The organism is Aeromonas sp. 600282 (assembly GCF_049175755.1).
Classification (GTDB): domain Bacteria; phylum Pseudomonadota; class Gammaproteobacteria; order Enterobacterales; family Aeromonadaceae; genus Aeromonas; species Aeromonas veronii_A.
Window position 1 is genome coordinate 172,493 of sequence record NZ_JAAKVR010000003.1, and the last position, 56,992, is coordinate 229,484.

At 59.9% G+C, this 56,992-nt stretch carries 54 protein-coding genes and 1 riboswitch (2 of these 55 cut by a window edge); of the genes, 20 read left to right on the forward strand and 34 right to left on the reverse strand.

The annotated features are described in order from the left end of the window. Together G5137_RS05245 and G5137_RS05250 are read right to left on the reverse strand one after the other, a co-directional pair. On the reverse strand, positions 1-2,398 hold the 5' portion of the coding sequence (locus G5137_RS05245; RefSeq protein ID WP_421255029.1) for an efflux RND transporter permease subunit. The gene continues 707 nt to the left of window position 1, outside the view; the window shows 2,398 of its 3,105 coding nt (coding positions 1-2,398); its start codon is at positions 2,396-2,398; its stop codon lies off the left edge, out of view. After that, positions 2,398-3,447: an efflux RND transporter periplasmic adaptor subunit gene (locus G5137_RS05250; protein ID WP_421255030.1), complete on the reverse strand. Its 1,050-nt coding sequence runs from the start codon at positions 3,445-3,447 to the stop codon at positions 2,398-2,400. Before G5137_RS05250 ends, G5137_RS05245 begins: the two co-directional genes overlap by 1 nt. 199 nt (positions 3,448-3,646) lie before the next feature. Between G5137_RS05250 and G5137_RS05255 the strand changes: the two genes are divergently transcribed. Together G5137_RS05255 and G5137_RS05260 are read left to right on the forward strand one after the other, a co-directional pair. Further along, positions 3,647-5,185, forward strand: a complete 1,539-nt coding sequence (locus G5137_RS05255) for a sensor domain-containing diguanylate cyclase (protein ID WP_421222771.1) — start codon at positions 3,647-3,649, stop codon at positions 5,183-5,185. 46 nt (positions 5,186-5,231) lie between these two features. Next, positions 5,232-6,107: a patatin-like phospholipase family protein gene (locus tag G5137_RS05260; RefSeq protein ID WP_100654262.1), complete on the forward strand. Its 876-nt coding sequence runs from the start codon at positions 5,232-5,234 to the stop codon at positions 6,105-6,107. 72 nt (positions 6,108-6,179) lie between these two features. Here the strand turns inward: G5137_RS05260 and G5137_RS05265 are convergent, their stop codons facing one another. Together G5137_RS05265 and G5137_RS05270 are read right to left on the reverse strand one after the other, a co-directional pair. After that, complete coding sequence (locus tag G5137_RS05265) at positions 6,180-7,520, reverse strand: APC family permease (protein ID WP_005338365.1); 1,341 nt, start codon at positions 7,518-7,520, stop codon at positions 6,180-6,182. A 199-nt stretch (positions 7,521-7,719) separates the two neighbouring features. After that, complete coding sequence (locus G5137_RS05270; RefSeq protein WP_005338367.1) at positions 7,720-7,986, reverse strand: helix-turn-helix domain-containing protein; 267 nt, start codon at positions 7,984-7,986, stop codon at positions 7,720-7,722. 258 nt (positions 7,987-8,244) lie between these two features. Here G5137_RS05270 and G5137_RS05275 point away from each other — a divergent pair, with 258 nt between their 5' ends. From G5137_RS05275 to G5137_RS05290, 4 genes are all read left to right on the forward strand, one after another. After that, positions 8,245-8,841 (forward strand): hypothetical protein, encoded by a 597-nt coding sequence (locus G5137_RS05275; RefSeq protein ID WP_421206210.1) that lies wholly within the window; start codon positions 8,245-8,247, stop codon positions 8,839-8,841. A 308-nt stretch (positions 8,842-9,149) separates the two neighbouring features. Further along, positions 9,150-10,169, forward strand: coding sequence for a porin OmpA (gene ompA / locus G5137_RS05280; protein ID WP_421206209.1), 1,020 nt, complete (start codon positions 9,150-9,152; stop codon positions 10,167-10,169). Positions 10,170-10,479: 310 nt separating this feature from the next. Then, positions 10,480-11,478 (forward strand): porin OmpA, encoded by a 999-nt coding sequence (ompA, locus tag G5137_RS05285; protein ID WP_216951824.1) that lies wholly within the window; start codon positions 10,480-10,482, stop codon positions 11,476-11,478. Positions 11,479-11,707: 229 nt separating this feature from the next. Then, positions 11,708-12,745 (forward strand): OmpA family protein, encoded by a 1,038-nt coding sequence (locus G5137_RS05290; RefSeq protein WP_421206207.1) that lies wholly within the window; start codon positions 11,708-11,710, stop codon positions 12,743-12,745. A gap of 85 nt (positions 12,746-12,830) precedes the next feature. Here the strand turns inward: G5137_RS05290 and G5137_RS05295 are convergent, their stop codons facing one another. After that, complete coding sequence (locus G5137_RS05295; protein WP_100654267.1) at positions 12,831-14,525, reverse strand: NAD-dependent malic enzyme; 1,695 nt, start codon at positions 14,523-14,525, stop codon at positions 12,831-12,833. Positions 14,526-14,594: 69 nt separating this feature from the next. Then, a complete protein-coding gene (locus G5137_RS05300; protein WP_421252438.1) occupies positions 14,595-15,452 on the reverse strand; it encodes a helix-turn-helix transcriptional regulator in 858 nt (285 codons plus the stop codon). Positions 15,453-15,572: 120 nt separating this feature from the next. Here G5137_RS05300 and G5137_RS05305 point away from each other — a divergent pair, with 120 nt between their 5' ends. Continuing rightward, positions 15,573-16,952 (forward strand): MATE family efflux transporter, encoded by a 1,380-nt coding sequence (locus G5137_RS05305; protein ID WP_047435970.1) that lies wholly within the window; start codon positions 15,573-15,575, stop codon positions 16,950-16,952. Positions 16,953-17,075: 123 nt separating this feature from the next. Next, the gene (locus G5137_RS05310; protein WP_005338382.1) at positions 17,076-17,324 is read left to right on the forward strand and encodes a YciN family protein; all 249 of its coding nucleotides are present in this window, start codon (positions 17,076-17,078) and stop codon (positions 17,322-17,324) included. Positions 17,325-17,357: 33 nt separating this feature from the next. Here G5137_RS05310 and G5137_RS05315 read toward each other — a convergent pair whose 3' ends face one another. Then, entirely contained in the window at positions 17,358-18,479 is a 1,122-nt protein-coding gene (locus G5137_RS05315; protein ID WP_421231272.1) for a GGDEF domain-containing protein, read from the reverse strand. 247 nt (positions 18,480-18,726) lie between these two features. Here G5137_RS05315 and G5137_RS05320 point away from each other — a divergent pair, with 247 nt between their 5' ends. Both G5137_RS05320 and G5137_RS05325 read left to right on the forward strand, forming a co-directional pair. Then, positions 18,727-20,124, forward strand: a complete 1,398-nt coding sequence (locus G5137_RS05320; RefSeq protein WP_040066712.1) for a nucleobase:cation symporter-2 family protein — start codon at positions 18,727-18,729, stop codon at positions 20,122-20,124. Positions 20,125-20,223: 99 nt separating this feature from the next. Beyond that, complete coding sequence (locus G5137_RS05325) at positions 20,224-20,940, forward strand: lipoyl protein ligase domain-containing protein (RefSeq protein ID WP_421255031.1); 717 nt, start codon at positions 20,224-20,226, stop codon at positions 20,938-20,940. Positions 20,941-21,055: 115 nt separating this feature from the next. Here G5137_RS05325 and G5137_RS05330 read toward each other — a convergent pair whose 3' ends face one another. After that, positions 21,056-22,432 (reverse strand): alanine/glycine:cation symporter family protein, encoded by a 1,377-nt coding sequence (locus G5137_RS05330; RefSeq protein ID WP_005338391.1) that lies wholly within the window; start codon positions 22,430-22,432, stop codon positions 21,056-21,058. 107 nt (positions 22,433-22,539) lie between these two features. Next, a riboswitch (glycine riboswitch) is annotated at positions 22,540-22,655 on the reverse strand. 507 nt (positions 22,656-23,162) lie between these two features. Between G5137_RS05330 and G5137_RS05335 the strand changes: the two genes are divergently transcribed. Then, positions 23,163-24,329 (forward strand): type III PLP-dependent enzyme, encoded by a 1,167-nt coding sequence (locus G5137_RS05335; protein WP_058059164.1) that lies wholly within the window; start codon positions 23,163-23,165, stop codon positions 24,327-24,329. Positions 24,330-24,397: 68 nt separating this feature from the next. On the opposite strand, the gene G5137_RS05340 is transcribed toward G5137_RS05335, so the two are convergent. Beyond that, a complete protein-coding gene (locus G5137_RS05340; protein ID WP_216951830.1) occupies positions 24,398-25,366 on the reverse strand; it encodes a calcium/sodium antiporter in 969 nt (322 codons plus the stop codon). A gap of 125 nt (positions 25,367-25,491) precedes the next feature. Further along, complete coding sequence (locus G5137_RS05345) at positions 25,492-25,965, reverse strand: peroxiredoxin (protein WP_100646526.1); 474 nt, start codon at positions 25,963-25,965, stop codon at positions 25,492-25,494. Positions 25,966-26,091: 126 nt separating this feature from the next. On the opposite strand from G5137_RS05345, the gene G5137_RS05350 reads away from it, so the two are divergent. Continuing rightward, positions 26,092-27,018, forward strand: coding sequence for a phenylacetate--CoA ligase family protein (locus G5137_RS05350; RefSeq protein ID WP_421206204.1), 927 nt, complete (start codon positions 26,092-26,094; stop codon positions 27,016-27,018). Between the two features lie 83 nt (positions 27,019-27,101). On the opposite strand, the gene yfcD is transcribed toward G5137_RS05350, so the two are convergent. After that, complete coding sequence (gene yfcD, locus G5137_RS05355) at positions 27,102-27,584, reverse strand: NUDIX hydrolase YfcD (protein ID WP_167557839.1); 483 nt, start codon at positions 27,582-27,584, stop codon at positions 27,102-27,104. A gap of 203 nt (positions 27,585-27,787) precedes the next feature. Between yfcD and G5137_RS05360 the strand changes: the two genes are divergently transcribed. Next, a complete protein-coding gene (locus G5137_RS05360; RefSeq protein ID WP_005338403.1) occupies positions 27,788-28,006 on the forward strand; it encodes a DUF1107 family protein in 219 nt (72 codons plus the stop codon). 52 nt (positions 28,007-28,058) lie between these two features. Here G5137_RS05360 and G5137_RS05365 read toward each other — a convergent pair whose 3' ends face one another. From G5137_RS05365 to G5137_RS05420, 12 genes are all read right to left on the reverse strand, one after another. Beyond that, positions 28,059-28,373 carry a DUF2845 domain-containing protein gene (locus tag G5137_RS05365; protein ID WP_005338404.1) on the reverse strand — a complete coding sequence of 105 codons (315 nt, stop codon included), beginning with the start codon at positions 28,371-28,373 and terminating at the stop codon, positions 28,059-28,061. 188 nt (positions 28,374-28,561) lie between these two features. After that, the gene (locus G5137_RS05370; protein ID WP_005338405.1) at positions 28,562-29,173 is read right to left on the reverse strand and encodes an FKBP-type peptidyl-prolyl cis-trans isomerase; all 612 of its coding nucleotides are present in this window, start codon (positions 29,171-29,173) and stop codon (positions 28,562-28,564) included. A 150-nt stretch (positions 29,174-29,323) separates the two neighbouring features. Then, entirely contained in the window at positions 29,324-30,049 is a 726-nt protein-coding gene (locus G5137_RS05375; protein ID WP_216958797.1) for a copper homeostasis protein CutC, read from the reverse strand. A 41-nt stretch (positions 30,050-30,090) separates the two neighbouring features. After that, positions 30,091-30,993, reverse strand: a complete 903-nt coding sequence (locus G5137_RS05380; RefSeq protein WP_005343908.1) for an ROK family protein — start codon at positions 30,991-30,993, stop codon at positions 30,091-30,093. A 108-nt stretch (positions 30,994-31,101) separates the two neighbouring features. Continuing rightward, on the reverse strand, positions 31,102-31,608 hold the full coding sequence (locus G5137_RS05385; RefSeq protein WP_421255032.1) for a GNAT family N-acetyltransferase: 507 nt from the start codon (positions 31,606-31,608) through the stop codon (positions 31,102-31,104). Continuing rightward, positions 31,596-32,402, reverse strand: a complete 807-nt coding sequence (locus G5137_RS05390) for a M48 family metallopeptidase (protein WP_421255033.1) — start codon at positions 32,400-32,402, stop codon at positions 31,596-31,598. Before G5137_RS05390 ends, G5137_RS05385 begins: the two co-directional genes overlap by 13 nt. A gap of 181 nt (positions 32,403-32,583) precedes the next feature. Then, positions 32,584-33,558, reverse strand: a complete 975-nt coding sequence (locus G5137_RS05395; RefSeq protein WP_216951835.1) for a PstS family phosphate ABC transporter substrate-binding protein — start codon at positions 33,556-33,558, stop codon at positions 32,584-32,586. 178 nt (positions 33,559-33,736) lie between these two features. Continuing rightward, complete coding sequence (phoR, locus tag G5137_RS05400) at positions 33,737-35,032, reverse strand: phosphate regulon sensor histidine kinase PhoR (protein WP_266134086.1); 1,296 nt, start codon at positions 35,030-35,032, stop codon at positions 33,737-33,739. A gap of 8 nt (positions 35,033-35,040) precedes the next feature. Continuing rightward, positions 35,041-35,730 carry a phosphate regulon transcriptional regulator PhoB gene (gene phoB / locus G5137_RS05405; RefSeq protein ID WP_026457670.1) on the reverse strand — a complete coding sequence of 230 codons (690 nt, stop codon included), beginning with the start codon at positions 35,728-35,730 and terminating at the stop codon, positions 35,041-35,043. Between the two features lie 101 nt (positions 35,731-35,831). Further along, entirely contained in the window at positions 35,832-36,245 is a 414-nt protein-coding gene (locus G5137_RS05410; RefSeq protein WP_167572379.1) for a VOC family protein, read from the reverse strand. A gap of 35 nt (positions 36,246-36,280) precedes the next feature. Beyond that, positions 36,281-37,561, reverse strand: a complete 1,281-nt coding sequence (locus tag G5137_RS05415) for a GGDEF domain-containing protein (RefSeq protein ID WP_266134087.1) — start codon at positions 37,559-37,561, stop codon at positions 36,281-36,283. 167 nt (positions 37,562-37,728) lie between these two features. Then, positions 37,729-38,523, reverse strand: coding sequence for an AraC family transcriptional regulator (locus tag G5137_RS05420; RefSeq protein WP_421255034.1), 795 nt, complete (start codon positions 38,521-38,523; stop codon positions 37,729-37,731). A 233-nt stretch (positions 38,524-38,756) separates the two neighbouring features. On the opposite strand from G5137_RS05420, the gene G5137_RS05425 reads away from it, so the two are divergent. Then, entirely contained in the window at positions 38,757-39,656 is a 900-nt protein-coding gene (locus tag G5137_RS05425) for a DMT family transporter (RefSeq protein ID WP_421255035.1), read from the forward strand. Positions 39,657-39,732: 76 nt separating this feature from the next. Here the strand turns inward: G5137_RS05425 and G5137_RS05430 are convergent, their stop codons facing one another. The 4 genes from G5137_RS05430 to G5137_RS05445 are packed head-to-tail and all read right to left on the reverse strand — an operon-like array spanning position 39,733 to position 44,908. Beyond that, complete coding sequence (locus G5137_RS05430; protein ID WP_075115718.1) at positions 39,733-40,428, reverse strand: response regulator; 696 nt, start codon at positions 40,426-40,428, stop codon at positions 39,733-39,735. 3 nt (positions 40,429-40,431) lie between these two features. Beyond that, on the reverse strand, positions 40,432-42,000 hold the full coding sequence (locus G5137_RS05435) for an ATP-binding protein (RefSeq protein ID WP_204481211.1): 1,569 nt from the start codon (positions 41,998-42,000) through the stop codon (positions 40,432-40,434). A gap of 17 nt (positions 42,001-42,017) precedes the next feature. Next, positions 42,018-43,568, reverse strand: a complete 1,551-nt coding sequence (locus tag G5137_RS05440; protein WP_202000474.1) for an NAD-dependent malic enzyme — start codon at positions 43,566-43,568, stop codon at positions 42,018-42,020. Positions 43,569-43,591: 23 nt separating this feature from the next. Continuing rightward, a complete protein-coding gene (locus tag G5137_RS05445; protein ID WP_421255036.1) occupies positions 43,592-44,908 on the reverse strand; it encodes a 2-hydroxycarboxylate transporter family protein in 1,317 nt (438 codons plus the stop codon). A 986-nt stretch (positions 44,909-45,894) separates the two neighbouring features. Between G5137_RS05445 and G5137_RS05450 the strand changes: the two genes are divergently transcribed. The 5 genes from G5137_RS05450 to G5137_RS05470 all read left to right on the forward strand — a co-directional run bounded on the left by G5137_RS05450 (position 45,895) and on the right by G5137_RS05470 (position 49,993). Then, positions 45,895-46,407: a MarR family transcriptional regulator gene (locus tag G5137_RS05450; protein ID WP_005349886.1), complete on the forward strand. Its 513-nt coding sequence runs from the start codon at positions 45,895-45,897 to the stop codon at positions 46,405-46,407. Position 46,408: 1 nt separating this feature from the next. Next, entirely contained in the window at positions 46,409-47,464 is a 1,056-nt protein-coding gene (locus tag G5137_RS05455) for an HlyD family secretion protein (RefSeq protein WP_421255037.1), read from the forward strand. Continuing rightward, positions 47,454-48,551: a DUF2955 domain-containing protein gene (locus tag G5137_RS05460; RefSeq protein WP_421255038.1), complete on the forward strand. Its 1,098-nt coding sequence runs from the start codon at positions 47,454-47,456 to the stop codon at positions 48,549-48,551. Before G5137_RS05455 ends, G5137_RS05460 begins: the two co-directional genes overlap by 11 nt. A 174-nt stretch (positions 48,552-48,725) precedes the next feature. After that, a complete protein-coding gene (locus G5137_RS05465) occupies positions 48,726-49,490 on the forward strand; it encodes a substrate-binding periplasmic protein (RefSeq protein WP_421255039.1) in 765 nt (254 codons plus the stop codon). A 146-nt stretch (positions 49,491-49,636) separates the two neighbouring features. Further along, positions 49,637-49,993: an MliC family protein gene (locus G5137_RS05470; RefSeq protein ID WP_201972991.1), complete on the forward strand. Its 357-nt coding sequence runs from the start codon at positions 49,637-49,639 to the stop codon at positions 49,991-49,993. 56 nt (positions 49,994-50,049) lie between these two features. Here G5137_RS05470 and G5137_RS05475 read toward each other — a convergent pair whose 3' ends face one another. The 4 genes from G5137_RS05475 to nrdD all read right to left on the reverse strand — a co-directional run bounded on the left by G5137_RS05475 (position 50,050) and on the right by nrdD (position 53,574). Further along, complete coding sequence (locus tag G5137_RS05475) at positions 50,050-50,442, reverse strand: TonB family protein (RefSeq protein WP_005358848.1); 393 nt, start codon at positions 50,440-50,442, stop codon at positions 50,050-50,052. A gap of 169 nt (positions 50,443-50,611) precedes the next feature. After that, complete coding sequence (locus G5137_RS05480; protein ID WP_005338440.1) at positions 50,612-50,782, reverse strand: YqaE/Pmp3 family membrane protein; 171 nt, start codon at positions 50,780-50,782, stop codon at positions 50,612-50,614. A 64-nt stretch (positions 50,783-50,846) separates the two neighbouring features. Then, positions 50,847-51,356 (reverse strand): anaerobic ribonucleoside-triphosphate reductase-activating protein, encoded by a 510-nt coding sequence (nrdG, locus tag G5137_RS05485; RefSeq protein WP_164537487.1) that lies wholly within the window; start codon positions 51,354-51,356, stop codon positions 50,847-50,849. Positions 51,357-51,456: 100 nt separating this feature from the next. After that, a complete protein-coding gene (gene nrdD, locus G5137_RS05490) occupies positions 51,457-53,574 on the reverse strand; it encodes an anaerobic ribonucleoside-triphosphate reductase (protein ID WP_421223383.1) in 2,118 nt (705 codons plus the stop codon). Positions 53,575-54,020: 446 nt separating this feature from the next. Here nrdD and G5137_RS05495 point away from each other — a divergent pair, with 446 nt between their 5' ends. Beyond that, the gene (locus tag G5137_RS05495) at positions 54,021-54,995 is read left to right on the forward strand and encodes an ABC transporter substrate-binding protein (RefSeq protein ID WP_421223385.1); all 975 of its coding nucleotides are present in this window, start codon (positions 54,021-54,023) and stop codon (positions 54,993-54,995) included. 73 nt (positions 54,996-55,068) lie between these two features. Here G5137_RS05495 and G5137_RS05500 read toward each other — a convergent pair whose 3' ends face one another. The 3 genes from G5137_RS05500 to G5137_RS05510 all read right to left on the reverse strand — a co-directional run. Further along, the gene (locus G5137_RS05500; RefSeq protein WP_216951846.1) at positions 55,069-55,620 is read right to left on the reverse strand and encodes a hemerythrin domain-containing protein; all 552 of its coding nucleotides are present in this window, start codon (positions 55,618-55,620) and stop codon (positions 55,069-55,071) included. A 72-nt stretch (positions 55,621-55,692) separates the two neighbouring features. Further along, positions 55,693-56,370 carry a uracil-DNA glycosylase gene (gene ung, locus G5137_RS05505; RefSeq protein ID WP_266134094.1) on the reverse strand — a complete coding sequence of 226 codons (678 nt, stop codon included), beginning with the start codon at positions 56,368-56,370 and terminating at the stop codon, positions 55,693-55,695. Between the two features lie 69 nt (positions 56,371-56,439). Beyond that, positions 56,440-56,992: the 3' portion of a substrate-binding periplasmic protein gene (locus G5137_RS05510; RefSeq protein ID WP_254204216.1), read on the reverse strand. It continues 95 nt past the right edge of the window; the window shows 553 of its 648 coding nt (coding positions 96-648); the start codon falls outside the window, past its right edge; its stop codon occupies positions 56,440-56,442.

The following is a 56,992-nucleotide window of genomic DNA, read 5'->3' on the forward strand; positions in this document are numbered from 1 at the left end:
GGCGTTGATAGTGGTTGAGGCGGTTGGCGGTCGCCACCTGCTTGACGGTCGCCAGCGTCGAAAGGCTCACCATCTCGCCATTGGCCGCCTTCAGGTAGATGCGGCCGAGATCCGAGATGCCGTTGAACTCCTTCTGGTTGGCGCGCAGGTAGACGTCATACTCCTCGCCCCTGTCCACATAGGTGGTCTTGCTCACCCCGCCCAACATCGCCTGCAGGGTGCTGGCAACGGTGGAGACCGGTATGCCGAGCTGGCTGGCGCTGTCGCGCGAGACGGTCACCTGCAGCTCCGGCGTTTTCTCGGCGTAGTCGAGATCCGGGCTTATCATCAGGCCACTGGCCTGCGCTGCTTTTTGCAGCTCCAGCCCCTGCTGGTAGAGCTCGGCATAGTCGTTGCCCTGCAGCACGAACTGCACCGCAGCGGTAGAGCCGCCACGGAAGCCTGGCTGGAAGGTGCGGATCATCACATCGGGAATAACCGACAGCTTGGCCCCGAGCGAGCGGGAAAACTCGGTGGCGGTCACATCACGCTCGGCCCAGTCGGTGAGCTGGATGATCACCATGCCGGTCTGATCGCCGCCACGGCCAAAGGCGGGGGTACTGAAGCTCATCGCCTTGACCACCCCCTGGCCCAGCATCGGCATGATGGTCGATTCCACCTGCTGCATGTTGCGCTTCATCCGCTCGATGCTGGTCCCCTCCGCCCCCTTGACGAAGACGAAGACCACACCGCGATCCTCCGTCGGGGTGAGACTGCTAGGCAGCTGGGTAAAGAGGGCACCGATACCGGCCAGACAGAGCAGCAGCGCCAGCGGCATCCAGCGCGAGCGACGCAGCAGCCCCTGCAGCAGATGACGATAGTGCCCCTCCATCCGGCCCAAAGCGCGATCGAGGGCCGCCGTCAGCCGGTTCGGCTTGTCGAGCGGGCGCATCAGCCAGGAGCCCATGGCTGGCGTGAGGGTCAGCGCCACCAGCGAGGAGCAGAGCACCGCCAACGAAAGCAACATCGCAAACTCGGTAAAGAGCCTGCCCACCATACCATCCATAAAAGCGATGGGAATAAAGACCATTACCAGCACGGCGGTGGTAGCGATGACCGCAAAGCCCACCTCGCGGGTGCCGTGCCAGGCCGCCAGCAGGGGGGGCTCACCCCGCTGCAGATGGTGGTGAATGTTCTCCACCACCACGATGGCATCATCCACCACCAGACCGATGGCGAGAATAAGCGCCAGCAGGGTGATGAGGTTGATGGAAAAACCGAGATACCAGGCGCCGATAAAGGCGGAGATGAGCGACACCGGGACCGTGATGGCCGGAATGAGTGTGGTGCGCCCCTGCCCGAGGAACAGATAGAGCACTGCCACCACCAGCACGGCACAGATGGCCAGTGTCTCATATACCTCGTCGATGGCCTGCTTGATAAAGATGGTGGAGTCGTAGTCAACCTCAAGGGTGGCCCCCTCCGGCAGGAAGCGCTGCATCTCCACCAGCTTCTTCTCCACCCCCTGTGCCACCGCCAGCGGGTTGGCGGTGGACTGGGCGACGATGCCGATACCCAGACTCTCGCGGCCATTGCGCTGGTAGGCGCTGTCTTCGTTCTTGGCTCCCACCTCCACATCGGCAATATCGGCCAGATAGACACTCTGACCGTTGGTCGCGGTACGGACCTGCAACTGCTGGAAATCTTCGGCGGTGTGGTAGAGCCGGGCAATCTGCACCGACATGGTCATGGAGTTGTTGCGGATCTCGCCACCCGGCAGCTCGATGTTCTCGCGCTTGAGGGCATCCTGCACATCCGCCACCGTCACGCCGCGGGCCGCCATATCGGCCGGCCTCAACCGCACATACATCACCTGCGTCAGATCGCCGGAGAGCGCCACTTCACTCACCCCGTCCACCAGGCTCAAGGGGTCGACCAGCACCCGGGTGGCGTAGTCGGTCATGGCGGTACGATCCATCTGGCTGCTGCTGAAGTTGAGCCAGACCGCCACATCACCGCTGCCGCTATCCTTGGTCACCAGCGGTTCGTCGGCATCCTCCGGCAGCTTGCTCTTGGCGCGAGTCAGGGCGTCGCGCACATCGGAGACCCCCTCCACCATGTTCCAGCCAAGCTTGAACTCCACCGTGATCATCGAGCGCCCCTTGCGGGTCACCGAGTTGATATTCTTGATACCGCTGATGCCGGAGAGCTGATCCTCGATGGGCTTGGTGACCTGACTCTCCATCACTGCGGGAGCCGCGCCCTCATAGGTGGTGGTGATGGAGACCGACGGGATCTGCACGTCCGGCATCTCCCGCACCGTCAATTTGCTAAAAGCGACCAGACCGAACACGCTGAGCAGGGCACTGAGCACCACCGCCACCAGCGGTCGGCGTACTGAGATATCGGAGAGCCACATCAGCCATTTACCTCCGCCAGATCGTGCACCTTGGCACCATCACGCAAGTTGACCAGCCCCTCGACCACGATGCGATCGCCGACTTTCAGCCCCTCGGTAACCCAGACAGTCTCACCCTCGGTCTCGCCGAGCACCACTGGCACCCGCTTGACCCGGCCATCGGCCTCAAGGCGATAGACGAAACGCTGCTCGCCGGCGTACTCCACCGACTGGGCAGGGATCAGAGTGAGCTGGCGGGAAGGGAGCAAGAGCTCCACGTTGAGCAGCATGCCCGGGCGCAACTGGCCGTTATTATTGGGTAACTCGACCCTCGCCTTGATGTTCTGGGTCTCGTTGGAGATACGGCTATCGAGGGTGGTGAGGGTGCCGTTAAAGCGCTGATCCGGCCAGGCTGCGCTGGTCGCTGTCACCGCCATGCCGGGGCGCAGCAGGGAAAGGTAGCGCTCCGGCACTGCCAGATCGAGGCGCAGGGTGTCGATATCGTCGAGGTGCAGCAGGGTATCGCCGCTATTGACCAGGGCCCCTTCGCTCAAATCAATCAGGCTCACGGTACCGGCAAAGGGAGCGGTGAGAGTGCGCAGGGAGAGTTCGTAACGGGTGGCATCGACCCGCGCCTGCACCTGATCAACGGTGGCCTCCTGCCCCTCCAGCACCGACTGGGTGACGGCTCCACGGGCGACCAGCTTGCGCATTTCGGTCAGCTTGCGATTCTCGTCGCGCAGACTGGCACTCTGCTCGGCCAGCTCCGCCTGTTGCTTGCCCGCATCCAGCGCGACCAGCGTATCGCCCTTGTTGACCTGCTGACCCGACTGCACCGCAATCTTGACCAGGCGCCCGGTCACCTCGGGAGTGATCACCACCGAGTGGTTGGCCGCCAGTTTACCTACCAGCTTGAGAGTCGGCTCGGCCAGACTCTGCTCGACGGTCTGGGTACGAATATTTATCTCGCGGGAAGGGGCTTTGGCTGCTGGTTGCAAGTGGCCAACCGCCCACCAGATGGCCGCTACCAGAGAGAGCAGGCCGAGGCCAATCCAGATACGCATTTTCATCAAACAATCCATGAAGTGTTAAGAAGGGGAAATCTGAGTGGGGGCCATTTTAGCCCCAGACTATGCCGTGACTATGTATAAATGTGACAAAACGTAACAGGTGCATGGTGAACTCACCCGGTTTCAGGTAGTTCAGTTTGTTTTCACACCACATCGCATACACTAACGACAATTTCCTTCGCAACCCGACTGACTGCCTATGCCCAACATGTCTGGCCACCGTTTTCTCACACGCCTGACCTGGCTCCTGTTCGCCGTGGTCATCCTGCTGATTGGTTTGACTTTGTGGCAAAGCCTGAAACAGATTGAACGCCTCTATCAAAGCGATACCCTCAACAGTGCCATCTACCTGCGGGATCGGTTCAAACGGACCGAAGTATTTCTGGAGGCGATGCGCGGGCAGGCTGAGGAGCGACTGCGCAGCGACCCCCAGTCGGTGCTCACCCGCCAGCTCTATCGCCATATCGAGGCGCTGCCAGAGGGGCTGGCTCTCGACAAGCTCCCCGGTGATTTGCCGGCCGGACTGGCAGGCAACCTCACCGGTGATGGCCCGCTGCCGCCCCCCGGCAGCGAGCGTGAGGCACGCATTCATCTGGCCCTGAGCCTCTCCCCCTTGCTTGCCACCGCCAGCCAGCGCCTTGGCAACGAGATCGCCTGGGTCTACTTCACCGGTGTGGACAACTTTATCTATCTCTACCCTTGGCAACCCTCCAGCCGGTTTCGCTTTTATCCCACCATCTACCAGAAGAGCTTCTGGCAAGATGCGCTGCACAGCACCAATCCGGACAAGAAGACCGTTCTCTCGCGCCCCTATGAGGACTTTATCGGGCGCGGCCCCATGGTCACCATGTCCCAGCCCCTCTACAAAGAGGGAACTCTGGTGGGAATGATCAACATGGATGTGCTGCTCGCCCGCCTGCAGCAGCAGCTCGATCAGATGACCCCGGCGCTGGGGGAATATCTGCTGCTCAATCAGTACCACCAGGTGCTGGCCAGCAGCGCGCGCCAACCCGTGGCGCCGCAAAACACCGAACCGACCGGCGAATATCAATGGCGGCAAGGCACATTGCAGCTGACCATGGCAATCCCAGATACCCCGTTGCGACTGGTGCACAACGTCACCCTGCTGCCGCTGGTGTGGGCCATGCTCTGCCAGTCCACGCCGACCCTGCTCGCCATCCTCTTTATGCTGCTGGCCGCCCTCTCCAACCTGAGATCCCATCGCCTCAACGAGCGGCTCAATTACCTCTCCTGCCACGATGCCCTCACCGGCGCCTTCAACCGCCACTATCTGGTGCTGCTGGAGCAGGCGGGAGAGCTGGCCCGGTTGCAAGCGGGGATCCTGATGTTCGATGCGGATCACTTCAAACGGGTCAATGACAACTTCGGCCATGCAGTCGGCGATATCGTGCTGATCCGGCTGGTGCAGATCTGCCAGCAGCAACTTAGGCCCACAGATCGCCTGATCCGCTGGGGGGGCGAAGAGTTTCTGCTGCTGATTGGCCGCGCAGATGCAACGCAGCTCGGCGAGCTGGCGGAGCGGCTGAGAAAGGCGGTGGCAGATCACGACTGGGCCGCCATCGAACCCGAGCTAGAGGTCACCATCAGCCTCGGCTATCTCCCCCACCAGGAGAACCTTCCCCTGCACGAAGCGGTACGCCGCGCCGATGTGGCGCTCTATCAGGCCAAGGCCAACGGTCGCAACCGCAGCGAAAGATGGCAGGATGACGCCTCCTGACTCTCGGAGTAAGCTGAGCCCTCAACCCCTTTTTTGGAGGACTGTCGTGCCACGTAAACCCCGCGTTGGGCTCGCTCTCGGGAGCGGCGCCGCCAGAGGATGGGCCCATATCGGCGTCATCCGCGCCCTTGAACGTCTCGGCATCAAACCGGATTTGATCGCTGGCTGCTCCATCGGCAGCTTTGTCGGTGCCGCCTATGCCGCCGGAGAACTAGATCGGCTGGAAACCTGGGTGCGCGGCTTTACCCGCCTGCAGGTGGTCAGCCTGCTCGACCCGGCCCTCTCCGGCGGTCTGTTTCGCGGCGAAAAGGTGTTTGGTCTTGCCGCCAGCCATCTGGGGGATCCCGATCTCGAGAGCCTGCCCATCCCCTTCGCCTGCATCGCCACCGAGCTCGATACCGGCCGCGAGATCTGGCTGCAACAGGGCCCGCTGCGCCAGTCGGTGCGCGCCTCCTGTGGTATGCCGGGGATCCTAACCCCGACCCGGATCAACGACCGCTGGCTGGTCGATGGCGCCGTGGTCAATCCGGTGCCCATCTCGCTGGCCCGCGCCATGGGGGCCGAGGTGGTGATTGCGGTCAACCTCAACACCGATATGCACCAACCCTGGACCGACGAGCCGGATCAACCCGGCAGCGGCGGTCTGCTCAGCCAGTGGCTCAATCGCGGTGAATCCGCGCCAGCCACCCCCGGTCTGTGGAGCGTGATGAGTGGCTCCATCAACATCATGCAGGAGCGGATCACCCGCGCCCGGATGGCCGGTGACCCGCCGGAGATCCAGCTCTGCCCGCGCCTTGGCAGCTTCTCCATCATGGATTTTCATCGCGCCAGCGATGCTATCAACGAGGGGGAAGCCTGTGTCGAGCGCAATCTCGATCAGCTCAAGGATGAACTGGGCCGCCTCGGGTTGCTGGGCAGTTAGTTGTCGACATGCAGCGGTTTACACATGAAAAAAGCGCCATTCGGCGCTTTTTTTTTCAACTTACTTACCCGGTTACTCCTTACGGTAGAAGAGCAACCCGAGCAGAATCACCCCCACAGAGACCAGCAGATAGAGTCCCAGACTGGGATTGGTGATACCGCCATACAGAATGATGAGCGCGCCCAGGGTGGCGCAGGTCGGGATCACAAACCGCTTTATCCAGCCCAACTCGGTAAAGGTGCGCATGTACCAGACATAGAGGAACAGATAGAGGCCATAAATCAGCACGATCGGCATCTCGTCCAGGGCGATGTAACGACCGAATGTCTCGTTGATGCTGCAGTACCACAGCACTGAGTAGATCACCGACAACAGCGCTGCCGCGAGGGCCGAGTTGATTGGCATGTGGTGATGCGGTTCGATACGGCTCATCCACTTGGGGGCTGGCCCCTGATTGCGGATCGCCAGCGAGTAGGGAATACGCATGGTCGCCAATACCAAACCATTGAGGGTGCCGAGGCAGGAGATAATCACGAACACGGTCAAAATGGTCGAGGCAGTCCCGCCAAACAGGCTGGTTGTCGCGAGATTAACCGCGTTATCCCCTTGCGCCACTATCTCGTCCGTCGGCAAGACGCTGGCGATCCCCAGAAAATAGGTGACATAGACCACAAAGACTATCAGGGTGCCAATCACCAGTGCTCTGGGCAGATTCTTCTTGGAATCGCGAATTTCGCTGTTGATGGTCACGGCGGCGATCCACCCCTCATAAGCGAAGGCGGTGGCAACCACGGCCGTGGCCAGCGTGCCTCCGGTGCTTCCTATCCCATCCATTGCCTGCACAAAGTTGGTCACGGTGACACCATTGAGCAAGCCTGAAATGGTGCCCACAATGGCAACCAGGATCAGCGGGATCAACTTGATCAGGGTAGAGCCCACTTGCAGCTTCCCCGCCAGGACCGGGGTGTAGAAGTTGATCAGATAGGTGACCGTCATATAGACAGCCGCCAGTATCCAGGTCGCACCAGAGTTGGTCGGATTATCACTACCAAGCAAGATCATGGTGTACAGAGCGGCGACCCAGGCAAGGATGGCGGAAAGAGGGGCGTAATAGAGTACGCCTTTGAACCACCCCACCAGATAACCAAACATTTTGCCGTATGCCGCTTCGGCATAATCGACGATACCGTTGGACTTTTCGATCCGCTGGGCAAACTCGGCAAACACCAGCGCGCCGAAGATCATCGAAAATGCCCCCAGCGCCCATGCCAGCAGCGCAATGGCCAGATTACCGCCAGTCAGACGCAGTACATCATCGGCCTTGAAGAAGACACCGGAGCCGATCACCACGCCGACCACCATCGCAATGGCAGTCATCAGGCCATAGCGTTTATCCAACTCATTACTGCTCATACCCATACTCCATACGATTGCTCATATCATCCTGAATGTAATAGTGTTCAGGTGGCCAGATACCACCAGGGGCCCACTTTTCGGGGCCGCTTATTCTCGTTGGCCTGCATGGATAATTCAAAGCGTGTTAGATCAAAATATCGATCGGCGACCCAAAAAAAATACCGCCCGAAGGCGGCATTTCTATTCACATCGATGATCACGCCTTGGCGAGGTCATCCGGGCCAATCTGGCCGATTTCGGCGACTTTCTTGTCTGCCAGCAGCCAGAGGGTGAACTTGTGCAGATCCGGGTGGTGCGCCAGGGCAACCAGGAAGGCGCCCCCAACTTCACGGTAACCCAGCTCGTAGTTTTTCAGGGTTGTGGGGGGAACACCGAGCAAATCAGCAAACTTCGGACGGCTCAAACCGACCGCTTCACGGATCTGACGGATCTTCTTGCCAACAGTGACGATATTTGAATTCATAATGTTCCATACTCCGTTTGACGGATTAAATCCGTCTTTATTTTTCGCGACGACTCGTAGTCAAGTGTATCAGTTTTGTACGGACTCGTTATGGTCGAGCCTCTATCTTTATGAGCGCCTTTCGGCGACAACCCTTATCTTCAACGGGGGATGGTAATCGCTCAGCTGTCTCAGGTAAACAGTCTCGAAAAGAAACCTTTATTGTTGCCACCAGAATAACTCGTATAATCCGCCAGCTACCCATTAAGAGGAATAAGTATGGCGTTTCCCGGCATTATCTCTCGCCTGCACCCGGTTTCTGACCCGGCCCAATTGCAACAACAGCTCAGTCAAGGTGCACAATATCGTGCCGAAGCATTCTGGCTTCCGGCCTTGATGTCCAGCCAGGCCAGCGAGCTGTTGGCCGCCCTGCCGGAGAGCTGCAGCCTGTTTCTTGAACAGGAATCGCATAACCTACCCTTGCGCAGCCACGATGGTGCCCTGCATAACAATGAAGAGCTCACCACGGTAAATGGCCAGTCTATTGCGCTGGCAAGCGCCCCGGGTGATGGTGGTCTGGTAGCTGAATCGGGCATGTGCGAGATGGCCGACTGGCTGGAGGCGGGACACCGCCATTTCATCTGTTCAGCCGCGGTTCAGCCTGTGGCACGAGCCATCCTCAACATCTGGCCCCTGGATCCCTATCTGGCCCGCCACTACCTGATGGCGTTTACTCCCCTGCTGAAAAGTGCAACGGAAGCAGACTACCTCGAGGTGTTCACTGCCAGAGCAAACCCTGCCAACCCGCACTCCGACTGGGTTCAGGCCTATATGAAACTGGAAAAAAAACTGCACAGGGCCTATCTGGATCACTAATTAATCTGGATAAACAGCCATTTAAGGTCACGACACAATTTGCCACAAGGCTCATTTGTGAGCTTGATCATGTTTTAAAATCGGCATAGAGTGCGCCTCGTCATCGGAATGACATCAGTTGCCTGGCAGTGGTTTCTCACGCATTGCGTGCCATGCCAGCGCACTCGACACACCAGGAGAGTGTGCAACCCGGTTGTACCGGGTCATCTGCCAGACTCGACGCCAGCCGTACGGCGGAGCCTGCAGCTTACATAAATTACAAAGTGTGAAGCACGTGAATAACGTGCGATCTCAACGAGGATTTTTTTATGATGAAAATGGCTCCTTCCATGATCGCCATCGCCATGGCTGCTCTGGGTGCTACCGCTGCTCACGCCGCTGACGACATCTACTTCGGTGCCGGTGTCGGTGCTACTCACTTCAACGGCCTGAACAAGCTGGAAAGCACCAATGTAGGCCAGGAAGACGCGGCTGCCGCCAACGCCTTCATGGGTTACAACTTCACCGAAAACTTCGGTACCGAACTGGGCTACCAGTACACCGGTCGTGGCAACACCGACGGCAACCGTTACGAGAGCCAGGGTGCCACCCTGTCCGGTATCGCCCGTATGCCGGTTGGCAACGACTTCTCCCTGTTCGCTGAAGGCGGCGCCTACTGGGGTCACACCGACGGCCTGGGCACCAGCGACACTAAAGTTTCCCCGCTGGCTGGCGCCGGTGTGACCTACAAGGTAAATGACGCGCTGGATCTGCAAGCTCGTTACCGCTACATGTGGGACGTGGCTGACCTGCACGCCAACGGTGAGCGTTACAAGGCCAACCAGAGCATCGCTACTCTGGAAGCGGTATACCACCCGTTCCGCACTTCCTACGTAGCTCCGGTAGCTGCCCCGGTTGTTGAAGAAGCACCGGCTCCTGCTCCGCAAGTTGTAGAGAAGAACTTCGCACTGAACTCAGACGTGCTGTTTGCCTTTGGCAAAGAGACTCTGAAGCCGGAAGGCGTTGCAGCCCTGAATGCGCTGTACCAGCAGATCGTTGAGTTCCAGCCGAAAGATGGCAACGCTGTTGTTGTTGGTTACACCGACCGTATCGGTTCCGACGCGTACAACCAGAAGCTGTCTGAAGCCCGTGCCCGTACCGTTGCCAACTTCCTGGTGAGCAAAGGTATGGCTGCCAGCAAGGTTGCCATCGAAGGTCGTGGCGAAGCCAACCCGGTTACCGGCACCAAGTGCAACGGTATCACCGCTAAAGCTCAACTGATCTCCTGCCTGGCTCCGGATCGTCGCGTAGAAGTTCGCGTATCTGGCGTACAAGAAGTTCAGCAATAATCTGACCTCGTTCAGATAATGCAAAAGAAAGGGATGCTGCGGCATCCCTTTTTGTTTGCCTCATTCTCGCTTGCCTCATCCCTCACTCCCGCCTCCCTACCCTTGCCTGCCCCGCCCCGAAAGCATAAAGTAGTTGCGCCTGTAAGGTATTGGATAAGCACTAAAAAGCGCTTCTTGTCCGGTCTGTTGTCCATGACGCCAATGCATCATGAGAGTCCAAAGCCTTCGCTATCCACTTTGCTGGCGATTTTTCGCAGCAATAAAAACAAGTGCATTGCCCGACATGGGCTAACACAACGAGGATAAACCGATGAAACTCAAAATGGCTCCTACCCTGATTGCACTGGCGCTGGCCGCCGCAGGCACCACAGCTCAGGCTGCCGATGACTGGTACACCGGTGTTGGTGCAGGCTGGGCATATGCCCACGGTCTGGATGATTTTGGCAAAGACACTGACAAAGACGCCACTGCGCTGAGCCTGTTCGGCGGTTACAACTTCAACGACTACTACGCAGCTGAACTGGGCTACCTCTACGCCGGTAAAGCGGGCGTTGACGGTGCCGATTTCAAAACCCAGGGTGCAACCCTCTCCGGTATCGCCCGCCTGCCACTGGGTGACATCTTCTCGGTGTTTGCCGAAGGTGGTGCCTACTTCAACCACGTCAACGGCAATGGCAACAGCGACAACGGCACTGCGCCGCTGGCCGGTCTGGGGGTGACAGCCAAGCTCTCCGACCTTATCGATGTGCAAGCCCGCTACCGCTACATGTGGAGTCTGGGTGACGAGCAGAAGACCTGGGAGAGCGACATGAGCGTCGCAACCCTGGAGCTGGTGATGCACCCGAACCGCACCACTTACGTGGCCCCCGCTCCGGCACCAGCACCCGAGCCAACCCCAGAACCTGTGGTGGTTGACAAGAACTTCGCCCTGAGCTCTGACGTGCTGTTTGCCTTTGGCAAATCCACCCTCAAGCCAGAAGGTGTCGCAGCGCTCAACACCCTGTATCAGCAGATCGTCGACGTACAGCCAAAAGATGGCAGTGCCGTGGTCGTCGGTTACACCGACCGTATCGGCACTGACGCCTACAACCAGAAACTCTCCGAAGCACGCGCCCGTACCGTAGCCGACTTCCTGGTTGGCAAGGGCCTGCCGGCTGGCAAAGTTGCCATCGAAGGCCGCGGTGAAGCCAATCCGGTCACAGGCACCCAGTGCAACAGCGTCAAGGGCAAGGCTCAGCTGATCTCCTGCCTGGCGCCGGATCGCCGCGTTGAAGTGCGCGTCACCGGTGTGCAACAAGTCACACAATAATCCTGATCACCTGGATAAGCAGGAGGCCATATGGCCTCCTTTTTATTGTCTTCCATGCCGCCCACCTCAGGCTATCTTTCCTCTTCCCGCATGGTTTCAGTGACATAGGTTCACTTATGGCCGCAATCCACACCTCTTGAGTGGTTAAATACAACCTGTCACCTATACATAAGTGTGGGGTTTGACCAACAAGCAGCCCCACTAAACCACACATCGACGAGGATACGCGATGAACATAAGATTAAAACCTGTGTGGATTGCACTGGCATTGGCGAGCACAGGCGCACAAGCGGTACCGGTCCATGACTGGTATGCCGGGATAGGCGGTGGCTGGGCGATAGCCCACGATCTGAATGATTTCAGCCAGGATGTCAGCAAGGATGCGACTGCGCTCTCCCTGTTTGGCGGCTACAACTTCACGGAGAACCTGGGCGCCGAAATTGGTTACCTCTCCACAGGTGACTGGGATATCAGCGGTCATGAGTTCAACAGCAAGGGAGCTACCCTGTCTGTGATTGGTCGTTTGCCGCTCAGCGAGATGTTCTCGGTGTTTGCCGAGGGTGGTGGCTATATCTATCACGTTGAATCGATCAATGGCGGGGACGACAACCTGGCACCGTTGGCAGGTCTGGGAGTGACGGCCCGGCTCCATGACTGGGTCGATCTCCAGGCCAGGTATCGTTATCTGGTCAGGGTCGGCGATGATCCTGACAATGACAAGGCAAACAGCGGCACCCAGCGTTGGGTCAGCGACATCAGCACAGCAACCCTGGAAGTAGTGATCCATCCCAATCGCAGCCAGCCGACAGAGCCGGCTCCCACGCCCGCACCGGTCGTGGTCCCCCCGCCACCGGCCGAACCGGAGGTGGTAGATCAGACCTTCAACCTCAGTTCCGATGTGTTGTTCGCCTTTGGCAAAGCGGACCTAAAACCGGAGGGGATGAGCGCGCTGGACGCTCTCTACCAGCAGATCGTCGATGTACAACCCAAGGATGGCAGTGCGGTGGTGATGGGATATACCGACCGTATCGGCTCGGATGCCAGCAATCAGAGGTTGTCAGAAGCTCGGGCCCAAACCGTTGCCGACTTTCTGATCAACAAAGGGCTGCCTGCCGACAAGGTAAGCATTCAGGGCAATGGCGAGAGCAATCCGGTCACCGGCAACCAGTGTGACGACATCAAGGCCAGAGCCGCCCTCATAGACTGCCTTGGGCCGGATCGCCGGGTCGAGGTGCGCGTCACCGGCGTACAGGGCGCCAGCGAGTAGTTGATCTTGAGGCGATAACCATGTCAGACGTGCAGTAAAAAGGGATGCCGAGGCATCCCTTTTGCTTTGCATCTTCTCGCAGAAATCAGAACGAGGTGCGGCGGTAGCGGCGATACTCCGGATGCCAGAAGTTGGCGTCGATGGCCTGATCGATCACCTCGTCCGGGGTCTGCACCGCCTTGCCCTGCAGCATGGCGGTCTTGGCCACCATCTTGGCGATGTAGCGGGAGACCTGATGGATATCCGCCAGATCCGGCAGCAGAGAACCCTCCTCCCCTTTCACCAGCGGCGAACACTCCGCCAGCGCGCGGCTGGCCGACATCAGCATGGCGTCGGTCACCCGGGTGGCGCCGGAGGCGATGACGCCAAGGCCGATCCCCGGGAAGATGAAGGAGTTGTTGCACTGGGCGATGACGTAGCGCTTGCCCTTGTGCTCCACCGGTGCAAACGGACTGCCGGTTGCCACCAGCGCCTGACCGTCGGTCCAGCGGATGAGGTCTGCCGGCGTCGCCTCGACCCGGGAGGTGGGGTTGGAGAGCGGGAAGATGATGGGACGGGCACAGTGCTTGTGCATGGTCTTGACCACCTCTTCGGTAAACAGCCCAGGCTGGCCGGATACCCCGATCAGGATGTCCGGGCGACCGTGCTCCATCACCTCCAGCAGGGAGATATTGTCCCCCACTGGCCAGTCTTTGATCCGCTCCACCGGCTGGGAGAGACGGCGCTGGAAGTCGAGCTGGTTGGGGATCTTGTCGGTGATAAGACCAAAGCGGTCCACCATAAAGACCCGGCTGCGGGCCTGCGCATCGGTCAGCCCTTCGGCCTTCATCTGCGCCACGATCTGCTCGGCGATACCGCAACCGGCGCTGCCCGCCCCGAGGAAGGCAACCCGCTTCTCGGAGAGCTTGGCGCCGGAGGCCTTGCAGGCGGCGATCAGGCTGCCCAAGGTCACCGCTGCAGTGCCCTGAATATCGTCGTTGAAGCAGCAGAGCTCGTTCTTGTAGCGGTTAAGCAGCGGCATGGCGTTGTTCTGGGCGAAGTCCTCGAACTGCAGCAGGATGTCGGGCCAGCGGCGTTTGACCGCCTGAATGAAGGCATCGACAAACTCGGCGTACTCATCCCCCGAGATACGCGGATTGCGCCACCCCATATAGAAGGGGTCATTCAGCAGTTGCTGGTTGTTGGTGCCGACATCCAACACCACCGGCAGGCAGTAGGCGGGCGAGATGCCACCACAGGCGGTGTAGAGGGAGAGCTTGCCGATGGGAATGCCCATGCCGCCGATCCCCTGATCACCCAGACCCAGGATCCGCTCGCCATCGGTCACTACGATCACCTTGACGTTCTGCTTGGTGGCGTTTTGCAGCATGTCATCGATCCTGTCCTTGTCCGGATAGGAGATAAACAGGCCACGGGCGCGGCGATAGATGTTGGAGAACTCCTCGCACGCCTTGCCCACCGTCGGGGTGTAGATGATGGGCAGCATCTCGGTCAAGTGGTTGTGCAGCAGACGGTAGAACAGCGTCTCGTTGGTATCCTGGATGTTGCGCAGATAGATGTGCTTGTCCATGTCGTTGCCAAACGCCATGAACTGGCGATAGGCACGCTCGGCCTGCTCTTCGATGGTCTCGATATTCTGGGGCAACAGACCTTCGAGGTTGAAGTTGCTGCGCTCTTCGCTGGTGAAGGCGCTGCCCTTGTTGAGCAAAGGGGTCTCCAGCAGGGCGGGACCGGCGTAGGGAATGTAGAGAGGACGTTTCTGGTTATTATCTTCAAACATGGATCTTGGTACCTAAACGGTTAGCTAGACGCAGGGACCCGCCGATCCTAGGGGCTTGTGTCATTAATTTCAAAGAGTTTGCACATCCGTTGCAAAAGGTTTGCGACCCAGTCGACGAAAGGCGCCGGGGGTCTGACCAGTCAGACGGCGAAAGCAGTTGGCAAAGTTGGCCCCATCGCTGTAACCGACCCGGGCCGCCAGCTCGCCAAGTGGCCAGTTGGTATAGAGCAGCAGCTGGCGTGCCTTGTTCATTCTGAGCTCGGTCACCCTCGCCATCGGCCCCATACCGAACACTTGCTGACAAAGCCGGTGCAGATGGGGGACGGAGCAGGCCATCTGTCGGGCCAACAGGGCGACACTCCAGGGCTCGTCCAGGCGCGCCTCCACCCGGCGAAACAGCGCCTGCAATCTGAGTTCAGGGGTACCGCGCACCTCCCCTTGCAGGGTACGCTCCAGCAGCGCCAGCAACAGGCTAAGCAGTTGGGGTTGCAGCGAAGAGCGAACCCCCTCCCCCTGCATCAGGCTGAGCAGATGATAGAGCTGATCGCCGCCATCCCCTTGCCAGATACGGTGACCAAGGCGGTGCAGGTGCTGCCAGCGCGGCACGTCATCGAGCAGAATCCAGCTGATCTGCCAGCTTTCGCCAATCAGCTTGAGACCGCCGGGGACGGCGGCGGGCAGGAAAATCAGCGACCCGGCCGGAATGGCTTGCTCCCCCTCTTCGGTGAGCAGCGCGCCCCCTTCATCGTGACTCACCATCAGGATGTGAAACTCGGGGCGATTGCGGCGGATCAGGTAGTGATCCCGCACCCGGGAGAGGCCGGTCAGGAAGATCCCTGCCTCGCCGAGCAGGGGGAGCCCCTCTCGCCCCAGCATCCGTTCTTCACAGGCTGGCGCTATCTCCAGACACTCTCTGGCAAATGGCATAACACCTCAAAAGGATAGTTTTACACAAGAAAATCGAGATCTACTCACAGTGGTAACTGCTCTACACCCCCTTATCATAACCATGACAACCCTTGCTTTTCTCATACCCGGTTAACAACTATGAATTATTGGCAAGCGATTTTAAAACAAACCACCGATCGCGAGTTCATGACCCGATTGTGGCGACTGGCCCTGCCCGTCTCGCTGCAATCCATGATGTTCTCCCTGCTCGGCCTCATCGATATCATGATGGTGAGCCAGCTTGGTACCACAGCTGTGGCGGCGGTCGGCTTGGGTAACCGGGTCTTCTTCTTCAATCTGCTGGTGATAGCGGGCCTCGCGGGCGGGGTCTCGGTATTGGCAGCACAATACTTCGGGCGCGGGGAGATGGCCGGGGTACGCCGCTCCCTGGCGCTGGCCATAGTGGGCGCCCTGCTGGTCACCCTGCCCTTTGCCTTCATCTATGTGTTATCACCGGGCAGCGTGCTCGGCTTTGCCAGTCAGGATCCGGCGCTGCGGGCACTGGCGGATCAATTCTTGATGATCACCGGCGCCACCATCCTCTGTACCGCCATCGTGGTGCCGCTGGAATCAGCCCTGCGCTCGGTGGGCAATGCCGCTGCGCCGACCCGGATCGGCATTATCGCCATCATCGCCAACGTCATCCTCAACTACGCCCTCATCTTCGGTCACTTCGGCTTCGAGGCAATGGGGGTGGCCGGCTCGGCCTGGGGCACCACCATTTCACGGCTGCTGCAGACAGCCCTGCTGCTGCTCTACGTAAAGCGTTATGAAGCGCGCCTGATCCCGCGTGCACCAGACTGGCTGGCCGCCTTCAAACGCAAGGAGGTGGTGCGCTTTACCCTGATCGCCCTGCCGCTGCTGTTCCATGACGGCCTCTGGGCCTTCGGCATGCTGATTTACGGCTTTCTCTATGCCCATCTTGGCACCGATTCGCTGGCCATCATGACCACCCTCGGCACCCTGGAGAGCATCCTTATCTCCCTCTTCTTCGGACTGGCGGTGGCCTGCTCCACCCTGCTCGGCCACCGGCTCGGGGCCGAGGAGTACGAGATTGCCTGGCAGCACTCCCAGCTGTTCCTGCTGCTGGCACCGATTGGCGCGCTACTGGTGGGGATCATCGTCTGGCTGCTGCAAGCCAACCTGCTGCAGTGGGTCGGCAACCTGCCCCCCGAGCTGATGACGGAAGCGGGACAGGTGCTCGGCATCATGTGCCTCGGGATGCTGCTCAAGGTGTTCAACATGGTGGGGATCATCGGGGTGCTGCGCTCTGGCGGCGATGTGAACTACAGCATCTTCATCGATATTGTCGGCATGTGGTGCATCGGCATCCCGCTCGCCTGGGTGGCGGTCACTCTGCTCGGCTGGCCCCTCTCCTGGGTGGTGGCGGTGGTCTTGCTGGAGGAGCTCAGCAAAGTGTTGCTGGTGCAGCGCCGTATTCGCCAACGCTGCTGGTTGAAGAATCTGGTGATCGGATAAACAGCCACAAATCGGGGTCATATCAATGACAGAAAAACCCTGTTTGCAGTATGCTGGGCGCCTCTTCAATCAGAGGCAGGGATCCACGATTTCCCTGTCCAGTAGTCGTTTAAGGAGACGAGCATGCAACCACAGAAAGAGCTGATCACCGAGACGGCCCTGCTTGAGATGGCCAACAAGATCATCAAAGAGCATGAAGACTTCATCCACGGTATGCGCGCCGATTCGGTGGAGCAGAAGGGGGATATTCTGGTGTTCAAGGGGGAGTATTTCCTGGCCGAAGACGGCACCCCGACCGGCAAGACCATGGCAGTCTTCAACATGTTCAAGCTGCTGGCCCAGCAGCTCTCCGGCAAGTACAAGCTGGCCTGATCTCGTCAGCTCATTGCCTACAGGATGCCGCCCTCAGGCGGCATCTGTTTTTGCGCGGTTTTGCCCCTCGACCACCACGCAGTTGCGTCCCGCCATCTTGGCCTGATAGAGGCACTCGTCAGCACGGTTGATCAGAATATCGATGGTGTCATCGGAACGGGCCATGGCAATCCCGATACTCACCGTCACCTCCAGCAATTCGTCCGAGGTGGGGCTCTTCACCAGCCGCGCCTCAACGGCAATGCGCAGCCGCTCGGCCATTTTGCTCGCCAGCGCCGGATCTGCGCAGTTGTGCATCAGGATGGCAAACTCTTCGCCGCCATAACGCCCCAGCACCATGTCAGGCTCCAGCTGCTCCCCCAGGGTGGTCGCCACCTCCTTGAGCACCGCATCCCCCGCCAGATGGCCGTAGATATCGTTGATCCGCTTGAAGCGATCGAGATCCAGCAGCATCACTGCAAAGGGCTTCTTCTTGAGTTGCAGCCGGATTCTGGCCTGCTCCAGCTGCTTCATCAGCAGGCGGCGGTTCATCATGCCGGTCAGCTCATCGGTGGTCGATTCCCGATATAGCCGCAGCAGCATGTTGAGCTGGCCACACTGCACCCAGCAGCTGGCCATGGTAAACATGCCGAGCACCCACACCTGATTCAGGGTGGCCTGACTCCAGATGCTCTGGCCCACCAGCAGCCAGTGGCCCAGCAGCATGGTCACCAGTACCACACCAGCCAGTTGCAAGCCGAGGGAGAGGGGGATGGGGAAGATGGCAAACAGGGTGATCAGCAGATAGGGAAAGGCCGCATAACCCGCCTGCAACTCCTGTCCGGCGCCAAAGCTGTTCAGGCAGAAGAGGGAGAAGAGCATCATCACGGCCATCAGGTAGCCAAGGGCCAGCTTCATCCGTTCCCGCTTGAAGTGGATGAGGTACGAGAGCGGAATAAGTGGCGAGAGCGCCAGGGTGCAGAAGATCCTGGCCTGAAACAGCTGCTCGAAATGAACGGCGGGCAAAGTCAGCCAATCCACCACGGCCCAGGCGGGCAAACCAATCATCAGCAGGCAGGTGAGCAGGCGCAGACGCACCGTCATAAACCCCATACGAGTACGGGTAAAGTCTTCGGAGTGAGCCCTGGCACTCCAGAACTCTGACAACTTGAGCATCCATCGCCTCCACTTCAAGGTCGAGTGGCTCATTCTACACCTACAAAGTGGTAAAAATGTCATTAGCGGGGGGAATAAAACGGAGAGGTCGATCACACAAACCGACAGATGATAATCGCAGCGCGCAAACGTTTCAACCCATCAAAAAATAAACCTTTTTTTGCATAATTAGCGCTGGTCAGCCTCATTTCAATCACTACAATAGCGCCCAATTTTCTCCCCCCTCCCCACACAATTCGAGGTACTTATGGAACAGGCTGCTGTCACACGCGCCAATCGAGAGGCACATCCACCCAGGCGAGCCCATAGCGAACTGGTCTATGGCATAGAGGATGTCCCGCCTCTGCCCCAGACGCTGTTCGCCGCCCTGCAGCATATGCTCGCCATGTTTGTCGCCATCATTACCCCGCCCCTGATTATCGCCAATGCCCTCGGCCTCCCTGCCGCCGACACCCGTTATATCGTCTCCATGTCGCTGGTCATGTCCGGCATCGCCTCCTTCATTCAAACCCGCCGCTTCGGCCCCATCGGTTCCGGCCTGCTCTCGGTACAGGGCACCAGCTTCAACTTCCTCGGCCCCATCATCGCCTCCGGTCTCGCCCTCAAACAGGCCGCCATGCCCACCGAGGATCTGTTGGGCACATTGTTTGGCACCATGATGGTTGCCGCACTCACTATCGTGGTGATGAGCCGCTTCCTCCATCTGGTGAAACGGATCATCACCCCGCTGGTCACCGGCATAGTGGTGCTGCTGATCGGCCTGACCCTGATCAAGGTAGGCCTGATCAGCATGGGCGGCGGCTATGCAGCCCTCTCCGATGGCAGCTTCGCCAGTCACACCAACCTCTTCCTCTCCCTGCTGGTGCTCGGCCTTATCGTGTTGCTGCAACGCAGTCGCAACCCCTGGTTGCGCCTCTCCGCCATCATGATCGCCATGCTGGCGGGCTATGCCGTGGCCCTGCTGTTGGGCAAAGTGAGCGCCCCCACCTTCGACGGCCCGCTGGTGATGGTGCCCATTCCGCTCCACTACGGTCTCGGCTTTGACTGGCAGCTGTTCGTGCCGCTCGCCATCATCTTCGTGGTGACGGCGCTCGAGGCCATCGGCGACATGACCGCCACCTCGGATATCTCCGGCGAGCCACTGGAAGGGCCTGTCTATATGGAGCGGATTAAAGGCGGCGTGCTGGCCGATGGTGCCAACTCCATGCTGGCAGCGGTTTTCTCCACCTTCCCCATGTCCACCTTCGCCCAGAATAACGGCGTCATTCAGCTGACCGGGGTGGCCAGCCGTCACGTCGGTCTCTTTATCGCCGCCATGCTGGCCCTGCTCGGCCTGTTCCCGGCGGTCGCGAGTCTGGTGCAACAGATCCCCGAGCCCGTGCTGGGCGGAGCGACCATCGTCATGTTTGGCACCATCGCCGCCGCCGGGGTGCGCATCATTGCCCGCGAGGAGCTGGACAGACGCGCCCTGATGATCCTGGCGGTGTCGCTGGCCATGGGGCTGGGAGTCGCGCAGGTGCCGGAAGTGCTGCAACACCTGCCGGAGCTGGCCAAGAGCGTGCTCTCCTACGGCGTCGCCACCGGTGGCATTACCGCTATCGTGCTCAACCTGCTGCTGCCCAAGCGCGAAGCGCGTCACTCCTGAGACACAGCCTACCGATAGCAAACAGCCCCGCACTGCGGGGCTTTACCTTGCCAGTCGCCACGGGTAGTGTGCTGGGCAGCCTTTTTTGAGGATGCCGCCATGCCCTATCGCCTGCTCTCCCCCCTCCCCGATACCGCTTCACCCGCACAGATACTGGCGCAAGAGCAGTGCTGGTTGCGCGACTGTGCCCATGACGGTCAGCCCCGCGCTCACCTCTGGCAGGCGCCCCAATGCCTGATTGTCACTCGCAAAGATACCCGCCTCCCCCATTACGAAGCCGCCTGCCAGCAACTTGCAGCTGAAGGCTGGCCAGTGCATGTGCGCGACAGCGGCGGCACCGCCGTGCCCCACGGGGCGGGGATCCTCAACCTATCCCTGCTGCTGCCCCGCACCACCACAGATCTCGCCCACTACTACCGGCTGCTGGGGGCGCCGCTGCTGACCCTGTTGGCGGAGTACGGCCTTGAGGGAAGCTATGACTTCGTGCCCGGCTCCTTTTGCGATGGTCAGTACAATCTGGTGAGCGGGGGACGCAAGATCACCGGTACCGCCCAGCGCTGGCTGGCGCCGGGACAGGATCACCAGGGTGCCGTGCTGGCGCAAGCCATGCTGCTGGTGGCGGGTGATGTGGATGAGGGAACCAGGATGGCGAGCCGCTTCTACGAATTGGCGGGCGGCGAGCTGCGTTTTATGGCGGGAACCTCCACCACGCTGGCAAGCTGCATCGATTGGCGCGGTAGCGATAAGGCACTGGTAGAGAAAGTGCGAGCACGTCTGGATAGCCTGCTGAGCGAGGGGCTATCCCCCCCATCCTGACCTTATTCCGAAGGGAGAGGGAAAATCACCGTCCATAGACACTGCGCACAAAAAAAGCCACGACCGGAGTCGTGGCTTGTTCTTTTCAATGGGAACGCGAAACGGGCTGAGGCGTTCAGGCCGTCTGCGGCTCCGGCTCGGCTTCGCTATCCAGATCCCGGCTAAAGTAGGCGCGGGTCTCGGCGATCACCACATGGCGCAGGCCAATCAGGCCGATGAGGTTGGGCACCGCCATCAGGCCGTTAACGATATCGGCCAGCAGCCAAATCATGTCCAGATGGAGGAAAGCACCGCTCGCCACCAGCGCCAGATAGACCAGACGATAGGGCTTGATCGCCTTCACCCCGAACAGGTACTCGGTGCAGCGCTCGCCGTAGTAGTTCCAGCCAAGGATGGTGGTAAAGGCGAAGAACAGCAGCCCAATGCTCACCAGATACTGGCCGACATGAGCATCGAGCCCCTGGGCAAAGGCCAGACTGGTCATGGCCGCGCCGCTTGCATCGCCGCTCCACACGCCGGTCACCACCAGGGTCAGGCCGGTCATGGTGCAGATGATGATGGTGTCGATGAAGGTACCTGTCATGGAGACCAGCCCCTGCTCCACGCACGAATCGGTCTTGGCCGCCGCCGCCGCGATGGGCGCAGAGCCCAGTCCCGATTCGTTGGAAAAGACCCCGCGCGCCACCCCGGACTGAATGGCCAGCATTATGCTGGCACCGACGAAGCCGCCGGTCGCCGCATGGCCGGTGAAGGCACTCTCGATAACCAGCATGACGGCATCGGGCAAGGCGCTGGCGTTGTTCACCAGCACACCCAGACAGGCGACGATGTAGAAGATGGCCATGAAGGGCACCACCTTGCTCGACACGCTGGAGATGGATTTGATCCCTCCCAGGGTCACCAGCGCCACGATCAGGGTCAGCACCACGGCGGTCGCTTCACGGGGCACCGAGAAGGAGAGGCTCATGGCATCGGAGATGGCATTGACCTGCGGGAAGGTACCGATGCCGAAGAAGGCCACGCCGATACCGAACAGGGCAAACAGCTTGGCGAGCGGTTTGGAACCGAGCCCCTTCTCCAGATAGTACATGGGGCCGCCAGCCATCTGGCCGTTGGCATCCTGCTCGCGGTATTTGACCGCCAGCAGGCACTCGGCATACTTGGTAGCCATGCCGAACAGTGCCGCCATCCACATCCAGAACAGGGCACCGGGGCCGCCGAGCTTGATGGCGGTAGCCACCCCGACGATGTTACCGGTGCCAATGGTGGCAGAGAGGGCGGTACAGAGGGCGCCGAAGCTGGAGACATCCCCCTGCTTGCCCTGCCCCTGATCGCGGCCAAAGACCAGCCGCAGAGCGAGCGGCAAGCGCACGACCTGAAGCAGACCCAGACGCAGGGTGAGATAGATACCGGTCCCGACCAGCAGGATCAGCAGGGGCGGCCCCCAGATAAAACTATCGATGGCGGTTAACGCCGATTGAATTGATGACATGCATCCTCCTTAAGAAACATAAATTAAGGAGGAGAAGGATGATCTTCCCATAGGTGTCGCGATCGGCCAGAGGCGATCGGATGCGGGCCAAGCCCAGGTACAACCATCCCATCCCCTCTGTCCTTTTGCCTGAGAGTTTCCGGCGCCAGCCTGCCCTTGCGGGTAGTCATGGTGCCTTGCTCCTTCGGCGCCCGATTTAACGGGTCTCTCCAGAGTATCGTCCAGTAGCAGTCCACACCGGTTGCCCGGTACCTGAAAGATTCACTTCTTCGGTGGATGGTTGCCCATCGCTCTCCTGCTACCTTCATCCGAACTAGTTTGGATTAGGAAGTCGGCATGTTAATCCAAAAAATGTGAGCTGTCTCGCACTTGGCCGCCCCCATTTATATTTTTTTAGTGACCACCAGAATCGCAGCAAGAATGTTAAATGTTAGTTAACTATCAACAAGTTAGGCTTTCACGGATCAAATGTGGCCCAAACGGGAAAAATGGCGGATAGAGAACAGTGATCCCTCTCGTTTCGCCAAGAAAATCTTGCCGACATATCCAATCAAAATGCTTGCACACAGAATCAATAAGCCGATAATCCGCTGCATAACCAAGCACTTTGTTATCAATTTATGCACTGTGTTCGGTTGGTCCCACCGGACCGCTCGCCTGACCCGGCCGTCGCCGGTTCAATCGCATATGGCTTGGGCATATCACGCCCCCTAAGGATGACCAAAAGAGAATGAACGAGACCCTGGTTGCAAAAGATGTGGTCGCACAAGATTACCGTCAGCTGGTTGAACAATTCGGCTCCCCCCTGCTGCTGCTCGACAAGGCAGCCGTCCGCAAACAGTATCGGGCCCTGGCCGCCGCCCTGCCCGATGTACGATTGCACTATGCACTCAAACCCCTGCCCCATGAGGCGGTGGTCTCTGTCTTGAAGGAAGAGGGGGCCTGTTTCGATCTGGCCACCAATGGCGAAGTGGATCTGGTGCGCAGTCAGGGGGTTCGCCCGGGACGTTGCATTCATACCCATCCCATCAAGCGCGACAGCGATATCCGTTATGCGCTGGAGTTCGGCTGCACTGTGTTTGTCTACGACAACCCGCTGGAGCTGGAGAAGTTCATTCCCTACAAGGACGAAGTGAAACTGCTGCTGCGGGTCAGCTTCCCGAACCCCGAGACCAAGGTCGATCTCTCCAAGAAGTTCGGCTGCACTCCGGAGCAGGCGCTGCCGCTGCTGCAACTGGCCCACGCCAAGGGGATCAAGGTGATGGGGCTGTCGTTCCACGTCGGCTCGCAAGTGCCTCATGCCCGTCGCCATGTGCAGGCCATCGACGCCTGCCGCGAGATCATGGAGCAAGCCTGGGCGCTCGGGCTCAAGCCCTGGGTGCTGGATATCGGCGGCGGTTTCCCGGTCGATTATGAGGGGGGCGAGTTCGATATCGACGGCTTCTGCGCCCCGATCCGCGAAGCGCTGGCCAAGCTGCCCGCTACCGTGCAGAAGATTGCCGAACCGGGCCGCTTTATCAGTGCGCCGGCCATGACTTCGGTATCCAGCGTGATGGGCAAGGCCCACCGTGGCGACAAGATCTGGTACTACCTGGATGATGGCCTCTACGGCAGCTACAACGGCCAGCTCTATGACCACGTCACCTATCCGGTGAGCACGCCTTATGCCAGTGGCGAGCTGCATAACTCGGTACTCTCAGGCCCCACCTGCGACAGCGTGGACGTGATCCGCGATGGCATCATGCTGCCCGATCTGGCTATCGGCGAACTGGTGGTTGGCAAGGTGATGGGCGCCTATACATGGGCCTCCGCCTCCACCTTCAACTTCTTCCCCAAGGCGAGCATCCTCATTCTGGACAGCAGTCAGAAGGGGCAGAAACTGGTGGCCGTCGCTTAAGACCGACACCCGAATGCAAAGAGGGGAAGCCAGGCTTCCCCTCTTTCGTTTTATCTTGCCAGATCTGGCTAGACGAACTGACTGGTCAGCAGCCAGCCGGTGTAGGCGACGAAGCAGGTGAGCAGCACGCCCCCCTCCAACCGGTTGATACGGCCCTGCCCCTTGCGGCCCAGACACATCACCAGCAGCAGCAGGGTCAACCCCATCATGATGCTCCAGTCGCGGGAGAGCACTTCCGGCGCCACATCCAACGGATGAATACCCGCCGCGATCCCCACCACCGCCAGGGTGTTGAACAGGTTGGAGCCCAGCACGTTGCCAAGGGCCAGATCATGCTCGTTCTTGCGAATGGCGATGAGAGACGAAGCCAGCTCCGGCAGGGAGGTTCCTATCGCGACTATGGTGAGACCAATCACCAAATCGCTGATACCAAGCGCCTGAGCGATGGTCACCGCCCCCCAGACCAACAGGCGGGAAGCGCCGATCAGCAGCACCAGCCCGACCACCAACCAGAAAACGGCGCTCTTGAGGGACATCCCCTCGCTCTCGATATCCTCGGCGGTCTCGGTATCCAGCGCATCTCCCTTGCCATTCATGCCAGCCCAGATGGACCAGCCCATCAGGGCAACGAAGACGGCCCCCAGAATGACCGCATCCATCCGGCCCAGATGACCATCAATCAGCAGGGCACCTGAGAGCAGGGTAATACCGAGCAGGATGGGGATCTCCTTGCGCACTACCTGAGAGGCCACCGCGATAGGGCTGATCAGTGCCGTCAGACCCAGGATCAGCGCGATATTGGTGATGTTGGAGCCATAGGCATTACCAAGCGCCAACCCGGGATTGCCCTGGGACGCCGCCAGCGCCGAGACCACCATCTCCGGGGCCGAGGTACCAAAACCGATGATCACCATGCCGATCAGCAGCGGCGGCATCCCCGCATAACGGGCGGTCGCCGCAGCACCATCCACAAACTTGTCAGCACTCCAGACCAGCAGCGCCAGTCCGGCAATCAGGGCAACAACAGCCAGGGTCATAACATCTCCATCCCATCGCCAGTAAGCAACAGAGTCAGGACAAGCTCCTGACCCGATTCAAAAGTGGCGCCAGTGTAACGAGCCAGCCTCCCATTTCAAGGGGAAATCAAACTGCGATTAACATTTCACAGCACAGCCAGCAGACTCGCGGCATCGGAGACCTCAAACTTGCCAGGCGCCTCCACAAACAGCTGCTCGACCACGCCATCGTTGGCGATCAACGCAAAGCGCTGGGCGCGGATACCTCCAAAGGCGCCGGTATCCTTGGCCAGACCCAGCGCCCGGGTCCAGCTGCCGTCGCCATCCGCCAGCATGGTGATCGCCTCGGCATTCTGGGCCGTCTGCCAGGCCCGCATCACGAAAGCATCGTTGACCGACAGACAGCAGATGGCATCCACCCCTTTGGCCATAAACTGATCGGCCAGCACCACATAACCGGGCAGGTGGGCATTGGAGCAGGTGGGAGTAAAAGCACCGGGTACCGCAAACAGCACTACTTTTTTACCGGCGAACAGCGTCTGGCTATCCCGCAGCTGCTTGCCCTCGGCGGTGATAAAGGTAAATTCGCCCGAAGGCAGAGTCTGACCCATCGCAATCATTGTGCTCGTCCTTAAGTGGAGGGAGGAGGCCCCAGTCTACCCCACTGCCGAGCTGTGACACAGACCTCCCTTTGCTTGGATCATTTGAACTAACCTTGAGCAGGATCAGCCGACCAAGGAGGCCTCATGCAGCACTATTACGATGGACTGGAAATTCGCCCCCCCGCCTTGCGCGAACAACAGCAGCTGGAGCAGCTCAATCATCAGCTTACCCATGTCAGTCAATATTGCGCCGGTTACTCCAGCGTCTATCGCCAGTGCCGCCTCGAGGATCTGGCAGAGCTGGCCACCCTGCCACTGCTCGACAGCAAAGAGCTGTTTGCCGCCCAGCAGGCTCACCCTCCGTTCGCCGGACTCACCGGCCGCCCCGCCAGTCAGGCGTTGCGGGTCTTCTCCTGTCCGGGCCAGCTGGCCATCCCCGAGTATGCGGGAGCAGACTGGTGGGGGGCCGCTCGAGCACTGTTTGCCGCCGGCTTCAAGCCAGGTGAGGTAATACTCAATGGCCACGACTATCATGCCGGCCCCACCGCCTTTATTTTCGATAACGGCGCCCGCCAGCTGGGCGCCCCCGTGGTGCCCTGCGGGCCCCACGATACCCAGCGCCAGCTGGAGGCGCTGCTGCGCTATCAACCCACCGGCTACGTCGGTCCGCTGGTGACCCTGCTCGATCTGCTGGAAGCGGCCGAAGCGGCCGACATCCCGACCGACTCGCTGCGCCGCGCACTGCTGTGTGAAGCCACTCACCCGGAAACCACGCCGCTGCGCGCCATTCACGGCATTGCGGCCCTCAACTGTCTGGTGTGGCAGGATGTGGGGGTAGTGGCTTACGAGAGCCGACCAGGAGAGGGATTTATTGTGAGCGAGAGTTGCATCATCGAGATCATCGATCCCGCCAGCGGCGAGCCGGTGAGCGGCGACGAGACCGGCCAGCTGGTGGTGACCCGACTCGATCTGGAGTATCCGCTGCTGCGGCTAGCCACCGACTGGCAAGGGCACTGGCTCGCCAAGCCGAGCGCTTGCGGGCGCACCAACCGACGCCTCAAGCTGGCGTAGCAGACCAACTAAATGCACAAAGGCAGACGGGCAGCCATCAGGCTGCCCGTCTTGTCTCTGAAGAAGAGGATATATGAAATTGTTCAGCGCCTCGCCTGCCAGGTGGCGATGGCGAGCAGGGAGTCGGGGGTAAATTCGCTGGCACGCTCGGCGATCTCGGCCAGGCTCATCCAGTGCACCGAGCTCACCTCTTCGGCCTGCAACTGCAGCGGCCCCTGATAACGGCAACTGAAGAGGCCACCCCAGACCCGGTAGCCCTCCCCTTCCGCATAAAAGCTGCCAAAGCCCTGCAGAGGAACATCTATAATCCCCAGCTCCTCGGCCAGCTCGCGGCGGGCGGAGCGCTCCATCTCCTCACCGGTGGTGACCACGCCACCAGCGCAGGCATCCAGCATGCCGGGGCAGAAATCCTTGCTGAGGGTGCGTCGCTGCACCAGGATCCGATCCGCGTCGTCGAGCACCAGAATATAGCTGGCGCGATGGCAGAGATTCTCCCGCCGCACCTTGGCTCGCTCGGCCACGCCAATCACCCGGTTATCCTCGTCCACCACATCAACCCATTCCACGCACAGGCCCTTTTATTTGTTCCATTCAAGCCCGCAGTATATCGGTGCGGTGGTTTGTCATGGCACAACTTTTTCGATGATGCCGTCAATTTGCCGAGCTCACTGGCAAAATAAGGATTCATGCAAATCTTTATAAACCGTCATATCAGTGTCATCGACCGACACCATAGTGTGCCCTGTCCAGGCAATCAGGGAACCGTGTGATGAAGGTATTCAAGCAGTTATCCCCACGGCAGATCGCTCGCTACATCAAGAGCTTTCATCGAGGCTATTTTGCCATCGAGTCGCTGGGGACATTTGAATTCAACGCGGGCAGGATCAGCCTCCATGGCCTGACCTGCCGCCAGCGGCTAAGACTGGCTCGCCAGATCAATCTGGCGGTCAGACAACTTGGTCACCGCGACCCCTTGCCGGACATGTGAGTCAAAGGGTCTTGCCCTACTGTCTGTTGTGCATCCATGCTTTGCCCGCCGGCTACTGGCCGCGCGGGCCGTTTTCGATATCGGTAATGATGCCGTTGCGCACCGTCACAAAGCGCATGAACTCGTTCTTGCCGAAGTTGTAGGTCCAGCGTTCACCATATTTGACCTGCACCATGTTGCCAAACTGGTTCTCCTCGTTGCGGTTGAGCTCTTCACGCAACATCGGCTCACCGCACTTGAGCAGCATCTCGGCGGTGGTGTCTCCCTCGGTGATCAGGGCGTTCTTGCAGCGCATGGCATCAGCACTGGCCGGAATGCTCAGCAGCAACAGAGCAAGCCCCGCTACTTTCTTCATCTTCTTGCTCATCGGGTTCTCCTTATCCTCTCTAATGAGTCGCAGTATGCCTGCTTCCGTTTCTGAAAAAACCAGTCAATGGCGCAAAAACGCCGTCCTTTTCTGCTCTCCAGCCCGCTGGCCGCGACAAATACTGTCTATCACATAACCCAAAAACAAACGGCGACCCGAGGGTCGCCGTTTGCATCAAGCCAGCAGGATCACAGGATGTCCAGCAGTTCGACTTCAAATACCAGCGCAGAGTAAGGCGGGATGGAGCCCGCACCACGGGCACCGTAGGCCAGATCGTGGGGGATGTAGAGCTTCCACTTGGAACCAACCGGCATCAGCTGCAGCGCTTCAACCCAGCCAGCGATCACGCCGGTTACCGGGAATTCAGCCGGCTGGCCGCGAGCGACAGAGCTGTCGAATACGCCACCGTGGGTGAAGGTTCCGTGGTAGTGCACACGCACGGACTGACCGGCTACCGGAACGGCACCGTTGCCTTCTACCAGCACTTCGTACTGCAGACCGGAGTCGGTCACCTTCACTTCAGCGCGCTTGGCGTTATCAGCCAGGAAGGCTTCGCCGTCAGCAGCGGCGGCCTTGGCGGCGGCTTCCTGCTCTTCTTGCATACGCGCAGTGATCACCTGGAAGGCATCATTGATATCGTCACGGCTGACCGCGAACTCCAGACCATTCAGGGCATCTGCCAGACCTTGTTGCAGGGCCGGGATATCCAGACCGGCGAAGGCTTGCTGCGCCAGCTGATCACCCATGTTGCGGCCGATGCCATAGCTGGCCTTCTGTTCGATAGAGTCGTATTGGGACATTGAGATGTTGCTCCAGATCCATGTAGTAAAGAGGCGGGATAATATCAGACTTTTGGCCGGGGTGCTGCCGGGGGCGCCCCTGATTTCCCCGTCAGTGGGAGGAACTTCACACAAGATGCGGATGAACGCCGCCCAACGACGGCGATCTGCTTAACCGCGATCCAGCAAGGCTCTGACCGCAGCCACCTTGGCGCCATCGGTGATATTGACCCGACCATCGTCCGAAGTGCCCATATTGACGCCATGGGGTACCATGCCACCACGCCAGCCCATGCCGGACATATGCACTTCGCTCACCCCAGTGAACTCGATAATGGTCCGCACGTTGTCGGCATTGACCCCGGCCCCTGGCATCAGGCTGGCACGTCCTGCCAGCGCTTGTTGCATCTCCTGCAGGGTTTCCAGCCCCGCCAGCGCGGTCGGCGCATGGCCCGAGCTTAAAATGCGCTCGCAACCGGCAGCGACTATGGTCTCCAGATCGAGGCGCCAGTCGGAGGAGAGGTCGATGGCGCGATGGAAGGTGACCCCCAACGATCCTGCTGCATCCACCAGCTGTTTGAGCTTGGCGGCAGGCACCCGCCCCTCCTCATCCAGCAGACCGACCACCACCCCTTGCAGCCCCGCAGCGCGTGCCGCCGCGATATCTTGCAGCATCATCTCGAACTCGCCGTCGTTGAAGCAAAAATCCCCGGCACGCGGGCGGATCATGGCATAAACCGGCACGGTGGCGTGACGGGCTGCCTGCTGCATAAAACCGTAGGAGGGGGTCAGGCCGCCCAGACCCAGCGCAGAGCAGAGCTCGATGCGGTCCGCCCCGGATTGCTGGGCAGTAAACAGGGATTCCAGGTTGTCGATACAGATTTCAAGACGGGTCATGAGGACTCCTTTTTCGGGGAGATCAGACCCCACATCTGATCTCATAGATTGAGCAAGGCTGCGCCGCGCACACCACCGGCACCGCCAAAGCGGGCCTGGCGGATCTCGGGCAGGGCGACCCCGGGCAGCAAGTGACCGGGCAGACGCAGCGGCAGCTGTTCATAGAGGGCGGGCAGGCCGCTCAGGCCGCCCCCCAACACCACCACTTCGGGATCAATCACCGAAATGGCGGTGGCAAGCCCGGCGGCCATGATCTCCAGCCAGCAGTCGACCGTCTCGACCGCATGGGGTTCATGGGCCTCGAAGCGTCCCACAATCTGGTGACCCGTGGCGCGCTGGCCATGGAAATGGTGATAGAGACGCTCCAGACCGGTGCCGGAGGCATAGGTTTCAAAACAGACCAGACGACCGCAACCGCAACGGGGACGGGGCAACTCGGGGTACTTCATCAGCATGGTCGCGGGCAAGGGGTAGTGACCAATCTCGCCAGCCAGCCAGTTGCGCCCCTGAATAAGCTTGCCTGCCAGATAGACGGCGCCGCCGATGCCGGTGCCGATGGTGACACCAAGCGCACTGCCTGCGCCGTCGGCAGCCCCTTGATGCACTTCGGACCAGAGGAAGCAGTTGGCGTCGTTATCCACCTTGACCGGCCGCTCCAGCAGCTCGGCCAGATCGGCGCCCAGATGGCGACCATTGATGGAGGGCAGATTGGCCGCCACTATGCTGTGATCCTGGCTGTTGATGACACCGGGGAAACCGATGCCGACCGAGCCCCGAGCGCCGAAGCGGGCATCCGCCTGCTCGACCCGGGAGCGGATCAGCTGCTGCAGCCCCTCGTAATCGTTGCCCGGGGTGCTCATGCGCTCCTCGTGGCAGAGGTTCAATGCACCGTCATAGACCGCGAAGGCGATCTTGGTGCCACCGATATCAAAGCCGTAATACATGCCAGCACTCCCTTGTCAGCCCGTGTTTATCCAACTCTGTTCCAAGGGGGACATTGTATTAATTCGCAAAAAAAATAAAGTGACCGGGGACGAAAAACGGGAGAGTGATCAGAGCAAACGGCTCATTTGTCGCTGCAGGCAGGGCTGCCCGAGGCTTATCAGGGTGCGCTCTGCGCCATCAAAGACGAAGCCGCGGCGCAGGTAGAACCCCTCGCCGATGTGGTTGCCATCGAGCAGCCACAATTTGACGCTATGGCAACCGGCGCGGCGCATCTGCATCGCCACCGCCTGCCACAGCCGTTTGCCATAGCCTTGTCGCCAGTGGTCGGGATGGAGGTAAAAGGCGCGGATCAGGGCGCTGCTCTGCCCCGCTTCCTGTTGTGGTTGCCAGTAGAGCAGGCCTATCACCACCTCATCGAGACAAAGCAGCATGGGCCTTGGGCCCTGCTCGGCCAGACGGCTCTGCCAGATCTGCAGATGAGCGGTAACATCCAGCTGCTCCAGCAGATCGGCACCGAGCACCTGGCCATAGGCAGCGAGCCAGCTGGCTCGCTGCATCACCGTCATGGCGGCGGCATCATCGCTGCGCGCCATGCGCAGGCTTATGCCTTGCATTGGGGCTCCAGACCGTTGGCGCGGGCCTGCTCATAGAGCGGCAGCACTTGCGCCTGTTGCGCCTGCAACTCGGCGATCCGGTTCTCGTTGCTCGGGTGGGTAGAGAGCAGTTGCGGCGGCGTGTTGCCACCGGCGGCGGCACTCATGTTTTGCCACAGGGGGATCGCCTCGGCCGGATTGAACCCGGCACGCGCCATCAGCTCAAGCCCCAGCCGATCCGCTTCGCTCTCCTGAGTACGGCCGTAGGGCAGCATCACTCCGACCTCGACCCCGAGGCCAAGGGCGGCCATGGTGGCGCCGCGATACTCGCTGGTGCCCATGGCAATGTCCGCAGCCGCCAGACCGATCCCCGCCAACTGGCTGCGTGAGAGTCGCTCGTTGGAGTGCTGGGCCAGCACGTGAGTCAACTCGTGACCGATGACGGTCGCCAGCTGATCCTGATTCTTGGCCACCTTGAGCAGGCCGCTGTAGACCCCGATCTTGCCGCCGGGCAGGGCGAAGGCGTTGACCTGCTTGGAGTCAAACACCACCACTTCCCAATTGGTGATGCCATAGCTGGCCGGCACCTGGGCGGTCACCGCCTTGGCGACACAGGAGACATAGGCGTTGAGTTTGGCATCCTTGCTCACCTTCTCCTGCTTTTTCATATGCTCGAAGGAGTCGGCACCAAGCTGGTTCATCTGCTGGGGGGAGTAGAGCAGCATCTGGCTGCGGCCAGTCGGCGACTGGGCGCAGGCGACCAGCAGGGAACTACAGAGGGCTACCAGGCCAAACTTGGAGAGGGACGCAATCATGAAGGGATCCTTTGCCATAACGTTGCCCTATTCTCGGAAATGCAGCCCTGCTACGCAAGGGAACCTGCCCCCGGCTGGCGGAAAAACATCCATCCAGCGCTATTAACAGAACTGACAGTCACCAAAAACAAAACGAGCCCGATTGGGGCTCGTTTTATCAGTAGATGCTGGCAGCAAGCGGTTACATGATGCCCAGCTTTTTCAGATCCGCCTGCACCACCTTGGCCGGTACCGGTACGTAGCCATCTTTGGCAACGATGTTCTGGCCCGCCTTGGAGAGCATCATCTTGACGAACTCCTGCTCCATCGGAGAGAGCGGCTTGTTCGGATGCTTGTTCACGTAAACGTACAGGAAGCGTGACAGCGGATATTTGCCGGTGATGGCATTATCGGCAGTAGCATCGACAAAGGTCTTGCCATCCTTGGAGAGCGGAATGGCACGAACGCCGGAGGTAACGTAACCAATACCGGAGTAACCGATACTGTTGAGGGAAGCGGAAACAGACTGCACCACGGAGGCGGAACCCGGCTGCTCGTTCACACCGCTCTTGAAGTCACCATTACAGAGCGCGTGCTCCTTGAAGTAACCGTAGGTGCCGGATACCGAGTTGCGACCGAACAGTTGCAGATCCTTGCCGGACCAGCTGCCATCCAGACCCAGATCAGACCACTTGGTAGCCGCCTTGGCTTCGCCGCACTTGAGTGTGCTGGAGAAAACGGCATCAACCTGCTGCATGGTCAGCCCCTTGATGGGGTTGTCCTTGTTGACGAATACCGCCAGGGCATCGACGGCAACGCGGATAGCGGTCGGCTTGTAGCCATAACGCTTCTCGAACGCTTCGATTTCACCGGCCTTCATGGCGCGGCTCATGGGACCAAACTGGGCAACCCCTTCGGTCAGGGCGGTCGGTGCGGTAGAAGAGCCGGCCGCCTGGATCTGGACATTTACGTTGGGGTAGACACGCTTAAATTCTTCTGCCCACAGGGTCATCATGTTGGCCAGAGTATCAGAGCCGACAGAGGACAGGTTGCCTGAGATACCGCTGGTCGGAGTGTAATCCGGCAGATCCTTGTCGACACCATAGGCCAGGGTGCTGGCAGAAAACAGGGTTGCTGCGGTAAATCCTATTACACCAGCCAGTTTGTTGAGTTTCATCCAATCTCTCCAAAGTTACAGAAGGTCCGTTCTTAAGACGGCGCCAGTATCTGACCTGGCAGTGACAAATTTATGGATTAAATGTGACACTTTAATGACATGACAACAAAGTTGCACAAATGCAGAGAGGGCCCGCATTGTGGCCCTCTCGAATTTACTAACCCATTGTCATAAAAGGCTATTTTAACACCACCATACGAGCCGGTATCATGAAGCTGAAGCGACTGCCAAGGCCGACACGACTTTCAATCTCGAGCTGACAGTCATGATGACTGAGGGCATGCTTGACGATGGCAAGGCCGAGTCCGGAGCCACCGGTGTGGCGGGAGCGGGCCTTGTCGACCCGATAGAACCGTTCGGTCAGCCGCGCCAGATGCTCGGGGGCAATCCCCTCCCCCTCATCCCTCACGGCAAACAGCGCCATTGCCCCCTGCTTGCGCCACTCCACGCTGATCTTGCGCCCTGCCGGTGTGTAGTGGATGGCGTTGTAGACCAGATTGGAGACGGCGCTGCGCAGCTGCTCCTTATCCCCGCGCACAAACAGGTCTGGCTGCACCATGAATTCGATCTGGTGGGCCCGTTCGCCCGAGAGCGCCCGCGCCTCCTGCTCCAGCAGTCCGAGCATGGCAGGTATGTCCACCAGATGGGAGAGATCAACGGTCGGTGCCGCCTCGATGCGCGACAGGGTGAGCAGCTGGTTGACCAAATTGTCCATCCGGATGGTCTGCTCCATCATCACCCGGTGCGCCTTGGCCCACATGGCAGGCGGGGGCGGATCTTCAGTCATCTCCAGATAGCCCTTGAGCACGGTGAGCGGAGTGCGCAGCTCGTGGGAGACATTGGAGACAAAGTGCTTGCGGGTCTTCTCCAGACTGCGCAGGCGGGTGACATCGCGTACCACCAGCATCGCCTGATCGGAGGCGTAGGGCATAATGCGAAACTCGAGAAACTTCTCTTCGTTGATCGGAGAAGTCATCTCCAGTGGTTCATCATAGCTCCCCTTCCCCAGATAGGCGGCAAAGGCAGGATGGCGGATCAGGTTGCCAATGTGCTGACCTGCATCTTCCGGCCAGCGGAAACCGAGCAGTTGCTCTGCCAGCCGGTTGCACCAGAGGATGCTGCCATCTTCGCGAAACACCACGGCCGCATCGGGCAGCGCCTCGGCCCCCTCCCGAAAGCGGCGGATCAGCCCCGCCAGCTCGCGCCGCCGAGCCCGGTGACGCTGTTGCAATTTGTAGATCCCGTTGAAAATGTGCTCCCAGCTGCCACTGCCGTTAGGTGGTACCAGGCTGCGGTCGTGCCACAGCCAATCAGACAGCCGCTTCTGAAAACGGTAATGCCAGCCCAGATGCAACACTGCCGCCACCAACAGGCAGAGGGCAAGATGATCAATCAACCAGCCAACCAATGCGAAGGGGGCGTAGAAAAACGCCATTCGCCACAACTGTCGCCGCCAGGCGTAAGGTTGCAACATAACTGCCTCTAGAGACGGGTTGAGAAGCGGTATCCGGCTCCACGCACCGTCTGGATCAATCTGTCGTGCCCTGTCTCTTCAATCGCCTTGCGCAGGCGCCGAATATGCACATCCACGGTTCTGTCCTCGACGTACACATTGGTACCCCAGACATTGTTGAGCAACTGCTCACGGCTATAGACCCGCTCGGGGTGAGTCATGAAGAAATGCAGCAGCTTGAATTCGGTCGGCCCCATGTCGAGCGCCTTCTCCTCGGCACTGACCCGGTGGGAGACGGGGTCCAGCTTGAGCCCCTGCACCTCGATCACCTCGTCTACCGAGGTGGGGGAGACTCGGCGCATCACCGCATGGAGGCGAGCGGTGAGCTCCTTGGGCGAGAACGGCTTGGTGATATAGTCGTCGGCACCGGCCTCCAGACCACGCACCTTGTCCTCCTCCTCACCGCGGGCGGTGAGCATCACCACCGGGATCTGGCGGGTCACCTCATCCTGCTTGAGCTGTTTGATAAACTGGATGCCACTGCCGCCTGGCATCATCCAGTCCAGCACGATAAGTTCCGGGTAGGGTTCACGCACCTTCGCCAGTCCGTCGGCGAAATCTTCCGCTTCAATCGTCTCATACCCCTTCTGCTCCAGCACGAAACAGAGCATTTCGCGGATCGGTGCTTCGTCCTCGACCACCAGAATTCGCTTAGCCATTCCCTTCTCTCTCCTCTGTGAAGATGGGTGCGCCAATTATTAGAATTTTCTGTGACACTTTTATGACTTTATGACAGGCGGGATGATAAACGTTTTCAGATTCAGTTGGCAGCAGCGCGTTGCAGCAGGTCCCAGCGGTTGCCACTGATATCCTCGAACACTACCACGGTGCCGTAGGACTCCTGTCGAGGCTGTTCACAAAAATGGACACCATACTGCTGCATCCGCCGGTAATCCCGCCAGAAGTCATCGGTCTCGAGGAACAGAAATACCCGTCCGCCACCCTGTTTGCCAATGGCGGCCAGCTGCTCCGGGGTCGCAGCCCGCGCCAGCAGCAACGAGGAACCCGAGCTGCCAGCGGGAGCAACCCGCACCCAGCGTTTGCCCGGTTTGCCCGGTTCGTCGAGCCGGGTATCTTCCAGCAGCGCAAACCCCAGCCCCTCGGTGAAAAAGGCGATAGCCTCGTCATAGTCGGCCACCAGCAGGGTCAGGGCACCAATAGATTGTCTGGTCATCTTGCTCTCGTCTTTAACATGTCATGCTACCGCCCTCAATGCGCCACTACCCGGTTGCGTCCCTGCGTCTTGGCCTGATAGAGCGCCTCGTCGGCACGTTTGAGTACGCATTCCCATGGCTCTCCCCCCCGCTCGGCCACCCCGAACGAAGCGGTCACCCGCAAGGCCAGCGGCCAATGGGGAGATGCCTCCAGCAGGGTGCGCAGCCGCTCGGCCAGGATACACGCCCGCAACTCATCGTAATCAAGGCAGACCAACACAAACTCCTCTCCCCCCCAGCGCACCAGATGGCAGAGGGGATCGCAGTGGCGCAGGATCTCGCTGACCAGCAGTTTGAGCACCTCGTCTCCCACCGGATGGCCATGGCTATCGTTGATCTGTTTGAAGTGATCCACATCGATATAGACAAGAGTGCAGGGCTGCTCACCTATCTCGAGCAGCAGTCGCTCACCGCCGAGCCGGTTGAGGGCGCCGGTCAGGGCATCATAACAGGCCTCCTCGCGGGAGCGGCGATTCTCTTCACTCAAGGTCCGGTTGAGCGCCTCGGCCTCCAGTTTGGCCTGATGGGCATGCTGCAAGCGCTGCTTCATCAAAAGGTGGTTGATCAGAAAAACGGTACAACCGTAAAGAAACCAGACAAACAGGATCAGCCGATAGAAGAGGGTGGCATCGAGCCAGCTACCGTGAAACTGCAGCGCTTCGATCACCACGCCATGCTTACCGGGCGGCATATCTGAACCAGCCATAACCTCGATGGCATAAACCCGATCCAGATTGGCCCCCTGCTGCTGCAACGGCACATTGTAACGGGTGATCCACCAGGTCGCCGGGGTAAACACATCCAGTGGCACCTCGTGATCCCGGCCGTAATCCGCCGGCCGAAAAATGATCTCGTTGAACTTGGATTGCTCAGGCTCATCAACCCGGTCATAGACCGGATTGTAGTTGCGCAGATACAAGCGCCAATCCTGCTCGCCAGCCCCGGTTACGCTCAAACGGATATGAAGTGTGCCAAAACGGGTCAGATTAATCCCCTTGTCACGGGGGGTCAGGGTGAGGATAAGGCCGCAACTTGGGTAGCTGGCGGGATTGGCGGTTAACGTACAGACCACTCCGGGATGATCATCCGCCGAGGGTTGATAGCGCACCGCCCCCGGCCCAGCATCCCGTGGCTGCTGCACTGTGATGGAGAGCGGCCACTCCTTGATATCGAGAACTCGCTCTGGCCCGAACTCGAACAGCAGGATGGCACAACCGGTGAGCGCCAGCAGATACCAGAATAGTGACTCGGCCAAACGGGAACCGGACGCGATCATGCTTACCCTAACCCCTGAATATGAAGGCACAGCCATTCACTCGGGCAGACAACCGATCGTTGCTGCCAGATGGCCCATGATAACAGGGCTCTATGATAATCCCTGTAACGACAAGAAACAGGCTACTTATCATGGCATTCACACTGCATCGCTCCCGTTTTTTCCCATTAGAGCCCCCGTTCTGCCGATTGCTGGCGATAACGCTGGGGTGAACATCCCAGCTCCCGGTTGAACATGGCGATAAAGGCCGAGGTGGAGCCGTAACCGAGCCGCCAGCTGATCTCCTGAATGGGCATGTCCCCCTTGAGCCAGGCCAGAGCCTTGAGCAGCCGCAACCGCGCCCGCCACTGACCGAAGCTCATCCCCAGCTCCCGCAGGCAGCGCCGCGCCAGGGTGCGCTCTGTGGTATGCAGTTGTCCGGCCCACTGGGCCAGAGTTCGGGGATCGGCAGGATCGCTGTGTAACGCCGCCAGCATGGGAGCCAGCAGCTTGTCCTGACTCATCGGCAGGTAGCTCTCCTGACAGCGGGTGCGCGCCAGTCGCTCCACCAGTAACTCGGCCTGACGCTGATCCCACTCATCCGCCATATGGCTCACCCGCCGTTCGCAAAAATCGCTCAGCAGGGCGCGGATCAGCGGGGTGAGCAGCAGCAATCTGGGCTCTGGCGGCAGCTTGGCCGCCAGCTCGTGACTGACGTAGATGGAGGTGTAGTCGAGGGTCTGCTCGTTGTAAGAGGTGTGGTCGAGATCCGCCGGTACCCAGATCAGGTAGTCGGCAGGGGCCACCAGTCGCTGATCCCCCAGCTCTATCTCCATGATCCCCAGGCTGATCATGTTGAGCTGGCCCCAGGGGTGGGAGTGCAGCACGGTCGCGCTGTCGGCCAACATCTGCTGGTAACTGAAAAAGAGCGGATTGGGAGCGGGCAGAACGACATCTACCGGCTGAAAGTGGTGAGTGGCCATCAGCGCCCCTTGTCAGCGAGAGAGAGGAGCAGGCGTGATGCAACGCCCTGTTGGCTCGGTCTCCGGCACAGGTCAAAAGCAGCCATCAGTTGCGGGCAGACGCAGCCCGTGTGGGCCGGAATAAGGTGCATCAGAAAGAGTTGTCTTTTCTGCTGGGTCATCTGTCTGTTTTACGCTACTTGATAATATAAAGACAAGGGTAGACTTGGCCCCCTGTTAATAAGGAGCCTCTGATGCGAATCTTTTCCCCTCTTCTCTTTCCGCTGATGGCGGTGCTGATCTGGGCTACCAATACCGTGGTGTCCAAGGCGGCCGCCAGTGTGCTCGACCCCGCGGCTATCTCCTTCTATCGCTGGGTGATCGCCGCTCTGGCGCTGACCCCCTTCTGCCTGCCGCAGCTGTGGCGCCGCCGTAGCGAGGTTCGCCCCTGGCTCGGCAAGCTGCTGGTGCTGGCGGCGCTCGGTATGGTGCTCTACCAGTGCCTCGCTTACTACGCTGCTCACAGCACTTCGGCCACCAATATGGGGGTGATCGGCTCCCTCATTCCACTGCTCACCCTGCTGCAAGGGGCGCTCTTCTTCGGCCAGCGTCCCGGCAAACAGGCACTGCTCGGCATGAGTATCTCCCTGTTCGGCGTGCTCTGGCTGCTTGGCAAGGGCGAACCACTGGCCCTGCTCCATAACGGCATCAACCCGGGGGATGGCATGATGTTGCTCGGCTCCGCCAGCTACGCCCTTTACGGCCTCTTGATCCGCCGCTGGCAACTGCCGTTTGGCCCCTGGCTCAACCTCTACATGCAGATCCTGCTGGCCGTACTGCTGCTGGTGCCGCTCGCTCTCAGTGCCGACTCGATGGCGGTGCCGGCCGAAGGGTGGGGGCTGGTGCTCTTCGCCGGGCTCGCCTCCTCCCTGCTGGCGGCTTACTGCTGGACGCGCGGCCTCGCCTGCATGGGGGCAGAGCGCACCTCGGTCTTTATGAACCTGATGCCGCTCTGTACGGCGCTGATCGCCGTCGTCGGCCTGGGCGAGCCAATCCACGGCTATCACCTGCTGGGTGGCGGGCTGATCCTGGGCGGGGTGATGGCCTCCCAGCTGAAGGGGCGTGCGCCGGTAGCCGAACGGGAAGCCGCCTGAGAACCAACATCGTCCGGAAACAACAAGGGAGCCCATGGCTCCCTTGTTGTTTCTGCAATGCACGCCAGTGCGCATCTCAACCGGCCCGGCGCCAGCGGTAGCGACGCTCAGGCCGCCCGCGCTGGCCGTAATTGAGATCCACATCTACCCGGTCTTCCGACTCCAGATATTCCAGATAGCGGCGCGCCGTGGTGCGGCTGAGGGAGAGTCGCAGCGCCACCGTGTCGGTGGAGAAGACACTCTCCGGCTCACCCGCCAGCAGATCCAGCACCTGACGCAGGGTGATGCTGTCGATCCCCTTGGGAGTGACGCGCATCTCCTTGATCTGGGAGCGCCCTCCCTTGCCCAGCAGCTTGTCGAGATCTTCCTGCTCCAGCCGACCCCGCTCGCAGAGGCGGCTGTGCAGTTGCAGGATCTCGTCCAGACTCTGCTGGATGCGAAACAGCCGCAATGGTTTGATGACGTAGTCATGAACCCCCAGGTTGAGGGCCTGCTGGATGGTCTCCACATCCCGCGAGGCGGTCACCATGATGACATAGGCTTCGCGGTTGTGGCTGCGCAGGCGGCTCACCCACTCAAGGCCGGAGCCATCGGGCAGGGAGACATCCACCAGCAGCAGTTGGGGCACCACACCGGCCATCATGGCATCGGCCTGGGCCAGGGTGCCGGCCCGCCCCAGCAGGGAGAAACCGGGTGTCGCCGCCACCAGTTCTGACAAGATGGCACCGATCCGATCGTCATCTTCAATAACAAGCGTGATTATTGGGTCCATGGTTCACATTAATTGGTTTTTATTCAAATAGATACCAAACAGGGTGGTCTGCTCGGCGGTTCGCCGCCATTCTATCACACCCTCGTGCCGACCCACGGTCTCCTTGACCAGGAACAGACCCACCCCGTGATCGCCGCTCTGGCGACTCACCCCGTAATCGAACAGGTGATCGGCCAGCTCCTCGTCGACCCCCTCACCGCTATCCTCCACTTCGATCACCAGTCGCCGCCCCACATCGCACAGGGACAGCAGCACCCGCGGCGGCCGCTGCTGGCGGTTGCGCCAGGCCGCCTGCAGGCCGTTGTCCAGCAGGTTGCCAATGAGGGTAATGAGATCGGCCGAGACCGAGGCCGGATACTCCGCCAGCGCCGAATCGGGATCGAGTTCCAGGGTCACCCCCAGCTCGCGAGCCCGGCTGAACTTGCCGAGAATCAGCCCCGCCACCGGCTTGTTGTCGATCAGCCGCAGCAGCTCCTGCAGCATGGTCTGGCACGCTTCGTTCTCCTGCTGGATCAGCTCCACCGCCTGATCCACATGGCCCAGCTGCAACAGGCCGGAGAGGCTGCTCAGCTTGTTGGCAAACTCGTGGCTCTGCATCCGCAACATCTCGGCATACTGGCGCAGGTGGGTCACCTGCACCCCCAGACTGGCGGCCACCTCCGGACGGCTGAAGATCAGCAGCCGCCCCGGCGCCTTGCCCTGCACCGCCTGCCAGCGGCCAACGAAGGACTCCCCCTGAATGGTGAAGCTCACTTCCCCACCCTCCTGCTCCAGACAGGGGGCAAGGGGCGGCACCAGCTCCGCCAGCGACTGTCCCTGCAGGGCGTGGCGCCCGGTAACCGGCAGCCGCAGCTGATAGCTGGCGGTGCTGTTGATCATGTTGATGTTGCCGCGACCATCAAGGGCGATGACCCCTTCGGTGATGTGCTCAAGCACCAGATCCTGCAGGGTGAAACGGCGCACGATTGCCTCCGGCTCCAGATCGAGCAGAGTCTTGCGCAGCAGGTATTGCACCCAGAGTGCCAGCAGCAGGCCGCACCCCAGCACCGCAACGATGGCGCTGATGAGCAGGGCTACCCGCTCCATATAGATGCCCTCCACCTGCTGCATCAGATAGCCCACCACCACGGCCCCCATGACGCGCCCGTCACCGCCCACCACCGGGGAGAAGCAGCGGATCGCCGGCCCCATGGTGCCCCGATCCTTGGAGCAGTAGCTGCGCCGCTCCTGCAGCGCGGGCCAGATATCCTCGCCGCGAAACTTCTGCCCCACCAGCTCGGGGTTGGGGTGGCTGAGGCGGCGACCATGCTCGTCGGTTACCACCATATAGGTGGCGTCGGTGCGGTTGCAGACCGCCTCCACATAGTCGCGCAGGGTAGGGTCACGGCCCTGACGCAGGGCCTCGACCACCCGGGTGTCCGCCGCCATCACCCGTGCCAGATCGCTCCCCTTATCCTGCAGATTGCTCTCCAGCAGATGGCGGATAAAGAGGGCCAGCAGACTGCCCAGAATGAGGATCAGCAGCAGGGAGAGCCCGAGAGAAAGGGTGACCAACTGGTGGCGAAGTTTCATGCACATACCTTAAAACGTCAGGACGCAGCCCAATAGTGCGGATGCCACCAGGTCTGGTCAATCAAAGGAGCCGGATCGCCGACAAAATCGGCCAATCCTTCCTCGCGGGCGCAGAGCGCCACCGCTCTGGCGACGGCGCGGGCCACCTCTCCCACCTGTTCGATGGGGGGTAGCAGCCGACCCGCCACCAGCGGATAGGCGCCGACTGCCCGCACCGCAGCCAGCAACATGCCATCGCTGATGCGGCGCGCCTTGACCGCGCAGGCACCGAGACCAATCCCCGGGAAGACATAGACGTTGTTGCACTGGGAGACTACCCGCCGCTCGCCGGCCACCGTTACCGGCGCAAAGGGGCTGCCGGTGGCCAGCAGGGCGCGGCCATCTGTGGCGGCCCACACCTGCTCGGGGGTCGCCTCGGCACTGCGGGTCGGGTTGGAGAGTGGCAGGATCACCGGCTGATCGCACACCTCCCCCATCGCCTGCAACACCTCGCGGGTAAAGAGGCCACCCTGCCCGCTCACGCCAATCAAGACCGCCGGACGCACCTGGCGGATGGTCTCCAGCAGCGAACTGTTCCCCTCCTCAACGGCGCGGGCAAACGGCTGTTGGGCGCGAGTCAGGTTGGGACGATCGGCGCAGACCACCCCGTCCTGATCAAACAGCCAGACGCCATCGTGGCTCCCCGCAAGCTGGGCCAACATGGCGGCGATGCCGCAACCGGCAGAACCCGCCCCGACGATCAGCACCGGGGCATCGCACAGGGCGGTACCCGCCTGCTGCAACCCGGCCAGCACGCAGGCAGAAGCCACTGCCGCCGTGCCCTGAATATCGTCGTTGAACATGCAGAGCTCGTCCCTATAGCGGGTCAGCAGGTTGGCGGCATGCTTGCCGGCAAAGTCTTCAAACTGCAGCACCACTTGGGGCCAGCGCTTGCGAATGGCGGCCACCACCTTGTCCATGAAGTGGTAGTAGCTCTCGCCGTCGATGCGCGGGGATTGCCAGCCGAGGTAAGAGTCATCCTCCAGCAGCTCGGGGTTGTTGGTGCCCACATCGACACAGAGCGGCAGGGTACGCGCCGGATTGATGCCGCCAGCAGCGGAGTAGAGCGCCAGCTTGCCGATACAGATCCCCATGCCGCCGATACCGAGATCGCCAAGCCCCAGCACCCGCTCGCCGTCGGAGATGACGATCACATCCACCTCCTGCTCCACCGACTCGAGGATGTCGTCGAGATCGTCCCTGTCATGCCAGGAGAGGTAGAGGCCGTGGCTGCGCAGATAGAGGTCACTGTGGCGCTGGCACGCCTCCCCCACCACCGGGGTGTAGATGATCGGCAGCAGCTCCGGCAGGTGGTGGCGTACCAGATCGTAGAACAGCACAGGGTTGTCCTCCTGCAGCTGGCGCAGCAGCAGATGCTGGTCAAACGGACTCTGCATGGCGCTGACCAATCGGTAGATCCGGCGCCGCTGCTGGGAGAGGGACTCCTCCTTGTGAGGCATGCGACCCCGCACCCCCTGACGCTTGCGCTCGGCATAGGGCAGGCTGGTGCCCATCATGATGTCGTTCATCTTGTTTGTTCCTCAATCCGGTATCAGGCGAGCAGGGAGATAAGGGCGGTGGCCAAGATCAGCATCACGGCGCCGCCCAGGCGAGAGGAGATCTGGGCAAAGGGCATCAGCTTCATCCGCTGGGCCGCCGAGAGCACGGCTACGTCGCCGGTGCCGCCCATGTTGGCCATACAGAGCCCGCCGGTTATGGCCGCCTCGATGGGATAGAAACCGATCAGCTTGCCGACCAGCGCCGCGCCGAGGGCGCCACCGATTACGGTGACCATGACCAGCACGAAGTAGCTGACGGAGAAGGCACTGATCAGCTCGGGAATACTGGTATAGGCGACGCCGATCCCCACCAGCAGCGAGGGGGTGAGGTTGCTCACCACAAACTGGTACCAGTCGGCCGCCGCCTGCTCATAACGACGCGGCAGCACGCCGCTCACCTTGATAAAGGCGACCGCCAAAATCATCAGGGCGAAGGGGTGCATGGGGATAAAGTTGCCAAGCAGGGAACCCAGCACAAACATGCTGGAGCTGATGAAAAGGCCCATACCCAGACTCTGCAGGGTCGGCGCTTCGGCCTGCTCGTCAGCAATGCTCTGGCTATTCTCTTTGACCATCAGCTTGCCGTTGCCGGTCAGGGAGGGGTAACGGCGACCGAGCCGCGCCAGCAGGGAGCCCACCAGAATGGCCAGGGTATTGGCGATCACCACCGCCGGTACCATGCGCGACAAGAGATCCGCACTGGACATCTGCATCGGGCCGGAGAGGATCTCCACCAACGGCACCGCACCGGCGCCCATGCCACCGCCCATGATGGGCAGGCCGATCAGCAGCACGGCATTCTTGAAGCCATATCCCATCAGGGAGCCGACCAGCCCCACACTCAGCAGTGCCAGTGCGACGCCACCAAGAATAACCGGCAGGTAGCGCATGGCGGCATTTTTCAGCAGCGCGCCGCTCATGCCGAACACCGAACCGGTCACCAGACTGGCGATAAAGAAGTTGAGAAAGCCCCCCTCCTTCATGAAGTTGGTGATGACCTGCCCCGCCTGCACCGGCAGCAACTGATATTCAAACAGGGCGGCACCGCCGAAGATGGCGAGGATGGTGCCGCCCCCCAGGTATTCGCGGATCGGCATGATCCGCTCACCCAGCTCGGTCAGCAGGGTGCCCAGCACGAACATCAGCGCCAACGCACCGACCATGCCCAGTGGCAGCGAGCCATTCCAGCCGGAAAAGAGAACACAGGTCGCCAGCCCCAGAAATATAAAGAGAGGCATACCGGCAATTTGTTGGCCGCCCATAAAGGCGGCCTTTTCTTGTGTGGTTTGTAGGGGTGAGAGGTTTTTCATTGTTATGTACTCTGCGTGTGATTGTGGCCGCTACTTTATTGATCCCCCTCGCCCCTGTCGGTTAGCCAGATTGCAAAGCCATATAAAAACATTAAAAACTTAAACATCATGGTGCCGCCAACGTGCGCAGCACAATAGAACACCAGACATCCGATACCCGACCAAGTCAGGAAATAGGGTGATAAAACGAGCGAGCCCAATGGCGGATATTTGGGTGATCAGCAGTAATAACGATGCGATGATCTCCCCCCTTCGGGGAAATAACAGAGCCAGATGACAAGCTCTGCGACCATTTATCGCCACAGCTCCTGTGAGTGATTATCAGCGGGTAATGTCATCGCCATAACGCGAGTGCCACGGCATGCCACACCAGGGTTTGAGTCGGCGTGCAGGAAGCACGCACGATGAAAAAGGGTGAGGAGAAAGATGCAAAAAGGGGAGATTGAAATAGTGATGAGTCAAGCCAGCGAATACCAGAGCACTGGCTTGAACTCACAAGGATCACACACGGTCAGGTCTATTCTGCCAACAGCAATGGAATATTGGCGGGGTCAAAATCATGACTGATATCGGTACTTCTGATAGCGCCTTCCCGATTCACGCCATGGTGTGACTCTGCACCATATTCTCCATCACTCAACAGCGTTTCAATTGCCAGATACACACATCCACTGTCATATCCATCCACAACCCGTTTCCCCCTTGTTTTATAACCTCATCAATATTAGCGGATAAAAAAAGAGCTGCTCACTGAAGCTGAAAATTTCATGAAAATAATCGCCGGATATCCTCCATTCACGGCGCAATATCCGAATCGGCAAGAGAGCCTCGAGTGGATCAGCCCCGAAAATAATATCAGGGGCTCGAATGCTGCTCGCCCTCACCAACGAAAGATCCGACCAGAAACATGATTCACATCACACTATTTACTTAGCCTGCTAAACAAGTATGATAGTTAGCAGGCTAAGTACATTGAGGATGAGAAGATGACGGATCTGGAAAGGTTGCGCGAGCTGTCACTCGCCGAGCAGATAGCGCGGATGCACCGGCTATGGCGTACTGCCGCCGACCTGGAGCTGGCTCCCCTTGGCCTCACCCATCCCCGCTGGACCGCGCTGTGGAAGCTCTCCCGCATGGGGAACCATGTCAGCCAGAAGACCCTGGCCGAAGCCCTCGAAATAGAACTGCCATCCCTGATGCGCACCCTGGGCCAGCTGGAAGAGCAGGGTCTGATTGAGCGCCACTGCTGCAGTCAGGACAAGCGGGCCCGCATCGTCTGCGTGACCCCGGCTGGCCAGACCCTGCTCGATCAGATCGCCGACCGCATCATGAATATCCGCCGGGAGCTGCTGGGGGGCATCGACGAGCAGACCCTGCAGCTGTTTGAAGCCACGGTGCAGCGGATCTCGGCCAACGCCCTCAGCAAAATTGAACAACACCACGACCGACAAGCCGGAGGCGATACAAGCCCTCCCGAGACCGACACAGAGAGAGAATAAGATGACTCCGGATCAACAATTTACCCGCTGGATCAAATGGTCCATGGCGGGCTTTGCCACCTTGTTTGCCTATTTTCTGATAGCCGACCTGCTGATGCCCCTCACCCCTCAGGCGATGGCGACCCGGGTGGTCACCAAGCTGGCCCCCCAGGTGAGCGGCAAGGTGATCGAGGTCGCCGTTCACAACAACCAGCAGGTCAAGAAAGGGGATCTGCTGTTCAGGCTGGATCCGGCCCCTTTTGAACTGGCAGTGGAGCAGGCCCGCCTTGCGCTGGCGCAGGCAGAGCAGCAGAACAGTGAACTGGATGCCGCCCTGACCGCCGCCGTTGCCGAGATCAACGCCAAGGAGACCCTGGCCAGCCAGAAGTGGCGCGAGGCTGAGCGGATCGATGCGCTCTACCAACGTCACATGGTTTCGCTGCAACAAAAAGATGAGGCTGACAGCGCCCTGCGCAGCGCCCAGGCCAACCTGCGCGCCAGTCAGGCCAAACTGGCCCAGATCAAGGCCAGTCGTGGCGTGACCGGTGAGGACAATCTGTTGCTGCGCCAGGCCCGCAACCAGCTGGCGCAAGCGCAGCTGGCCCTCTCTTACAGCCAGGTCCACGCGGATCAGGATGGCACCATCACCAACCTGCAGCTCAAGCCGGGCAGTATCGCCAGCGCCGGCAGCCCGCTACTGGCACTGGTGTCGGAACAGGTGGACGTCATTGCCGATTTTCGGGAGAAGAGCCTGCGCCATGTTGGCGAGCAAACCCGCGCACTGGTCGCCTTCGATGGCGAGCCGGGTCAGCTCTATCCTGCTCGGGTAAGCAGTCTGGATGCCGGAGTGAGTGCCGGTCAGTTTGATGCCAATGGTCGACTGGCCGCGCCGGTGGAGTCTGATCGCTGGGTACGGGATGCCCAGCGGATGCGGCTGCACCTCGAGCTGGACCAGCTCCCCGATCATCTGCCAGCCGGGGCGCGAGCCACGGTACAACTGCTGCCGGACAATGCCCTGACCGCCATGCTGGCACGGGGCCAGATCCACCTGCTCAGCCTGCTCCATTATGTCTACTAACCACGCCACTCACCCGTCGGCCAATACCGCCCCAGCACACCCCACCGGTGGTGCTGCCGCTCACCTCTGGTATCGGCCCCTCACCGGCAACGAGCTGCGCCAGTGCCTGCGCATCGCCTTTGGCTGTACCACGGGCTTTCTGCTCTGCAAGCTGTTTGGCTGGAATTACGGGGTCTTCTATACGGTCACACCGGTGCTACTGCTGGGGATGGTGCCTGTAATGAATGGTCATGCCGCGCGCCAGCTGATCGCGGCGGCGGTGGTCTGTGGGGTGGAGGTCGGGCTGCTGGGTGGGCTGTTTGGCAGCCATCCGGCGCTGATGACCCCCATCGCCTTCATGCTGTTTCTCTACCGCTTCGCCGCCATGTCGCGGGGCAGCCTGTTTCTGTTCGGGGCCAACGGGGTGCTGAGCCTCAGCATCATGCTGCACTTTGCCAGCTATCCGCAGACCGACCTCAACGACCTGATCCTCAACAATATCTGGGCGAGCGTGCTGTCGGTGCTGATCGCTTACCTGATGACCATGCTGATCCCGGATGTGGAAGCCAGACCCAAGCCAGCCTCGGCCCCCAAGGCGCCGCACCGGATGCGCCATGAAGCCCTGCTGGGTGCCACTGTGGCCACCCTGTCGTTTCTGGTATTTCAGGTGTTTGACCTGCGCGACTCCATGTCTGCCCAGGCCACAACCCTGCTGGTGCTGTTCCCCATGCACTGGAACGGTGCGCTGAGTTATGCCCGCAAACGGGCGATGGGCACCTTGCTGGGGGTCACCTTCGGCCTGCTCGGCCAGCTGCTGCTCTATGACTGGTCAGGGCAACTGTTGCTTGTCGCTCCACTGCTGTGGCTCGGCGCCATGTTGTTCAGCCATGCCCATGTCAAGGAGGCAGGCGGCTCGGGGGTCGGCTTTGGCGCCCTCACTACCCTCGGCATCCTGTTTGGCCAGTACCTCACTCCGGGCAACGATCTGGTGTTCAGCGCCCTCTACCGAGTGAGCAGCATCCTGTTTGCCATCGTGGTCACCCTGCTGGCCTGCTACCTCGTCCACCGGTTGCTCAACCGCTTCGAGGCGACCCGCTTCGGTTATTGATCTCCTGTTGTAAGCACTGTTGTCAGCCCATGGATGAGCTCTTTTTCGCCCCGTCGCCTGCCGGGGCTTTTTTTCTCGCCCTCGTTTACCTCCCTCACCAATACTCCTGCCACTACAAGTCAGCGCAGAAGTGTGGCTATGCTTTTAAGGCTGCTGTCGGTGAGGTGCACACTTATGGTTCCGTTGTTAAAAAAATGGCTGGTTTGTCTGATGCTGTTGGCTACCAGCCCGCTCGGGGCCACCCCGCTTGTCATTGGCGCCGAAGATGACTGGGCTCCCTACTGCGAGCGCGACAAGGACAATGAGGATGACCAGCCCCGCGGACTGGCGCCTGAGTTGGTCAAGGCGGTGTTCGCCGCCGAAGGGATCGAGATTGTCTTTCGCACCCTCCCCTTCGCCCGCTGCATGCACGATGCAAAAAGCGGCAAACTTGCGGGGTGCTTCAACGCTACCATCACCGAAGAGAACCGCTACCAGTACCATTGGCACGATACCCCCATGTTCGAGGAGGATCTCGCCATCTTCTCTCTTGCCAGCGACCCGCAACGGGATCTCAAGCTTACCTCGCTGGAGGGCAAGCGGGTGGGCATCACCCTCGGCTACACCTACCCCACCGATTTTATGGAGAACCCCAGGATCACCCGCTTTCAGGCCAAATCCGATGCCCAGATCCTCGAGATGCTGGTACGTGGCCGGGTCGACTACATCCTGATGAACGGTATGCCGGGCTACCTCAAGATCCAGCAGAAGCAGCTGACCGGCAAGGTGGTCAAGGTTGGCAAGATCTCCACCGATGGCTTCTGGCTCGCTTTCTCCCGCAACACACCGCAAGGGGAAGCGCTGGCCAAGCAGTTCGAGCAGGGATTGCAGAAGATCAAAAACAACGGCACCTATGAGACGCTGATCCGCCAGTTTGAAACCAGACTTGGCCTGCACTGATTGACACTACCTTGCTGATAGCGGCATCCCCCTCATACTCGCGCGGTATGCCGGACAGCCAGCGACGCACCGAATGGCCCCGCTGATTGCACAATAACGGCAACCTGTTAGGCTCACGCCCGTATGACACCAATGGAGCTGTAATCATGAATAAAGCACATATGATGGCCGCTGGTGCGCTGGCCCTCGGCCTGCTCGCTGGCTGCAATCAGGGCAATACCCTCTCAGTCACTGGTGGCGAACCGGTCAGTTACCAGTGCGAGCAGGGCAAGAAGGTGCAGGTGCGCTACTTCTCCCTCTCAGACGAGAGCCTCAACTTTATCAAGCTATCACTGCCGAACGGCAAGGATTACACCCTGCCCCAGGCCATTTCGGCCTCCGGCGCCCGCTATACGGACGAACATGAGGCCGTCTGGTGGAACAAGGGGGATGAGGGCTTTGTCGAGCTTCGGGATCAGGATGGCGAGTGGCAGACCGCCTACAACGACTGCAAACAGCAATAAACGTGACCCCGGCCTGGCCGGGGTCTCTCTTTCTCTGGCATCAGAGTGGTGGGGGATCAGTTGATCTCGATCTCGAAGCGGTTGGTCACCTCGACCGGAATGGCATCCGGGTTGCCCTCTGCCGGGCTGTAACGGATCCGCGAAAGGGTCGCCAGCGCGCTCTGCTCCAGCTCGCCGGGGGGCTCGGCCGCCACCACTTCCGGCTTGACCGGCGTGCCGCTGGCGTCGATTTGATAGCGTACTTCCACATACCCCTTGACCGGTTTGGCTGGCAGGGCTGGCTCGTCGTTGCCAAGCCATGACCACTGCTTCTCCTGAACCCAGTAGCTGGACAACTGCTCGAGAGGGATAGCGATCGGAGCGCGCTCGTGCGCCACCTCCTGACGGGATGAGCACCCCAGCAGCAGTGTCACTGCCAGACCTGACCATACTGCGACTTTCCACTTCATGTAACGCTCCTTGTTCTTTGCCGGTGCTTGTTGCCGGACTGCGGGACGCTCAATGCGCCCCTTGGTCAGTGACCCATCCTAACGAAAAAGTATTCGTATGAACATGAACAAAAGGGCCAACCCCGAGAGGTTGGCCCTTTTATCATCAATAAACTCATTAACCAGCCAATCAGCCGCGCTTGTCGCTCACCACCAGCCAGAGCGCATGCACCATGCCCGGCAGACCGCCCATCAGGGTCAGCACAATGTTGATTAAAAAGTGCAGGCTAAAGCCCACCTGGATAAACGCGCACACCGGGGGCAGGAAAATGGCCAACAGGATCTTGAGCAGATTGTTCATCTCGGCTCTCCTTTTCAAAAATGTAGTCAGGATTGGAATGGGCTAACCATAAACATCCCGGACTTCAACTGCAAACCAGACAGGGAATTCGCTCACCCGCATCACGCCAGGCGTTGAGGTCGTGGATCTGCTGATTGCTGCTGCCACGCCAGAGCAGGCCGGGGTCTGCCAACGCCTTTTCAAACTTGCCATCCACCAGCACATCCAGCAAGGCCACCAGCTCGCGCTGGGCCTCTGACAGCTCGCCGAGCCGGTAGCCGGTCCAGCACCAGATATCCTTGCCCGGACACTCGGCGCGCACCCGTTTCACCAGCGCCAGCACGTGGGGCACGTTGGCAGGGTGGAGCGGATCGCCGCCGGAAAGCGACAGACCTCGCCGTTTGATGCGGCTGTCGTTGAGATCCGCAATGACGCGATCGCTCATCGCCTCATCGAACGGCTTGCCGCCATCGAGCCGCCAGGTGCTCTGGTTGTAGCAACCCGGGCACTGGTGCTCGCAGCCCGAGACAAACAGAGTGGCACGGGTGCCGGGGCCGTTAATCACATCAACCGGGTAGTATTGGTGGTAGTGCATCGTTTGTTTCCTGCCTCGTTCACGGGACAGCGGCATGGTTGCCGCCCTCCAATGAAAATGGCCCCTTGAGTCAGGGGCCAGCTCTTCATCGCCTGTGCGCTTACATATGTTTGACGCGGCGCTTCACCTCTTCCTGCTTGCCCGCATTGAAGGGGCGCGCATCCGGGCTGCCGAGGTAGCCGCAGACACGGCGGGTCACCGACACCTTGGCCGGGTCGTGGTTGCCGCAGCGCGGGCAGGTGAAGCCCTTGGAGGTGCACTCGAACTCGCCGGTGAAGCCGCAGTCGTAGCACTCGTCGATGGGAGTGTTGGTACCGTAGTAGGGCACCTTGTCATAGCTGTAATCCCAGACGTTTTCGAGCGCTTCCAGATTGTGCTGGATATTGGGGTACTCGCCGTAGCAGATGAAGCCGCCGCTGGCGATGGGCGGATAGGGCGCCTCGAAGTCCAGCTTGTCGTACGGGTTGACCTGCTTTTCCACATCGAGGTGGAAGCTGTTGGTGTAGTAACCCTTGTCGGTCACACCGGATACCACGCCAAACTCTTTGGCGTCGATGCGGCAGAAACGGGTGCAAAGGTTCTCGCTCGGGGTGGAGTAGAGGCTGAAGCCGTAGCCAGTCTCCTCTTTCCACTCGTCAATGGCTGCCCTGAGACGGGCGATGATGGCGATGGCCTTCTGTTGCAGCTCGGCGCTGTCAAACAGGTGCACCTTGTCACCAAACAGGGCGTTGATGGTCTCGTGTACCCCGATATACCCGAGGGAAATGGAGGCGCGACCGTTCTTGAAGATCTCGCTGACGTTGTCGTCCGCCTTCAGCCGCACACCGCAAGCCCCTTCCATATAGAGGATCGGAGCAACCCGCGCTTTCACCCCGTCCAGACGGGAGATGCGGTACATCAGCGCCTTCTTGGCGACCCTCAGAGAGGCATCCAGACGATCCCAGAAGTCCGCTTCGTCACGGGATTTCAGGGCAATGCGCGGCAGGTTGAGGCTCACCACCCCCAGGTTGTTGCGACCTTCGTGGATCAGCTCGCCATTCTCCTCGTAGGCACCGAGGAAGGAGCGGCAACCCATGGGGGTCTTGAAGGAGCCGGTCACCTTGACCACCTGGTCGTAGTTGAGGATGTCCGGATACATCCGCTTGGAGGCACACTCCAGCGCCAACTGCTTGATGTCGTAGTTGGGATCGCCCTGCTTGTGGTTGAGGCCATCCTTGATGGCGAACACCAGTTTCGGGAACACGGCGGTCTTCTTGTTCTTGCCAAGGCCTGCGATACGGTTGCTGAGGATGGCGCGCTGGATCATCCGCGACTCCCAGCTGTCCCCCAGACCAAAGCCGAAGGTGACAAACGGCGTCTGACCGTTGGCGGTGTGCAGAGTGTTGACTTCGTACTCCAGCGACTGGAAGGCGTCGTAGCACTCTTTCTCGGTGCGGGCCATGGCGTAGGCTTCCACGTCGGCAATGCCCCACTCTTCGGCCACTTCACGGTGTTTCTGCCAGCTGATGGTCACATAGGGGGCAAGCACTTCGTCGATGCGGTTGATGGTGGTGCCACCATAGATGTGGCTCGCCACCTGGGCGATGATCTGGGCGGTCACGGCCGTGGCGGTGCTGATGGATTTCGGGGTATCTATCTCCGCATTGCCCATCTTGAAGCCGTGGGTCAGCATCCCTTTCAGATCGATCAACATGCAGTTGAACATCGGGAAGAAAGGTGAGTAATCGAGATCGTGGAAGTGCAGATCACCGCTCTCATGAGCCTGAACCACATCACGGGGCAGCATGTGGCTGGTAGCATAGTGCTTGGCGACGATACCGGCCAGCAGGTCGCGCTGGGTCGGGATCACCTTGGAGTCTTTGTTGGCATTCTCGTTGAGCAGGGCGGCGTTGGTCTGCTCGACCAGACCACGGATCTCCTGTGCCAGCCGGCCGCGCGCCTCGCGAGCCTGATCCCTGTCGTGGCGATATTCGATATAGGCACGGGCGATGGCCTTGTCGTCGGAAGCCATCAGGTGGTTTTCGACCCGGTTCTGGATCTCGTGGATATCAACTTCACCACGCCCTTCCAGCTCCTGACTCACTGCATTGGCAATGCGGGAGGCGAGTGACGGATTGGCCTGATTGACCGCTTCCGCCGCACGGCTGACCGCATCGCGAATCAGCTGGGCATTGAATGGTGCGCGACATCCGTCACGTTTGATCACAACCGGTTTCATGGATTTTCCCCGTTAAAAGGCCAGGCATTTGCCTCTGGCTCACCCTTGTTGGGCCCCCCTCCCGGCATCTCGTCCTGGACGCAAATAAATTCAGCCGAGGCTTGACAAGCCTGGGCTGAAGATAGGAGGGGAACAGCTTATACACAGCTTAATAACACAACATATAGGGATTAAAAACGAATGCGTCCCTATATGTGGTGTCTATTAGGCACCAAAGCGCAGCCTCATTTCTTGATCCAGAACAGGTTTTTCAGCGAGCGGGACAGTTCACGACCAACCAAAAAAAGACTCAATAAAACCCGATCCCAAGCAGAGTGCGGGCTGGCGTCCGATCCGCTCAACCGAAAAAAAAATCGCGCCCTGCCATACCGGTTTCGAGATGACAGTAACGGCAAACACTGCCCATACTGAGCATGCATACACTATCACTCGACAGGGGCCTTCCCATGCGCACCTCCCTGCTGTTGCTACTGCTCTCCACCCTCTCCCTGCCGCTCTGGGCCGCAAACATTCTGGTGATCAGCAGCTACCATCCCGAATACCTTTGGGACCAGAGCTACAACGAAGGTTTGCGCAAAGGGTTGCAGGGGGAGCACAAGATCTCTCACTTCTATATGGATACCAAACGCCATCCACGGGAGTCGTTCGACAACATCGCTCAACGAGCTATCGCTTTTTATCTCAAGAGCAAACCGGATCTGGTGGTGCTGGGGGATGACAATGCCATCAACTATCTGGCCAACGAGATCGCCTCGCTGGGTACTCCCGTAGTCTTTCTCGGCATGAACGAAAACCCCCGCCTCAAGGGCTTTGTCGGCCACCCCAAGATCACCGGGGTGCTGGAACGCCCCCTGCTCAAGCGCAACATCAGCGAAATAAGCCAGATGATGGGGGGGCTCGACAAGGCGCTGGTACTGTTTGATTCCAGCAATGTGGCCCTCACCGCTATCGAGGATGAATTCAAGACCCAGACCGAATTGCGAGTCGGCCAGACCCGGGTCAACAGCCAGCTGATGGGCGACTACAGCCTCTGGCAGGAGGCGGTGCTCAACGCCAAGAAGAATGGCTATCAGGCAATCTTCCTCGGCCTCTACCACACGCTGGTCGACGATAATGGCAAGCATGTGAGCGAACAGACTGTGCTGGAGTGGACCAGCGCCAACACACCGGTTCCTCTCTTCTGTTTCTGGGAGTTTGCCGTCGGCAAGGGGATGGCCATCGGCGGGCTGGTACTGGACGGCCACGATCAGGGGTTGCAGGCAGCGTCCCTTATCAACACCATACTGGCGGGCACCCTGCCCCGTACTATCTCCCCGCGAGCGGCCCTGCGCGGCGAATATGTCTTCAGCAAGAGCGAGCTGGCCCGCTGGCAGCTCACTGTGCCCGACAAATGGCACAACAAGATCATGTGGCGTGAGTAACAATAAGTAACCCGGCACATTGGCCGGGTAACACCTGCACAGTCAGATGACTGATGACCGAAAGCCGCGTGAGTCAGCTGGCAGCAAAAGGCAGGGAGAGGCGCTTGGCAAGCGCCTGGAAGTGCTGGCTGATCTCGGCACCAAACAGAGGATCACCGATAGCTCGGTTCTGCCAGTTTTGCTCCAGATGACGCCAGTCATCCTCGGTCAGGGAGTCACGCAGATGGGGGAAGATCACCCCCTCTTCGTAGTTCATGTGTGCCTCTTGCAGCTCCACGAAGCGCTCCAGCTTGGCGGTGAACTGATCGAGCGGGATCACCGCATCCATCAGGATCATCTCCACCATCTCCTTGAGCTCGGTCCCTGCCTCCAGCAACTTGAGATGCTCTTCATGCAAGCGGTTCGCGACATCCCCCTCCACCACCCGGTATTTCAGGTAGTAGTCATAGACAAGATCTTCCTTGGGGTGGTGATACTTGTCAGAGACCTCCCGCAGATAATCGATGACATCGCGCACCAGAAAATAGCTGATGGGTTGCTCGGCACGAATGGCGGCCAGCTTCTGCTTCAGCAGATCCAGCAGTCGGGCGATATTGAGGTGATCCTTGTGCAGACTCGATAACATGGGCACTCCTTGGCGCTGAAATAAAATGTTACTTTCCTGAGTATACGGTCATTTGTCGCCCGAACTTTGCACTCAATCAAGTGGTTGGCAGACAGATTGCCATTCGATCGGGCTTTTACCCTGCAATTCCAGCAGGCGGTTGGTCTCGGAAAAGTGGCCGCAACCGATAAAACCACGGTGGGCAGAAAGGGGGCTGGGATGGGGTGCCGTCAACACGTGGTGGCGTTGCCGGTCGATAAAACGCCCTTTCTTCTGGGCATGGGAGCCCCACAACAGAAATACCACCCCCTGACAACTGGCATTGATCTGCTCAATGACCCGATCGGTGAAGGTTTCCCACCCCAGATGGGCATGAGAGTGTGCCTGACCGGCCTGCACTGTCAGCACTGTGTTGAGCAGCAGAACCCCCTGTCTGGCCCAGGACTCCAGAAAACCGTGATTGGGTGTGACGAAACCAGGCAGATCCCGCTGCATCTCCTTATAGATGTTGACCAGTGAGGGAGGCGTACGCACGCCGGGCAGAACGGAGAAGCAGAGCCCGTGCGCCTGATTGGGGCCGTGGTAGGGATCCTGCCCCAGGATCACCACCTTGACCTGATCCAGTTCGGTCAGTTTGAAAGCATTGAACACATCGGCCGCGGGGGGGTAGATCACCTTGCCCGCTTCCCGCTCTGCCCTGACGGTCGCCAGCGTACACTTGAAATAGTCCTGCTCTTTTTCAGAGCCAATCACATCACTCCAGGTCAGCACCCCGGCCTCCTCACTTGATACGGCGAAGGAGTCAGGATAGGGGGGCAGCCCGCAAGACGCAACCGTGACTCACACTTTCCAGAGCCTGGCGAGCCGACCGGAGCGCTCCAGTTTGTGCAGACCGGCGTTAAACAGCAACATCAAGCGGCGGGCATCGGGATCGGCCTTGCGCATCAGCAGATAGCCCGGCTGGGACCAGATGGGATCGGGGGCACCACTCAATGCTGCCGCTTGGGGATGACGAGAGAGAACCTGCTGAAACAGAACCTGTGCCACCTGTTCATCCATGACCAGATAACGAATGCGTCCGGTGAGCAGTTTCTCCATGCTCTCCTCATCGGAGTCGGACCACTCAAGAGACAGCTCGGATTGCCTTGCTGCAAACCCTTCACCATAAAAATAGCCACGGGTAACCCCGACAGGCTCGTTTTTCAGCTCACCCAAACTGACCAATGGCGAACCATTAAGTGCAAGCAGACGGGTCGTAAATTTGCCCAGCGATGCAGAGAGATAGAAGTGCTGCTCGCGCTCGCGAGAGCGAAACCAGGGCATGGTAATCATATAACGCCCTTCAAGAGTCAGGCTGTATGCCTCAGACCAGGGGTAGAAATGAAAGCTGACA

Coding starts and splice junctions, on each gene's coding strand:
- G5137_RS05295 (WP_100654267.1), bottom strand. CDS start 14,525: ATGTTTGAAGATAATAACCAGAAACGTCCTCTCTACATTCCCTACGCC.
- G5137_RS05465 (WP_421255039.1), top strand. CDS start 48,726: ATGGTTCCGTTGTTAAAAAAATGGCTGGTTTGTCTGATGCTGTTGGCT.
- G5137_RS05410 (WP_167572379.1), bottom strand. CDS start 36,245: ATGACCAGACAATCTATTGGTGCCCTGACCCTGCTGGTGGCCGACTAT.
- G5137_RS05495 (WP_421223385.1), top strand. CDS start 54,021: ATGCGCACCTCCCTGCTGTTGCTACTGCTCTCCACCCTCTCCCTGCCG.
- G5137_RS05450 (WP_005349886.1), top strand. CDS start 45,895: ATGACGGATCTGGAAAGGTTGCGCGAGCTGTCACTCGCCGAGCAGATA.
- G5137_RS05435 (WP_204481211.1), bottom strand. CDS start 42,000: ATGAAACTTCGCCACCAGTTGGTCACCCTTTCTCTCGGGCTCTCCCTG.
- G5137_RS05470 (WP_201972991.1), top strand. CDS start 49,637: ATGAATAAAGCACATATGATGGCCGCTGGTGCGCTGGCCCTCGGCCTG.
- G5137_RS05325 (WP_421255031.1), top strand. CDS start 20,224: ATGCCCTATCGCCTGCTCTCCCCCCTCCCCGATACCGCTTCACCCGCA.
- G5137_RS05300 (WP_421252438.1), bottom strand. CDS start 15,452: ATGCCATTTGCCAGAGAGTGTCTGGAGATAGCGCCAGCCTGTGAAGAA.
- G5137_RS05455 (WP_421255037.1), top strand. CDS start 46,409: ATGACTCCGGATCAACAATTTACCCGCTGGATCAAATGGTCCATGGCG.
- G5137_RS05370 (WP_005338405.1), bottom strand. CDS start 29,173: ATGTCCCAATACGACTCTATCGAACAGAAGGCCAGCTATGGCATCGGC.
- G5137_RS05250 (WP_421255030.1), bottom strand. CDS start 3,447: ATGAAAATGCGTATCTGGATTGGCCTCGGCCTGCTCTCTCTGGTAGCG.
- G5137_RS05425 (WP_421255035.1), top strand. CDS start 38,757: ATGCGAATCTTTTCCCCTCTTCTCTTTCCGCTGATGGCGGTGCTGATC.
- G5137_RS05265 (WP_005338365.1), bottom strand. CDS start 7,520: ATGAGCAGTAATGAGTTGGATAAACGCTATGGCCTGATGACTGCCATT.
- ompA (WP_216951824.1), top strand. CDS start 10,480: ATGAAACTCAAAATGGCTCCTACCCTGATTGCACTGGCGCTGGCCGCC.
- G5137_RS05340 (WP_216951830.1), bottom strand. CDS start 25,366: ATGACCCTGGCTGTTGTTGCCCTGATTGCCGGACTGGCGCTGCTGGTC.
- phoR (WP_266134086.1), bottom strand. CDS start 35,032: ATGTTGCAACCTTACGCCTGGCGGCGACAGTTGTGGCGAATGGCGTTT.
- G5137_RS05310 (WP_005338382.1), top strand. CDS start 17,076: ATGCAACCACAGAAAGAGCTGATCACCGAGACGGCCCTGCTTGAGATG.
- G5137_RS05445 (WP_421255036.1), bottom strand. CDS start 44,908: ATGAAAAACCTCTCACCCCTACAAACCACACAAGAAAAGGCCGCCTTT.
- G5137_RS05270 (WP_005338367.1), bottom strand. CDS start 7,986: ATGAATTCAAATATCGTCACTGTTGGCAAGAAGATCCGTCAGATCCGT.
- G5137_RS05315 (WP_421231272.1), bottom strand. CDS start 18,479: ATGCTCAAGTTGTCAGAGTTCTGGAGTGCCAGGGCTCACTCCGAAGAC.
- G5137_RS05480 (WP_005338440.1), bottom strand. CDS start 50,782: ATGAACAATCTGCTCAAGATCCTGTTGGCCATTTTCCTGCCCCCGGTG.
- nrdG (WP_164537487.1), bottom strand. CDS start 51,356: ATGCACTACCACCAATACTACCCGGTTGATGTGATTAACGGCCCCGGC.
- G5137_RS05290 (WP_421206207.1), top strand. CDS start 11,708: ATGAACATAAGATTAAAACCTGTGTGGATTGCACTGGCATTGGCGAGC.
- G5137_RS05320 (WP_040066712.1), top strand. CDS start 18,727: ATGGAACAGGCTGCTGTCACACGCGCCAATCGAGAGGCACATCCACCC.
- G5137_RS05395 (WP_216951835.1), bottom strand. CDS start 33,558: ATGAAACTCAACAAACTGGCTGGTGTAATAGGATTTACCGCAGCAACC.
- ompA (WP_421206209.1), top strand. CDS start 9,150: ATGATGAAAATGGCTCCTTCCATGATCGCCATCGCCATGGCTGCTCTG.
- G5137_RS05440 (WP_202000474.1), bottom strand. CDS start 43,568: ATGAACGACATCATGATGGGCACCAGCCTGCCCTATGCCGAGCGCAAG.
- G5137_RS05345 (WP_100646526.1), bottom strand. CDS start 25,965: ATGATTGCGATGGGTCAGACTCTGCCTTCGGGCGAATTTACCTTTATC.
- G5137_RS05365 (WP_005338404.1), bottom strand. CDS start 28,373: ATGAGCAAGAAGATGAAGAAAGTAGCGGGGCTTGCTCTGTTGCTGCTG.
- G5137_RS05350 (WP_421206204.1), top strand. CDS start 26,092: ATGCAGCACTATTACGATGGACTGGAAATTCGCCCCCCCGCCTTGCGC.
- nrdD (WP_421223383.1), bottom strand. CDS start 53,574: ATGAAACCGGTTGTGATCAAACGTGACGGATGTCGCGCACCATTCAAT.
- G5137_RS05385 (WP_421255032.1), bottom strand. CDS start 31,608: ATGCAAGGCATAAGCCTGCGCATGGCGCGCAGCGATGATGCCGCCGCC.
- G5137_RS05335 (WP_058059164.1), top strand. CDS start 23,163: ATGAACGAGACCCTGGTTGCAAAAGATGTGGTCGCACAAGATTACCGT.
- G5137_RS05255 (WP_421222771.1), top strand. CDS start 3,647: ATGCCCAACATGTCTGGCCACCGTTTTCTCACACGCCTGACCTGGCTC.
- G5137_RS05375 (WP_216958797.1), bottom strand. CDS start 30,049: ATGACCCGTCTTGAAATCTGTATCGACAACCTGGAATCCCTGTTTACT.
- G5137_RS05360 (WP_005338403.1), top strand. CDS start 27,788: ATGAAGGTATTCAAGCAGTTATCCCCACGGCAGATCGCTCGCTACATC.
- G5137_RS05500 (WP_216951846.1), bottom strand. CDS start 55,620: ATGTTATCGAGTCTGCACAAGGATCACCTCAATATCGCCCGACTGCTG.
- phoB (WP_026457670.1), bottom strand. CDS start 35,730: ATGGCTAAGCGAATTCTGGTGGTCGAGGACGAAGCACCGATCCGCGAA.
- G5137_RS05415 (WP_266134087.1), bottom strand. CDS start 37,561: ATGATCGCGTCCGGTTCCCGTTTGGCCGAGTCACTATTCTGGTATCTG.
- G5137_RS05460 (WP_421255038.1), top strand. CDS start 47,454: ATGTCTACTAACCACGCCACTCACCCGTCGGCCAATACCGCCCCAGCA.
- G5137_RS05430 (WP_075115718.1), bottom strand. CDS start 40,428: ATGGACCCAATAATCACGCTTGTTATTGAAGATGACGATCGGATCGGT.
- G5137_RS05305 (WP_047435970.1), top strand. CDS start 15,573: ATGAATTATTGGCAAGCGATTTTAAAACAAACCACCGATCGCGAGTTC.
- G5137_RS05420 (WP_421255034.1), bottom strand. CDS start 38,523: ATGGCCACTCACCACTTTCAGCCGGTAGATGTCGTTCTGCCCGCTCCC.
- G5137_RS05275 (WP_421206210.1), top strand. CDS start 8,245: ATGGCGTTTCCCGGCATTATCTCTCGCCTGCACCCGGTTTCTGACCCG.
- G5137_RS05380 (WP_005343908.1), bottom strand. CDS start 30,993: ATGTATTACGGCTTTGATATCGGTGGCACCAAGATCGCCTTCGCGGTC.
- G5137_RS05475 (WP_005358848.1), bottom strand. CDS start 50,442: ATGAAGTGGAAAGTCGCAGTATGGTCAGGTCTGGCAGTGACACTGCTG.
- G5137_RS05390 (WP_421255033.1), bottom strand. CDS start 32,402: ATGATTGCGTCCCTCTCCAAGTTTGGCCTGGTAGCCCTCTGTAGTTCC.
- G5137_RS05330 (WP_005338391.1), bottom strand. CDS start 22,432: ATGTCATCAATTCAATCGGCGTTAACCGCCATCGATAGTTTTATCTGG.